The sequence below is a fragment of the Rhodothermales bacterium genome, from assembly GCA_039944855.1.
Taxonomy (GTDB): domain Bacteria; phylum Bacteroidota; class Rhodothermia; order Rhodothermales; family JANQRZ01; genus JBBSMX01.
On record JBDUXZ010000008.1, the window covers coordinates 1 to 56965 of the forward strand.

51 protein-coding genes and 2 pseudogenes (1 of these 53 cut by a window edge) are annotated in these 56965 nt (G+C 70.9%); 17 read left to right on the forward strand and 36 right to left on the reverse strand.

Annotated elements, in window-relative coordinates; all coding sequences use genetic code 11:
- The coding region (locus ABJF88_05360) for a bacteriophage abortive infection AbiH family protein (protein MEP0546340.1) at nucleotides 1-705 on the forward strand (705 nt) is incomplete at its 5' end.
- Between the two features lie 47 nt (nucleotides 706-752).
- On the opposite strand, the gene ABJF88_05365 is transcribed toward ABJF88_05360, so the two are convergent.
- The 3 genes from ABJF88_05365 to ABJF88_05375 all read right to left on the reverse strand — a co-directional run bounded on the left by ABJF88_05365 (nucleotide 753) and on the right by ABJF88_05375 (nucleotide 4671).
- Nucleotides 753-1784, reverse strand: coding sequence for a site-specific integrase (locus tag ABJF88_05365; protein MEP0546341.1), 1032 nt, complete (start codon nucleotides 1782-1784; stop codon nucleotides 753-755).
- Nucleotides 1771-3912, reverse strand: a complete 2142-nt coding sequence (locus tag ABJF88_05370; GenBank protein MEP0546342.1) for a hypothetical protein — start codon at nucleotides 3910-3912, stop codon at nucleotides 1771-1773. The genes ABJF88_05365 and ABJF88_05370 overlap by 14 nt, the downstream gene beginning before the upstream one ends.
- Before the next feature lie 324 nt (nucleotides 3913-4236).
- Nucleotides 4237-4671, reverse strand: coding sequence for a transposase (locus ABJF88_05375; protein MEP0546343.1), 435 nt, complete (start codon nucleotides 4669-4671; stop codon nucleotides 4237-4239).
- 373 nt (nucleotides 4672-5044) lie between these two features.
- Here ABJF88_05375 and ABJF88_05380 point away from each other — a divergent pair, with 373 nt between their 5' ends.
- On the forward strand, nucleotides 5045-6163 hold the full coding sequence (locus ABJF88_05380; protein ID MEP0546344.1) for a replication protein RepA: 1119 nt from the start codon (nucleotides 5045-5047) through the stop codon (nucleotides 6161-6163).
- A gap of 377 nt (nucleotides 6164-6540) precedes the next feature.
- Here the strand turns inward: ABJF88_05380 and ABJF88_05385 are convergent, their stop codons facing one another.
- The 6 genes from ABJF88_05385 to ABJF88_05410 form a co-directional block, all read right to left on the reverse strand.
- Nucleotides 6541-7536, reverse strand: coding sequence for a potassium channel family protein (locus ABJF88_05385; protein MEP0546345.1), 996 nt, complete (start codon nucleotides 7534-7536; stop codon nucleotides 6541-6543).
- Between the two features lie 4 nt (nucleotides 7537-7540).
- Nucleotides 7541-7876 (reverse strand): cytochrome c, encoded by a 336-nt coding sequence (locus tag ABJF88_05390; GenBank protein MEP0546346.1) that lies wholly within the window; start codon nucleotides 7874-7876, stop codon nucleotides 7541-7543.
- A gap of 26 nt (nucleotides 7877-7902) precedes the next feature.
- The gene (locus ABJF88_05395) at nucleotides 7903-8973 is read right to left on the reverse strand and encodes a DUF305 domain-containing protein (GenBank protein ID MEP0546347.1); all 1071 of its coding nucleotides are present in this window, start codon (nucleotides 8971-8973) and stop codon (nucleotides 7903-7905) included.
- 138 nt (nucleotides 8974-9111) lie between these two features.
- On the reverse strand, nucleotides 9112-9522 hold the full coding sequence (locus ABJF88_05400; GenBank protein ID MEP0546348.1) for a four-helix bundle copper-binding protein: 411 nt from the start codon (nucleotides 9520-9522) through the stop codon (nucleotides 9112-9114).
- A gap of 88 nt (nucleotides 9523-9610) precedes the next feature.
- A complete protein-coding gene (locus ABJF88_05405; protein ID MEP0546349.1) occupies nucleotides 9611-11053 on the reverse strand; it encodes an ATP-binding protein in 1443 nt (480 codons plus the stop codon).
- 3 nt (nucleotides 11054-11056) lie between these two features.
- Entirely contained in the window at nucleotides 11057-11785 is a 729-nt protein-coding gene (locus ABJF88_05410; protein ID MEP0546350.1) for a response regulator transcription factor, read from the reverse strand.
- A 244-nt stretch (nucleotides 11786-12029) separates the two neighbouring features.
- Between ABJF88_05410 and ABJF88_05415 the strand changes: the two genes are divergently transcribed.
- The 8 genes from ABJF88_05415 (at nucleotide 12030) to ABJF88_05450 (ending at nucleotide 22156) form a co-directional block, all read left to right on the forward strand.
- Nucleotides 12030-12863, forward strand: a complete 834-nt coding sequence (locus ABJF88_05415) for a DUF3347 domain-containing protein (GenBank protein MEP0546351.1) — start codon at nucleotides 12030-12032, stop codon at nucleotides 12861-12863.
- A 3-nt stretch (nucleotides 12864-12866) separates the two neighbouring features.
- Nucleotides 12867-14339, forward strand: coding sequence for a TolC family protein (locus tag ABJF88_05420; GenBank protein ID MEP0546352.1), 1473 nt, complete (start codon nucleotides 12867-12869; stop codon nucleotides 14337-14339).
- Between the two features lie 49 nt (nucleotides 14340-14388).
- Nucleotides 14389-15771: a copper oxidase gene (locus ABJF88_05425; GenBank protein MEP0546353.1), complete on the forward strand. Its 1383-nt coding sequence runs from the start codon at nucleotides 14389-14391 to the stop codon at nucleotides 15769-15771.
- Nucleotides 15772-15878: 107 nt separating this feature from the next.
- Complete coding sequence (locus tag ABJF88_05430) at nucleotides 15879-16427, forward strand: RNA polymerase sigma factor (protein MEP0546354.1); 549 nt, start codon at nucleotides 15879-15881, stop codon at nucleotides 16425-16427.
- A gap of 17 nt (nucleotides 16428-16444) precedes the next feature.
- A complete protein-coding gene (locus tag ABJF88_05435) occupies nucleotides 16445-16702 on the forward strand; it encodes a heavy-metal-associated domain-containing protein (protein ID MEP0546355.1) in 258 nt (85 codons plus the stop codon).
- Nucleotides 16703-16833: 131 nt separating this feature from the next.
- Nucleotides 16834-19377 (forward strand): heavy metal translocating P-type ATPase, encoded by a 2544-nt coding sequence (locus ABJF88_05440; GenBank protein ID MEP0546356.1) that lies wholly within the window; start codon nucleotides 16834-16836, stop codon nucleotides 19375-19377.
- 291 nt (nucleotides 19378-19668) lie between these two features.
- A complete protein-coding gene (locus ABJF88_05445; protein ID MEP0546357.1) occupies nucleotides 19669-21666 on the forward strand; it encodes a copper-translocating P-type ATPase in 1998 nt (665 codons plus the stop codon).
- Entirely contained in the window at nucleotides 21641-22156 is a 516-nt protein-coding gene (locus ABJF88_05450; GenBank protein MEP0546358.1) for a hypothetical protein, read from the forward strand. Before ABJF88_05445 ends, ABJF88_05450 begins: the two co-directional genes overlap by 26 nt.
- Before the next feature lie 55 nt (nucleotides 22157-22211).
- On the opposite strand, the pseudogene ABJF88_05455 reads toward ABJF88_05450, so the two are convergent.
- From ABJF88_05455 to ABJF88_05480, 6 genes and pseudogenes are all read right to left on the reverse strand, one after another.
- Nucleotides 22212-22715, reverse strand: a pseudogene (locus ABJF88_05455) (HAD-IC family P-type ATPase).
- Nucleotides 22716-22809: 94 nt separating this feature from the next.
- On the reverse strand, nucleotides 22810-24168 hold the full coding sequence (locus ABJF88_05460) for an NAD(P)/FAD-dependent oxidoreductase (GenBank protein MEP0546359.1): 1359 nt from the start codon (nucleotides 24166-24168) through the stop codon (nucleotides 22810-22812).
- A 12-nt stretch (nucleotides 24169-24180) separates the two neighbouring features.
- Complete coding sequence (gene merA / locus ABJF88_05465; protein MEP0546360.1) at nucleotides 24181-25968, reverse strand: mercury(II) reductase; 1788 nt, start codon at nucleotides 25966-25968, stop codon at nucleotides 24181-24183.
- Nucleotides 25965-26333, reverse strand: a complete 369-nt coding sequence (locus ABJF88_05470; GenBank protein MEP0546361.1) for a heavy-metal-associated domain-containing protein — start codon at nucleotides 26331-26333, stop codon at nucleotides 25965-25967. Before ABJF88_05470 ends, merA begins: the two co-directional genes overlap by 4 nt.
- A gap of 109 nt (nucleotides 26334-26442) precedes the next feature.
- Nucleotides 26443-27093, reverse strand: a complete 651-nt coding sequence (locus ABJF88_05475) for a mercuric transporter MerT family protein (GenBank protein MEP0546362.1) — start codon at nucleotides 27091-27093, stop codon at nucleotides 26443-26445.
- Nucleotides 27094-27118: 25 nt separating this feature from the next.
- Nucleotides 27119-27568 carry a metalloregulator ArsR/SmtB family transcription factor gene (locus tag ABJF88_05480; protein MEP0546363.1) on the reverse strand — a complete coding sequence of 150 codons (450 nt, stop codon included), beginning with the start codon at nucleotides 27566-27568 and terminating at the stop codon, nucleotides 27119-27121.
- A gap of 117 nt (nucleotides 27569-27685) precedes the next feature.
- Between ABJF88_05480 and ABJF88_05485 the strand changes: the two are divergent.
- Nucleotides 27686-27986, forward strand: a pseudogene (locus ABJF88_05485) (glyoxalase superfamily protein).
- 66 nt (nucleotides 27987-28052) lie between these two features.
- Here ABJF88_05485 and ABJF88_05490 read toward each other — a convergent pair.
- From ABJF88_05490 to ABJF88_05590, 21 genes are all read right to left on the reverse strand, one after another.
- Entirely contained in the window at nucleotides 28053-30548 is a 2496-nt protein-coding gene (locus ABJF88_05490; GenBank protein MEP0546364.1) for a heavy metal translocating P-type ATPase, read from the reverse strand.
- A gap of 55 nt (nucleotides 30549-30603) precedes the next feature.
- Complete coding sequence (locus ABJF88_05495) at nucleotides 30604-32112, reverse strand: sodium:proton antiporter (GenBank protein MEP0546365.1); 1509 nt, start codon at nucleotides 32110-32112, stop codon at nucleotides 30604-30606.
- Nucleotides 32113-32230: 118 nt separating this feature from the next.
- Nucleotides 32231-32686, reverse strand: coding sequence for a hypothetical protein (locus ABJF88_05500; protein MEP0546366.1), 456 nt, complete (start codon nucleotides 32684-32686; stop codon nucleotides 32231-32233).
- Nucleotides 32687-32716: 30 nt separating this feature from the next.
- The gene (locus ABJF88_05505; protein ID MEP0546367.1) at nucleotides 32717-33454 is read right to left on the reverse strand and encodes a ZIP family metal transporter; all 738 of its coding nucleotides are present in this window, start codon (nucleotides 33452-33454) and stop codon (nucleotides 32717-32719) included.
- Nucleotides 33455-33491: 37 nt separating this feature from the next.
- The gene (locus ABJF88_05510; GenBank protein MEP0546368.1) at nucleotides 33492-34247 is read right to left on the reverse strand and encodes a transporter; all 756 of its coding nucleotides are present in this window, start codon (nucleotides 34245-34247) and stop codon (nucleotides 33492-33494) included.
- 11 nt (nucleotides 34248-34258) lie between these two features.
- Complete coding sequence (locus tag ABJF88_05515) at nucleotides 34259-34657, reverse strand: hypothetical protein (protein ID MEP0546369.1); 399 nt, start codon at nucleotides 34655-34657, stop codon at nucleotides 34259-34261.
- Between the two features lie 12 nt (nucleotides 34658-34669).
- The gene (locus ABJF88_05520; protein MEP0546370.1) at nucleotides 34670-35050 is read right to left on the reverse strand and encodes an STAS/SEC14 domain-containing protein; all 381 of its coding nucleotides are present in this window, start codon (nucleotides 35048-35050) and stop codon (nucleotides 34670-34672) included.
- Nucleotides 35051-35088: 38 nt separating this feature from the next.
- Nucleotides 35089-35913, reverse strand: coding sequence for a cation transporter (locus ABJF88_05525; protein ID MEP0546371.1), 825 nt, complete (start codon nucleotides 35911-35913; stop codon nucleotides 35089-35091).
- Nucleotides 35910-36494, reverse strand: a complete 585-nt coding sequence (locus tag ABJF88_05530) for a DUF411 domain-containing protein (protein ID MEP0546372.1) — start codon at nucleotides 36492-36494, stop codon at nucleotides 35910-35912. Before ABJF88_05530 ends, ABJF88_05525 begins: the two co-directional genes overlap by 4 nt.
- A 60-nt stretch (nucleotides 36495-36554) precedes the next feature.
- On the reverse strand, nucleotides 36555-38693 hold the full coding sequence (locus ABJF88_05535; protein MEP0546373.1) for a heavy metal translocating P-type ATPase: 2139 nt from the start codon (nucleotides 38691-38693) through the stop codon (nucleotides 36555-36557).
- Nucleotides 38690-39301 carry a signal peptidase II gene (gene lspA, locus ABJF88_05540; protein ID MEP0546374.1) on the reverse strand — a complete coding sequence of 204 codons (612 nt, stop codon included), beginning with the start codon at nucleotides 39299-39301 and terminating at the stop codon, nucleotides 38690-38692. The genes ABJF88_05535 and lspA overlap by 4 nt, the downstream gene beginning before the upstream one ends.
- 61 nt (nucleotides 39302-39362) lie before the next feature.
- Entirely contained in the window at nucleotides 39363-40463 is a 1101-nt protein-coding gene (locus tag ABJF88_05545) for a sodium:calcium exchanger (GenBank protein MEP0546375.1), read from the reverse strand.
- 38 nt (nucleotides 40464-40501) lie between these two features.
- On the reverse strand, nucleotides 40502-41254 hold the full coding sequence (locus ABJF88_05550; GenBank protein ID MEP0546376.1) for a methyltransferase domain-containing protein: 753 nt from the start codon (nucleotides 41252-41254) through the stop codon (nucleotides 40502-40504).
- 17 nt (nucleotides 41255-41271) lie between these two features.
- The gene (locus ABJF88_05555; GenBank protein MEP0546377.1) at nucleotides 41272-41613 is read right to left on the reverse strand and encodes a P-II family nitrogen regulator; all 342 of its coding nucleotides are present in this window, start codon (nucleotides 41611-41613) and stop codon (nucleotides 41272-41274) included.
- Nucleotides 41614-41749: 136 nt separating this feature from the next.
- A complete protein-coding gene (locus tag ABJF88_05560; GenBank protein ID MEP0546378.1) occupies nucleotides 41750-44917 on the reverse strand; it encodes a CusA/CzcA family heavy metal efflux RND transporter in 3168 nt (1055 codons plus the stop codon).
- Between the two features lie 56 nt (nucleotides 44918-44973).
- Nucleotides 44974-46365: an efflux RND transporter periplasmic adaptor subunit gene (locus ABJF88_05565; protein MEP0546379.1), complete on the reverse strand. Its 1392-nt coding sequence runs from the start codon at nucleotides 46363-46365 to the stop codon at nucleotides 44974-44976.
- Between the two features lie 4 nt (nucleotides 46366-46369).
- Nucleotides 46370-47800, reverse strand: a complete 1431-nt coding sequence (locus ABJF88_05570) for a TolC family protein (protein ID MEP0546380.1) — start codon at nucleotides 47798-47800, stop codon at nucleotides 46370-46372.
- A 115-nt stretch (nucleotides 47801-47915) separates the two neighbouring features.
- Nucleotides 47916-48350, reverse strand: a complete 435-nt coding sequence (locus ABJF88_05575) for a hypothetical protein (GenBank protein ID MEP0546381.1) — start codon at nucleotides 48348-48350, stop codon at nucleotides 47916-47918.
- Between the two features lie 152 nt (nucleotides 48351-48502).
- Entirely contained in the window at nucleotides 48503-48829 is a 327-nt protein-coding gene (locus ABJF88_05580) for a metalloregulator ArsR/SmtB family transcription factor (protein ID MEP0546382.1), read from the reverse strand.
- A gap of 200 nt (nucleotides 48830-49029) precedes the next feature.
- Nucleotides 49030-49491, reverse strand: coding sequence for a hypothetical protein (locus ABJF88_05585; protein ID MEP0546383.1), 462 nt, complete (start codon nucleotides 49489-49491; stop codon nucleotides 49030-49032).
- 55 nt (nucleotides 49492-49546) lie between these two features.
- Nucleotides 49547-50353, reverse strand: coding sequence for an undecaprenyl-diphosphate phosphatase (locus ABJF88_05590; GenBank protein ID MEP0546384.1), 807 nt, complete (start codon nucleotides 50351-50353; stop codon nucleotides 49547-49549).
- Nucleotides 50354-52067: 1714 nt separating this feature from the next.
- On the opposite strand from ABJF88_05590, the gene ABJF88_05595 reads away from it, so the two are divergent.
- The 6 genes from ABJF88_05595 to ABJF88_05620 form a co-directional block, all read left to right on the forward strand.
- Nucleotides 52068-53096, forward strand: coding sequence for a tyrosine-type recombinase/integrase (locus ABJF88_05595; GenBank protein MEP0546385.1), 1029 nt, complete (start codon nucleotides 52068-52070; stop codon nucleotides 53094-53096).
- Between the two features lie 5 nt (nucleotides 53097-53101).
- Nucleotides 53102-53515 (forward strand): FlgD immunoglobulin-like domain containing protein, encoded by a 414-nt coding sequence (locus ABJF88_05600; GenBank protein MEP0546386.1) that lies wholly within the window; start codon nucleotides 53102-53104, stop codon nucleotides 53513-53515.
- Between the two features lie 112 nt (nucleotides 53516-53627).
- Nucleotides 53628-53879, forward strand: coding sequence for a hypothetical protein (locus tag ABJF88_05605; protein ID MEP0546387.1), 252 nt, complete (start codon nucleotides 53628-53630; stop codon nucleotides 53877-53879).
- On the forward strand, nucleotides 53876-55624 hold the full coding sequence (locus ABJF88_05610) for a metal-dependent hydrolase (protein MEP0546388.1): 1749 nt from the start codon (nucleotides 53876-53878) through the stop codon (nucleotides 55622-55624). The genes ABJF88_05605 and ABJF88_05610 overlap by 4 nt, the downstream gene beginning before the upstream one ends.
- Before the next feature lie 196 nt (nucleotides 55625-55820).
- On the forward strand, nucleotides 55821-56732 hold the full coding sequence (locus ABJF88_05615) for a hypothetical protein (protein ID MEP0546389.1): 912 nt from the start codon (nucleotides 55821-55823) through the stop codon (nucleotides 56730-56732).
- 108 nt (nucleotides 56733-56840) lie between these two features.
- A protein-coding gene (locus tag ABJF88_05620) for a hypothetical protein (GenBank protein ID MEP0546390.1) crosses the window boundary here: on the forward strand, nucleotides 56841-56965 show its 5' end (the start). It continues 223 nt past the right edge of the window; 125 of the gene's 348 nt are visible here — the first part of the coding sequence; it begins with the start codon at nucleotides 56841-56843; its stop codon lies off the right edge, out of view.

Genomic DNA, 56965 nt, shown 5'->3' on the forward strand with positions numbered 1-56965 from the left:
AACCACGACTACCAATACGAGATGGGGGAGGTGCTCGAAGCCCTGTCGCGTCGGCTTGTCGAGGCGATTGCGGAGTGGATCGGTGGCGTGCCTATACCAAACCCCGGCCATCTCCCTCTCCTCTTGAGGGTAGAACCCGACTCTAGATTCATCTCTTTTAATTACACGAGCACGCTAGAAAAACTTTACGGCGTCGACCCGCGCCGTGTGCTATACATCCATGGATCGAGCGAATCGGGTGGGGGGCCTATCGTACTGGGACACGGCTGGAAGCAGGAATCCGTCGGGCATTCTGACGAATGGGATGAGGAACTCCGTGAGCGGGACCCGAGGGTGCAAGAGGGTGAACAAATCATCCAACAGTACTTCCAAGACACGCTCAAGCCGACGGCGGCCATCATCGAGCAAAACCAGGCTTTTTTCGATTCACTCGCAGGTGTAGGAGAGGTTTACGTCTTAGGCCATGCTCTCTCGCCGGTCGACCTCCCATACTTCAAATCGATCGTAGACGCGACCAGCGGAGCTCCGCCCCGCTGGCTCGTCTCCTATTATGCACCCAGCGAAAAAGAGAGCCACACCGAGGCTCTCCGATCCATCGGAGTCGAGGGAGATCGACTTGACCTTTATCCGATCCGTAAGTTCATCCGTACCTCGTGCGCAGACCGGGTTATCGAAGGGGACCTGAGCACACTCTGGAACGGCTGAGGTGTGGCGATAGGCGAGCGGACTGCAACGGCGGGGGGCTTCTCCGGTCAGAGCCCGAGGTCATCGGTGGGGTTCTCGTCGAAGAGCTGCCCCTCGCGGATGTACTCCCGGAGCACGCGCTCGCTCTTGTGCCGGGTGTGCCGCATGATCGAGCGCTCGTGGGCGCCCGCCTTCGCCGCCTGCGTAGCGAACCCGGCGCGGAGCGAATGCCCTGCGTAGGCCGTAGGGTCGAGCCCAGCGCGGCTCGCGGCCCGCTTCACGATGCGCGCCACGGACCCCGGCGCGAGCGCCGTGTCGCCTACGTTGCCGTGGCGGTCGACGGCACGGAAGAGGGGACCTTCCGTTATTGCAAAAAACCGTATCCACTCCCGCACGGCACGCACCGGGCACGACAAAGGCCGCTCCCCGTAGTGGATACCCAGCACGGCCCCCGCCCCCTCCTGGTCCGCCTTCGAACGCCGGAGCCGCACACGGAGCCCGTCGGCCCCGAAAGCGAGGTCACTTACGGTGAGTGCGGCGAGCTCGCTCCGCCGCAGCGCCCCGGCGAACCCGAGCAGCAGTAGGGCGCGGTCGCGCCGCGCGCTCACCGTCGGCTCCCACGTACCGTCCGGACGCTCTAGCGTTGGCAGCGCCTCGACCATCGCCACGACGTCGGCGGTCAGCGCCGGAGCCACCTTATCCTTCGCCCGCCCGAGCGTGCGGACGAGCCCGGCCCACACCGAGTGCAGCGGCTCCTCGCGCGTGGAGGCGGGGGAGGGGAGCCCGCTCATCCGGTGCGCCTGGCTGATGGCGGCGAGCCGCCGCTCCAGCGTCGACACCTTCAGCGCCTCGCTCCCGTCGGAGGGGGCCGCTTTATCCGCTATATATAACGTGACCGTCTCCGGGCTCGCCGGCAGCGCGTCCCGCCCGTGCTCGCCGCACCACGACCGGAAGCATCGCCAGTCGGCGCGGTAGGCCCGCTTGGTATTCTCGGCCTTCGCTTGCTCTGCAAAGGCTTGGGCGGTGCTCCTGACGGCCGAGAGCGCGGTCTCAACCGGGTGGCTCAGTTCGCCGTTGTGAACGGGATCAGCTTTGCGCATCGGTCCAGGTGTGACAGAAGAAGCGTGCCGCATTAGTGTTAAACGAGAAACCCTCGTCGAGCACGGTGCAACCACACGTCAGATAGTCTTCGCTGCAGATCGTGCATACGACGTCGTCGAGGATCCAGGATGTCGCGACCGTGATGGCTCCCGATTTGAGCGCGGATTGGAGCACCATAGCACCGGGCGGGGCGGACGCCTTCGTGTCGACCGCGATTGACCAGCGAAGTCGTTCCTCCGCCTCGTCGAACCACGTCCGAGCCTGGAACGCCTCGCCGACCACCTCCCGCTCGATGAACAGCCCGCTCGGCGTATCCAGTACGAGTGGATCGACGTCAGAACAGCTCCGTCCGGACTGGTGCGCTGCGGTTCGCCCCGCCCAGTCGGCGACCTCATCTTGGGTTTGTGGCACGGTGAACCCGACGGCATCGAGCCAGTCAACGAGATCCGAAACCGGGCCGGCCGCGGAAATAGAGACCTCACGGTCGCCAACGGGGTAGGCGACTGTGAAGGAAAGCACCGTCCTGCTGTGACGCAATCCATGGGCGTCAGCGCACTCCCGGATGGCCTGGAGAGTGTGGGACACCAACGCCGGATCCTCGACCTCGTGGACTACGGGCGTCAGGTTGATGTAGTCGTCTCGGTACTGTACCCACATCTCCTGCGCTGGCAGACCAACGACGCCCCCGTTTCGCTTGATGATCTTCCTGAGGTGCAGCGTGCCTAGCTCCATCAACGAATGGAGATGCTCTGGGTGCTCAGGGTCTGGGACGAACTGGAATGGACGGAACCACCTGTCGCACCCTGACGGCTCCGGTCGAGGACGCATCGCTATGCGGACGTACACCCCGTCACCCGGCTGCATCGCGTACGGGACTAAAAGCGACGTCAACTCCCGTTCGTTCGTCACCCTCATCACAGGATCCATCTCCACGTCGGCCTCCGAGGGAGCCGAAGGCTCATGGGCCTCGGTGACCCCCTCGGCTCCTTCAAGATCGCCTCGGCCCCCACCGAGGTACTCGCCCACGAGGTAGTTGTCCCGGTAGTAGTCATTGACGACGCGCTTCCATAGCGCGATGGGGAGAGGGTGGTCGGTCCTCCACAATTTCGTGTACTCCGTTTGTTTGGGCGCGGCGTCGAGGTTCACGTCGAGCCGCGCCACCATGCCCTCATCGTCGTACATGCGTACGGCGCCGTCCAGGTGCACCACCTCGCCGGTGGCCTCGCCCACGATCGAGTGGACGTAGCGGCACCCGTACCGGTCACCGACGGCTGCGGACGGCGAGTCGCGTACCTCCTCTACTTCGAGCGTGTGCTCCCCACCCCGCGAGTACCAAAAAAAGTCGGTGTGGTCGATCTGGCTGAACAGCTTCTCGCGCGGCGTGCTCCCGTGTCGCGTGACACCGGTCGGAATGGAGGCGAGGTCGTCGGTGAAGGCGGGTCCCCACCAGAACTGGAATTCGGATCGTCGCCCGTAGGTCTCAGCCAGCCCAACCAAGTCCCGGTCCAGCGCGAGCCGCACCTCGACCCCCTCGGCGAGGAGGAGGTCCATCGTGTCGAAGAACGCGTCGTTGAGCGTGTTATACCGTGAGTACGACCGACGGAAGAAGGGGTGTGCGAAGACAGCGAGCCCGTCGACGTCGAACACTCCGCCGCCGAGGTGATTCAATCCATTCACGACGACGAGTCCGTCTTTGTCCTCGGACGCGTACAAGTCGGGGCGCACGTCCCCGAGCAACCCCTCGCGCAAGAGGCACGCGGCGTCGGCGTAGAACAGAGATGCCTCCACGCCTGCATCCGGCATCAGTCGGCGCAACTTGCCCTCGTGCGGGCGGCATTCGTCCTCAACCCGTCGAGCGAGGTGGTTGTAAAACCGATTCTTGAGCTCCGTCTTGTCCTCATCGGTCTCCGCGAGGAGCGACTGCCCGAGTGACCACGTCCGGCCGGGCTCGAAGATGAGCGCGTAGGGCCACGACCAGCCCATGAGACGCTGATGATCGTGGGCGATCAGCTGGGGGACGCCGTCGTCCCACGACGACCACTGGGCCCCAGCGTAGGCGCCGGCCGTGACCTTGATGCCGTACCGGTTGACAGCGTCGGTCCCATAGGGAAAGATGCGTTGCTTCATGAGGTGAAGGTAACGCCTAGCGCCCGATAAGATTCCCTTATCGAACGCTAGAAAATAGCTCCTCTGGACCCCAGGCAAGATCGTCTAATCAGGTGTAACAGTCGCGGGCCGACTGCGCATCTCGTAGCGAGAGCTGCTGCCTGCCGAGTGCCCGTTCGCGCTCCTATCTCTTCACAGCGTGACGACGAGCAGGTCGCCAGCCTGCTTCCACCGCGGCGACGTGGCCGAGACTCCTTGAGCCCTGCGCTAACGCGTCGAGATAGGATAGCGGGCAGATCGGTGCAAAATCTCGCAGTCGTGACGATCCTCCTCTTCACCTCCCCGCTACTGCGAGGAGACCCGCCCCTCAAACGCCTCCCCGCCCGTCTCTGCTACGGGCACCGTCGTCACCAGGTACCGCCGCACGAACACGGCCCCCGTCCGGCGGATCGACTCGAACTCCTCTTTCAGCGGCCCCGCCACGTCCTCGCGCAACCGCGTCGCGATCACGTTCGGCGAGAGCATTGGCGATGCCTCCACGTGGACGACCACCACCGAGGGGTACGCCCTCAGAAAGGTGATCTCGCACGCCAGCCCCGCCGCGGTCGCGCGCATCAGTTTTTCCACCCGAGCATTCGCCGCCGCATCGGCGAAGAACGGCCGGCGACGCCTCGTATAGAAGACGAAGTAGTACTTCACGTAGTGGACGGCCCACCCGTCGTCACGGAAGTCGGGCGACGGCGGACTCGGTGCGGCAGGAGGATCGGACGTGGCTGTCATCGCTCGGGGATTCCAGAGATCAACCCTATAAGGTACCTCTTCCTCCACCGTCGCCCCCACTTCAGCCTGGCGAGTACGGCGAAGGCTCCTTGCTAGACACCTCATTGTCAAACAACTTATTTGTTTGACAAAAATTACCGACCACTCCTTACCTTTCCCCGACCGGCTCTCACGACGAGCCGGGGGCGGTTCGCCGCATGGCCCTGTCATCACAGCGCGGCCGAACTCCTCGTCGTAAGGAGTCCGACCTCGATTCCATCCACGTCGGGACCCCGAGTCCAGCGACGGTCCGCCGAACGAGCCCTCCGGGATAGGTCGCAGCGGAGGGGATGCAGGCGTCGCAGGGTGAGGGTCCGCCTCTACCCCTTCGACCATGAGCCGCCTCTCCCACGTCGGCGACCGCTCCGCCGCCGGACGCGAACCCGCACGCGCCGCCGACACCCGTAAGGCGAACCGGACCCGCCGCCTCGAACGCATCCTCTCCCTCGGTGCACGCGAGGACGGCGCCGTCGCCATGAACCCGAGCCTCTTCGTCCAGGCGATGCTCCCCCACCGGGAGGTCTACCTCCTCGACGCCGACGGACGCCCCGTCGAGGCCCGCACGGGGAGCACCCTCGCCGACGGCTCGCCCGAGACGGTACGCCTCCTCGCCACGCACTACAGCGCCACCAACGGCGAGTTCACCCTCACCGTCCGCGCCGGGATGACGAAGGGGCCGTCGGTCGCGCACCCCCAGATCTCCCGCGGCGTCCCCTACGGCGGACTCGCCCGACTCCTCCTCTGCTTCGTCATCACCGAGGCTCGCAAGCAGGGCACCCCCTCCATCGACCTCGGCCGCACGCTCACGGCCTTCTGCGAGCGCGTAGACATCACCCCCTCCGGCGGCAACAACGGCCGCATCCGCTACGTCCTCGACCAGCTCCAGCGCCTCGCCACCTGCGTCGTCACGTTCGAGTGGGAAACCGCAGGGCCGGGCCGCCGCGACCTCCGCGGCGAGAACGTCCTCGTCGTGGACGCCTACCACTTCTGGCACCAGGCCTCCAGCACAGCGCAGGACATCGGGGGATCGAACGCGATCCGCGAACCCGCCGAGGGCGGCACGATCACGCTCGCGGATAAGTTCTGGAGCGAGGTCGTCACGTCGTGCTTCCCCCTCGACTTCCGCAAGGCGCAGTTCTTCCGCGCCCACCCCACCGCCTACGACCTCTACCTCTGGCTCACCTACCGCCTCGGGAGCCTCCAGCGGCAGGGCCGCCCCTCCCTCGCCGTCTCCTACGACGACCTCCACGCCCAGCTTGGCAGCCACTACCGGACCGACGAGCACGGCGCGCTCACCCGCGCCGGCAAGAGCGAGTTCGGCCGCAGCGTCCGCCACGCCCTCGACACCGTCCGCCAGGCGTGGCCCGAGCTCGACGTCGCGACCCCCCGTGGCCGCCTCGTCGTCCGCGCCACCGGCCCCGACGTCGAGCACCGCCCGCCCCGGCATCGATGAGGTGAAGCCACTACAGGACCGCAGGAACGCCCTTACAACATCAGGCCCTAGCGTGGGACCCCACTACCAGATAGCGCGGTCCCGAACGCGCATCGACGGGCACCTGGAGCGCCGGGATTGCTGCCGGCCTCACCGACCACGTACTTGATTCTCCGAACCTGCCCGCACACGACTCGCGGTGGTCTGTTTCGGTCTTACTCTGAAAGGAGGGAGGGCGTAACGTGGCACCGAACGACTTCGATTTCGATATCCGACCCGTGCCGGCCACCGCCGCCAGAGCTGTACGGAGTACACGATCAAGCCGGGGAGAAACTGGCCCGGAAGCCCCGTCATCCATACCCGCGACAAGGAGCCTTACCAGAGATCCGATAGCACATTCAGCTGACGACGCTCCAATCCCATCCCGTGTCGCGGACGAGCGCGTGGAGCAACCGACCTTCTTGGGCGTCCGCTCTCTGGGCCTGGTCAAACTCCCCTGCGTCGACGACAGGGATCCCCGCGTCCGCGAGGTCCTGGAGGCTCGGGTGGGGCAGAGGGTCGGCGGCGGCGGTGACAAACCCTCGGCGGAGCGTGCCGAGGTAGCCCTCTACGGCGCGGTGGGCGGGGACGAGCACGGCCGGCGCGGGACGCACGTCGGGCGCGACCGCGTGGGAGAGCAACCCGAGCGCCTCGGCGAAGGCTACGATCGCGGGGCCCGCGGCCGTCCGTCGTTCCGTGCTGTGGAAGTAGTGGACGACGGGGTAGGCGAGGTGCCGCTGCGTGTGCATCTCCAGCTCGGGTATGATCTGGCCGAGGTGCTGCTCGAACGACGAGAAGCCGCTGCCGTCCCACGCCGTGAGGACGATCTCTACGGGCGACCGACCGAGGTCATCGAGGTGGGCGGCGAGCTTCCGCTTCGCCGCCACGGCCGACACCACGGGCACGAGGTACGTGATGGCGAGGGTGACGACGAAGAGCCCGCTGAGGGCGGCTACGGCCGTCGCGATCTCCCACCCGTCCGTCGTCGGGACGTAGTCCCCGTTCCCCATCGTGAAGAGGGTGAAGCCTACGAAGTAGACCGTGCTGGCGAGGTCGGCAGGCTCGCCGGTCTGGGCGCGGGCTACCGAGCCGTCGGCGGACTCGAAAACGAGGACCCACCCCGTCCAGAGCCCCGCCACCCACCACAGGAAAGCGAGGAAGAGGAGCGCCGGGCCGACGACGGCGAGGAGACGGTGGGTGCCGCCGGCGGCCCGGTGAACGGCGAGCGCCAGCGACCACAGCCCCCGCGCCAACCCCTTCGTGACCGGTCCCGCCCCGTGCGGGGCGAGCGTGGTCCAGAGCGCGTCGAGAAGGACCAGGAGCAGGAGCGCGATGCCCGCGAGGAGTAGCAGCATGGGGTCAGTGGACGTGGTCGTGTCCGTCGTCAGCGCGGGGCCGGGCCGCGGAGGAGTCCGCGGCCGTCCCGGACCGAGGGGTTGTCAGGGCCGCATACTCCGCCTCCGTCATCTCCGGGAGCCGCTCGGCGAAAGCGACGATCTCCCAGAGTTCCTCGTCGCTGTGCGTCGGGCCGAAGGCGGGCATCCCCGCCATCTTGATCCCGTGCGCGATGATCCAGTAGACCTCCTCCGGCTCCCACTCCTCGGCCTCCTCGCTCAGCCGGGGAGGCTTGGGTGCCATCCCCTCGCCGATCACGCTCCGCTCGTGGCCCGGTGCCCCGTGGCAGGTCTGGCACATCTCGGCGTACGCCACGGCCCCGCGCGCTACCCGGGCCGAGTCAGCGTAGCCGTCCGGCACGGCGATGTCGCCTGCACGGGCTCGGATCGAGGTCTCGGAGGTAGTGTCGAGGTACCACCGTTCGAGCGCGCTATGGCCCTCGTCCGCGGCGACATCGTAGAGCCCGGTGTAGGGGAAGACGAGGGCGAGCGCGGTGAGGACGGTGAGCGTGGCGAGGACGGTGAGGGCATACCGCATGAGAGGGAGGGGCCTTGCTTCGAGAGCGGCGGAGACTGTCGGCGGGTCGGGGCTACCGAGACGACGGGGTTACCGAGGCGACACGGTTCGGACGACGGGCGTGCCGTGTCGTGGAGCATGACGTGGAGCGTCGCCCCCGGTGGCATGGCCGCGTCGAGCGCGAGGGGCACCCGCTCCGTCACCCCGTGCATGACGAACGAGCGGCCGAGGATCGTCGAGGCGTCGGGGCCACCCTCTGCGGCTTCGGGGTGAACGACGACCCAGGCGTCCGACTTCACCTTCACCGAGTCGAGCACGAGGACGTCGCCCCGCAGGGGGCTCGGCCCGAGAAAGAGAGCGGGAGCGCCGGGCACGTCCTCGTCGCCGCCCTCGACCGGAGGGACAGACGGCGGGATCGGCTCGCCGCCCTCGTAGTCCGAGCCCTCCAGGTCGGCGATGAGCGCCTCCATCTCGGCGATCTCGGCCCGCTGCGCCCGGATGATCTCGTCGGCGAGGCGGCGCGCGCGGGGGTCGGAGATCTCGGCCCGCTCGCTCGTCAGGATCGCAATCGAGTGGTGCGGGATCATCGCCTTCATCCACCCCAGGTCCTGCACCGTCGTCTGGCTCCGGGCAAAGAAGAGCGCGAGGGCGAAGACGACGGCGCTGCCGACGAAGATGGCGACGTTCTTCCGCTTGTCGTCGTACATCTTCAGCATGAAGGCGAGCATGATCACGGCCATCGTGGCGCCCATGTAAAGCGCCATCCAGAACCGCGTCTCGCTCCACCACACGTGGGTGAACTTGTACGCCGTAGAGTACATGAGGACGAACATCACCACCGTCGAGGTGGCGATCATGGCGAGGAAGCGCTTGTAGGACATGGGAGCGGGCGCTACGGGTGGGGACGGGTGAGAACGTGCGGGACATACAGCGACAGCCCCCGCCCTGCCGAGGAGATCACGGCGGAGCGGGGACCGCTCGACCTTCACGTCGGGCGAAGACGTGTCCTTACGTGCGGGCTAAGCAGTAGCCTTCGGCAGCGCGTCGAGGAGCCGGTCGCACGACTGCTCGCAGCGGCGGCAGGCCTCGGCGCAGATCCGGCAGTGCTCGTGCTTGTCCTTGTGCTTCTCACACTCCTCGGCGCAGGTCCGGCAGGCGGTCCGGAGCGAGGTGACCTGGTCGCGGATGAGCCCCCACGTCGGCTCGGTCTGACGGGAGAGGACGCGGCCCGTCGTAGCGCAGATGTCGGCGCAGTCGAGGTCCGTGCGGATGCAGCGGCGGAGCATGTCGAGCTTCTCCTCGGCGAGGCACGCATCGGCGCAGGCCGTGCACGCCTGCTCGCACTCGAAGCAGTCCTCGATGCAGGCGACGAGGGCGTCGAGGTGACTGGCAGGGGACGGATGGGCGGAGAGGATCTGCTGGGTAACCATGAGCTGCGAAGGGAGAGGTGTAAGAGGAGAGGTGTCCCCCTCTTACAGGGTAGCCCCGGAGGAGTGCCCGGCCTAACCTTAAATGCCGCTAAGGTTCGCTTGCCGCACCCGACCGCGGACGGCATGCGAGGCACGGGAGGACCACCTCGAACTCGGCCCCCTCCCCTACCCCCGGGCTTTGGGCGTGAACGTGACCACCGTACCCCTCGGCGATGGCACGGACGATGGCGAGGCCGAGCCCGCTGCCCGGCTCGGATTGGACGGCCGCGTCGTCGGAGCGGTAGAACCGGTCGAAGAGCCGGGCGGCCTCCTCCGGTGAGAACCCGACGCCGTTGTCGCGCACGACGAAGCGGGCCGCCCCGTCGCCGTGGGAGAGGCGTACGTCGACACGCCCGCCCTCCGGGGTGTACTTCACCGCATTCGCGAGGAGGTTGTCGGCGACCTCAGCGATGGGGGACGCCTGAGCCGCGATCACGACGCCGGGAGCGACATCGCCGTGGAGAGCGAGGCCTTTGGCTTCGGCGATGGGCCGTGCCCGAAACAGGCGATCCTCGACGAGGGCGGAGAGGTCGAGGCGGTCCTCGGCCCGCTTCGTGAGGGTGTCGGCGCGGGCGAGCTGGAGGAGGCCCTGCACCGTCGCCGTCATGCGCTCGATGTCGAGGAGGAGGCGGCGGAGGGCGTCGCGGTAGTCGGGGGCCTCGCGGTCGCGGCGGAGGGCGACCTCGGCCTCGCTGCGGAGCGTGGCGAGCGGCGTGAGCAGCTCGTGGGCCGCGTTCGCCGTGAACCGCCGCTCGCGCTCGACGGAGCGTTCGAGCCGGTCGAGGAGGCCGTTGAACGTCTCGGCGAGGTCGGTCAGCTCGTCGCGCGGGCCGAAGTCGGCGGGGAGCCGGGCCGAGAGGTCGCGGGCCCCCATCTGTCCTGCGGCCTCCGTCATCGTCGAGATCGGCCGGAGCGTCCGCCGCGCGAGCCACCACCCCGCCCCGAGGGCGAAGCCGACGCCGAGGAGGACGCCGAGGGCGAGGGTCACGGCGAGCCGGTGGAGCTCCCGGTGGAGCGACCACTCGAAGCCGGTGAGCTCGAGCCAGCCGAGGACGGGGCCGTCGTCGCCGCGCCGGAGCGGGACCGTGCGCGTCCGCGCCGGGAGCCCATCCCACACGATGCTCGCCGACGTCTCTTCGGCCTGGCCCGGGAGCGCGACGGGGAGCGACGGGTACGCCTCGAAGTTCGGGCTCCGGTAGCGGACCTCGCCTTCGGGCGTGAGCAGACGGACGTACGTGCCGTAGACGCCTTCCGATTGGTACGCCACCGACGTCAGCTCGTCGAGCCCCTCGAAGTGTGGTCCCGCGGCGTCGACGGCGACGAAGGGGAGGAGCTCGCGCTGCTCGTGCGTGAGGTGGCGGTCGAAGTCGCGGTGGAGGGCGACGTGGAACCCGGTGTAGCAGAACGCGGCGAACGCGCTCAAGAGGAGGAACAGCGTCAGGCTGTACCAGAGCGTGAGGCGGAGCGAGATCGGGAGGGGGCGGCGGAGCATGGCTCAGGCCTCGTCCGAGGTCGCGGCGCTCGCGCTCGTGAGCCGGTACCCCACGCCGCGCACGGTTTCGACCTCCGGGGCGCGGGCACCCGCCTCGCGCTCGGCGTCGGCGAGCTTCTGGCGGAGGCCGGAGACGGTCACGTCGAGGGCGTTGTCGGTGACGTAGAGCGCGTCGCCCCAGACCCGCTCGGCGATGACGGTCCGCGAGAGGACAGCGCCGGTGCTGCGGAGGAGGAGCTCGAGGAGGGCGTGCCCCTTCGGGCGGAGGTTGAGGAGAGCCTGGCGGTCCGGCCCCGCGAGCGTGACGCGGCGGCTCACGGTGTCCATCACGAGGGCGCCCTCACGCAGGGTAATCTCCTGTTGCTGGAGCGGAGGGCGTCGGAGGAGGGCCCGGAGCCGCGCCACGAGCTCCTCGAAGGCGAACGGCTTGGGGAGGTAGTCGTCGGCGCCGGCTTCGAGCCCGGCCACGCGGTGTCCGACGTCGCCGAGCGCCGTGAGCATGAGGACGGGCTCGGAGCGCCCGTCCGCCCGTAGCGCCTCGACGATGGACTTCCCGTCGCCGTGGGGGAGCCGCCAGTCCACGACGAAGGCGTCGTAGCCGTTCGCGAGCGCCTTCGCCTCACCCTCCGCCGCTTCGCGGGCGAGGTCCACGGTGAACCCCTCCTCTTCGAGCCCGCGCTTCACGCTGTCGCCGAGGCGGACTTCGTCTTCGATGAGGAGGATCCAGGCCATAGCGGGTGAGGGTGTGGGCCTCAAGGTAGGGGTCTTCGGGGTGACGCCTCTGATTAGGAGCTCACCTTTGCGGGATTTCAGGGGACGCTCAGGTTGGCGACAGGGAGCGCGGCGTAGGCTTCAATCGCCCTTAATCGCCCGCCGAACGTGTGCCCGGATGACACCTTTGCGGGATTTAAGGCCGCGCGCAGCAACGTCGGTGGGGCCGCGCCGTTTCCCTACCGCCCACCACACACCCAACGCCATGCGCTCCTCCCTCTTCCTCGCCCTCACCGTTCTCCTCGCGGCGTGCGCCTCCCCCGGCACCGTCTCCGTCCCCGACGACCACCCCGCCTCGCTCTCCGCGGCGCCGTCTCCGCACGTCGTAACGGTCGCATCGCTCGATCCCGTTCGCCCTCCCGTTCTTCCGGCCCCGCTCCGCCCAGACGGCCATCCCCCGGCGGGCAGCGAGGCGGGGATGGACCACGGCGCGACCTCGCACACCCCGGCCGCGACGATGGAAGCGGACGAGGCCTCGATGAGCCACACGGCCCGCCACCACATGTCCGGACGCTGGGGCGACGACGACGATGACGCCCCGGAGATGACGCCTGCCGCCGGGGACCTCACCGCCACGCTCGACGCCTACCTCGCGGCCCAATCCGCGCTCGCCTCCGATGACCTCGGCGCTGCCACCTCCGCTGCTCGCACCCTCGCCGAGGGGCTCGCCACGCTCGATGCTAGCGAGGCAGGGGCGATGCGGGCCCACGCCCGAGCACTCGCCGGGGCCGACGACCTGGCGTCCGCTCGCGTTGCCTTCGGGAAGCTCAGCGCGCCGTTCGTCGCCTTCGTCGAGGCGACAGGCGTGCCCGAGGACTACGACGTCGCTCGGTTCTCGTGCGGGATGTTCCGCGACGTGCCGGAGGGAGGCGTGTGGCTCCAGCGTGGGGACGAGGTGCGCAACCCGTACTACGGGAGCGCGATGCTGACGTGTGGCTCCCACGATCACGCGATGCCGGAGATGGAGCACGGGGCGATGCCGCACTTGGGCGGCGGCTCGACGGACCACAGCGAGATGAACCACGACCACCGCCCCTGACCCATGCCCCTCCCCCGCACCGCCTTCGCCCTTCTCACCACCGTCGTCATCGCCGGGTGCGCGACGGTCCGCCCGCAGGAGGCGTTCGACGACGTCGAGGCGATCGTCGCTGAGCGGTCGCCGTACCGCGTAGCCTGGACGACGGACTCCGACGAGGACGGTGCCGCGGACACCGCCGTGGCGGACCTCCTTGCCGACTCGCTCACGGCCGACGAGGCCGTCCAGATCGCCCTCCTCAACAACCGACGTCTGCAGGCGACCTACGAGGATCTCGGCGTGGCGCAGGCGAACCTCGTCCAGGCCGGCCTCCTTTCGAACCCCGTCTTCGGCGCCCGCGCGCTCTGGCCGCTCGAAGAGAGCGGTCCGCCCGACCTCGGCTTCAACGTCGCCGTCGAGTTCCTCGAGGTGTTCTACCTCCCGCTCCGCAAGCGGATCGCCCGGAGCGAGCTGGAGGCCGCCCAACTCCGCGTGGCCTCGGCCGTGCTCGACCTCGCGGCCCGGACGCGCTCGGCCTACGTCCGCGCCCAGGCCGACGCCGCCCGCCTCGCCATGCAGCGTCGCGTGGTCGCGAACGCCGAGGCTGGGTACGAGGCCTCCCGCCTCCTCCGCGAAGCGGGCAACGTCCCGGCGACCGACCTCCTCGCCGAACAGGCGCTCTACGAGCAGGCCCGCCTCGACCTCCTCGTAGCCGAGGGCGCGGCCGTCGAGAGCCGCGAGGCCCTCGTCCGGCTGATGGGGCTCTTCGGCGAGGCCGCCGACCTCCGCCTCGCAAGCACACTCCCGCCCGTTCCCGAGACCGAGCCGGAGCTCGTCCGCGTCGTCGAAGGCGCTGGCGAGTCCCCGAACCCTGAGGCGTTCGACACCGCAGCGCTCGAACGAGCCGCCCTGGAGGCGAGCCTCGACCTCGCGGCGGCCCGGCAGGACCTCGTCACGTTCGGCCACCGGATCGGCCTCGCCACGCCCGAGGCGCTGCTCCCCGAGCTCGAGGTGGGCGGCGAGATCGAGCGCGAGGAGGGCGAGTGGGAGGCCGGTCCCGAAGTCGAGATCGTGCTCCTACTCTTCGACCAGGGGCAGGCCCGCCGGGCCGCCCTCCGCGCCGAGCTCCGCCGTCGGCAGGCGCTCTACTACGCCGTCGGCGTCGAGGTCCGCTCGGCAGCGCGGACCCTCGCCCAGCGCCTCGCCACGACGCGGCGCACGGCGCTCCAGTACGAGCGCGTGCTCCTCCCGCTGCGGGCCGAGCTCGTCGCGCAGACGCTCCTCCGCTACAATGCGATGCAGACCGGCGTCTTCGGCCTCCTCCAGGCGCAACAGCTGGAGATTGACGCGGCCCGCCGCTACTTCGACGCCCTCGCCGCCTACTGGGAGGCCCGCGCCGACCTCGACCTCCTCCTCCAGGGCCGGATGCCCGCGCTCGACGGGACCGGCCTCGCTCTCCCGTCCGGCGGAGGCCCCGCCATGCGCGACGCGGGCCACTGACCCGGGCCGTCCAGACGGCCCTCTCCGTTCTCACTCGACCCCGACCCCGATGTCTTCCTTCTCCCGCCGCGACTGGATGAAAGCGAGCGCCGCCGCGCTCGGTGGCGCCGCGCTCGGCTCGGTCCGCCGCGCCGCTGCACTCCCCGCCGAGTGGGACGGCGAAGCCGCCGCCCGGGCGCTCGAACCCGCCGCCGGCGGGGCCGTCCGCCCCCGCATCCCCGACGACCTCTCGACGCCCTACGTCGGCGACCGGCCGCCGCGTGTGCACACGCCCAACGGCTCGTCCATCACCGGCCGCCGGGCCGACGACGGGGCGTGGGTCTACCACCTCGTCGCCGAGGAGGTGCAGCACGAGTTCGCGCCCGGCCTCACGGCCACGTGCTGGGGCTACAACGGGCAGGTCCACGGCCCCACCTTCGAGGCCGTCGAGGGCGACACCGTCCGCGTCTACGTCACGAACCGGCTTCCCGTCGCCACGACGGTCCACTGGCACGGGTTCTTCCTCCCCAACGGGATGGACGGCGTGGGCGGGCTGAACCAGCCCGTGATCCCGCCCGGCGAGACGTTCGTCTACACCTTCCCGATCCGCCAGAACGGGACGTTCATGTACCACAGCCACCACGACGAGATGACGCAGATCGCGCTCGGGCTGACGGGGATGTTCGTGGTGCACCCGAACACCCGGGGCGAGATCCCGGAGGTCGACCGCGACTTCGCCATCATGCTCCACGAGTGGGCCGTCGACCCGGGCACGAGCCGGCCGGACCCCAACGAGATGAGCGACTTCAACGTGCTCACGATGAACGCGAGGGCGTTCCCCGGCACCGACCCCCTCGTCGTCGGGCACATGGACCGGGTGCGCCTCCGCTTCGGCAACCTCTCGCCGATGGACCACCACCCGATCCACCTCCACGGGCACTACTGGAAGATCGTCGGCACCGACGGCGGGCGGATCCCCGAGGCCGGGCAGTGGCCTGAGACGACGGTGCTCGTCCCCGTCGGGAGCACGCGGACCGTCGAGTTCACGGCCGACGCGCTCGGCGACTGGGCCATGCACTGCCACATGACGCACCACGTCATGAACCAGATGGGCCACGAGTTCCCCAACATGGTCGGCGTCGACGCCGCCAAGCTCGACCGCGAGGTGCGCCCGCTCGTCCCGGGCTACATGACGATGGGGCAGGTCGGCGGCGACGACATGGGCGCCCACGTCGAGATGGGCCACATGCCCGTCCCCGAGAACTCGATCCCGATGGTCGGCGCTGCCGGGCCGTTCGGCTACATCACGATGGGTGGGATGTACACGAACATGCTCGTCCGCCCTCGGCCCGTCGACTACGACCGGTTCCCCGGCTGGTACGAGCACCCGCCTGGCACCGTCGCACACGCGGTCTCGGCCGAGGTCGCCGCCCGCGACGGCGTCCGGGTCTGAGAGATCTCGGACGATCAATCTCGGAGGGCAGCGGGTGTAACCGGCGCGGGGGCGCGGCGTCTTCTCGGTAGATGACCTCTTCCCCGCTGCCTACACGCCCTACCCCCATGCCGCCCTCCGATCCCATCCCCGACCTCGTCGAGCACCGCCGCCGGCTCGTCCGCTACGTCCGCTCGCTCACGAACGATCCGGACCTGACGGAGGACGTGGTGCAGGAGGCCCTCCTCAAGACCCTCCGCGCCGCCCCCGACATCACGGACGAGGACGCCCTCACGGGCTGGCTCTTCCGCGTCGCGAAGAACACCGTCATCGACCTCCATCGGAGCCGACAACGGGAGGCAGAGCGGCTCAATCGCCTAGCCTGGGAAGTGGAGGGTGCCGACATCCAACCACCTCCGGAGGACGAAGACGTCCTCTGCGCCTGCTACGAGGCGCTCCTCCCGACGCTCAAGCCCGAGTACGCCGAGCTCATCTCGGCCGTCGAGCTCGGGGACGAGGCACCGGAGGCCGCCGCCGACCGGCTCGGCATCACGCGGAACAACCTCAAGGTCCGTCGCCACCGGGCACGGCAGCAGCTCCGCCAGCGTCTCGAGGAGTCGTGCCGCGCCTGCGCCGAGCACGGCTGCCTCGACTGCACCTGCACCACCCTTTCCTGAATCCAATCCCCACTGCCATGAACACGAACACCCAGCACGACCTCACCGAAGACTCTGTCTCCACCGAAGACTCTGTCTCGGAAACCATCACCATCGAAGGGATGAGTTGCGGCCACTGCGTCGGCGCCGTCCGCCGCGAGCTCGTAGCGCTCGACGGCGTCGAGGTCGAAGGCGTCGCCGTCGGCGAGGCCCGCATCCGCCGCGATCCCACGCGGGCAGACCGCGAGGCCGTCGAGGGTGCTATCGAGGACGCCGGCTTCACGCCCCGCGGATAGCCCACCCAGAGCGCGAGCCTGTCCTGCCGCCCCGGAGCCTCCGTGCCCCGGGGCGGTCGCCGTGTAGGCGAGGTGCCCTGTAACCGGTGGGAGAGGGTGGCGTCTTCCCGGTGAACCTACCATCTACGACCATGGTTACCCTGCGCTCCGCCCCGCCATCTCCGTCCGCCGATGCGTCGTCTGACGCCGAGGGCCTCTCGCTTTCGCTCCCCGTCGAGGGAATGACGTGCGCCTCGTGCGTCGGTAGTGTCGAGCGTGCACTCGGCCGGACCCCGGGTGTTACCGAGGCTTCAGTCAACCTCGCGACGGAGCGGGCTACGGTCCGCGTCCGGCCCGGCACCGAGGCCGGGGCGCTCGTGGATGCCGTCGAGGCGACGGGCTACCACGTTCGCACCGAGGAGCGGGACCTCGGCATCCGAGGGATGACGTGCGCGGCCTGCGCCACCCGGGTCGAGCGGGCGCTCCGGCAGATCCCCGGCGTCCTCGACGCGACAGTCAACCTCGCGACGGAGCGGGCACACGTCGTGCTCATCGCAGGGGCCGTGTCCACGCCGACGCTGGCCGAGGCCGTCGCCGAAGCGGGATACGAGGCGCTGAGGCTCGACGAGGCGGACGATCCGGCCGACGCAGAGCGCGCCGCTCGCGAGGCCGAGCGCTTGCGTCTGCGGCGACGCGTGCTGATCGCCGCCGCGCTCACGGCCCCGCTCTTCCTCCTAGAGATGGTGCCGATGCTCGTGCCCCCGCTCCATCACTGGCTGGCGGCGACGGTCCCCATCCAAGCGCTTCGGGCCGTCGCCTTCGTGCTCGCGACGGCCGTGCAGTTCGGGCCGGGGCGGCCGTTCTACCGCCACGGGCTCGCCGCCGTCCGCCACGGGAGCCCCGACATGAACACGCTCGTCGCGCTGGGGACGAGCGCGGCCTACGGCTACTCCGTCGTCGCCACCTTCCTCCCCTCGCTCCTGCCGGCGGGGACGGCCCACGTCTACTTCGAGGCCGGGGCCGCCGTCATCACCCTCGTCCTGCTCGGGAAGTACTTCGAGGCGCTCGCGAAGGGGCGGACGAGCGAGGCCGTCCGCCGCCTCCTCGACCTCCAGGCCAAGACGGCGCGCGTCCTCCGAGACGGGCACGAGGTCGAGGTCCCCATCGAGGCCGTCGCCCTCGACGACCGCGTCCGCGTTCGCCCCGGCGAGCGCATCCCCGTCGACGGCGTCGTTGAGACCGGGGCCTCGTTCGTGGACGAGTCGATGGTGACGGGCGAGCCCGTGCCCGTAGAGAAGGGCGAGGGCGACGAGGTGGTCGGCGGCACCGTCAACGGGACGGGCTCGTTCGTCTTCCGCGCCTCCCGTGTCGGGGCCGACACCGTGCTCGCGCAGATCGTCCGCCTCGTCGGCGAGGCGCAGGCGTCGCGGCCCCCGATCCAGGCGCTCGCCGACCGCGTCGTGGCCGTGTTCGTCCCGGTCGTGCTCGTCGTCGCGGCTCTCACGTTCGGGCTCTGGCTCGGGTTCGGGCCGGAGCCGGCCCTCCCGTTCGCGCTCGCCGCGGCCGTCGCCGTCCTCATCATCGCCTGCCCGTGCGCGATGGGCCTCGCCACGCCGACGTCGGTGATGGTGGGGACGGGGAAAGCGGCCGAGCTCGGCGTGCTCTTCCGCAAGGGCGAGGCGCTCCAGACGCTCCGCGAGGTCAGCGTCGTCGCCTTCGACAAGACGGGGACGCTCACGATGGGCCGCCCCACGCTCACCGACCTCACCGTGATGACCGGCTTCGACCGCGACGCCGTACTCGGCCTCGTCGCAAGCGTGGAAGCCGCGAGCGAGCACCCCATCGCTCGGGCCATCGTCGAGTCGGCGGGGAGCGAGGGGCTCCCCACGCATACGGTCGACGGGTTCGAGGCCGTCCCAGGGCGCGGGGCGGTCGGGGTCGTGGCCGGTCGATCGGTGGCGGTGGGGTCCGGGCGGTTTCTGCGGGAACGCGGCGTCGATCCGGCCCCGCTCTTGGCCGAGGCCGAACGGCTCGCTGCTGAGGGCAAGACCCCGCTCTTCGCCGCCCTCGACGGTCGGCTCGCCGCCGTCCTCGCCGTCTCCGACCCCGTGAAGGAGGAGGCCGCGGCCGTCGTCGGATCGCTCCACGCGCGTGGCATCCGCGTCGCCATGATCACCGGGGACAACCGCACGACCGCCGCCGCCGTCGCCCGCCGCCTGGGGATCGACGACGTGCTCGCCGAGGTGCTCCCCGGCGAGAAGGCCGAGGCCGTGCGCCGTCTCCAGCATGCCGGCGGGAGCCGCCCCGTCCGGGTCGCCTTCGTCGGCGACGGGATCAACGACGCCCCCGCCCTCGCGACGGCCGACGTCGGGATCGCCATCGGCACCGGCACCGACGTCGCCGTCGAGGCGGCCGACGTCGTCCTCATGGCGGGCCACCTCGGCGGGATCCCCCGTGCCCTCGCCGTCTCGCGGGCGACGCTCCGCAACGTCAAGCAGAACCTGTTCTGGGCCTTCGCCTACAACGCCGCCCTCATCCCCGTGGCGGCCGGCGCGCTCTACCCGGCGTTCGGCCTCCTCCTCTCGCCCGTCCTCGCCGCCGCCGCGATGGGCCTCTCCAGCGTGTTCGTCCTCACGAACGCCCTCCGGCTGCGCCGATTCGAGCCGGAGACCGCTGCGGCCGGCCCGTTGGCTTAACACCTTTTAAGGTGAGGGGATGCGACGTTCTCCGACGGGCGTCGTACCTACGGCTAGCGCATCCACCCAACCCTACGAACGATGGATCGTCACCCGCACCACGACCCTAGCGATGAGCCTGGGCTGAAGCAGGCCGAGCTGCGCGAGGCTGCCCACGAAGGTCCCCACGGCTCCCACGCCGACGGCCACAAGAGCGCCGTCGAGGAGCACGACCCGGCCGAACACGCCCACGAAGCCCCCGACCACGCCCCGGCGCCCCACGACGGGCACGCGGGCATGGACCACGGCACGATGGATCACAGCGGGCGCGCTGGAGGGGGCGGGCATCACGAGCACCACGCGATGATGGTGGCCGACTTCCGCCGTCGGTTCTTCGTGAGCCTCGCCCTCACCGTCCCCATCGTCGCGCTCAGCCCGATGATCCAGGGCTGGCTCGGGTTCACGCTCACCTTCCCCGGCGCCGTGTGGGTGCTGGCCGCGCTCTCCGCGTTCGTCTACGTGTACGGCGGCTGGCCCTTCCTCACCGGGTTCGTCGAGGAGGTGCGCGAGCGGCGGCCGGGGATGATGACGCTCGTGGCGATGGCGATCACCGTCGCCTTCGTCTACTCCCTCGCCGTCGTCCTCGGCGTCGAGGGGATGCTGTTCTTCTGGGAGACGGCCACCCTCATCGACCTCATGCTCGTCGGGCACTGGATCGAGATGCGGAGCGTGATGGGGGCGTCCGCCGCGCTCGAAGAGCTCGCCCGGCTGATGCCCGACGAGGCCCACCGCCTCACCCCGGACGGTTCCATCGAGGAGGTCCCCACCGCCTCGCTCCGCGCGGGCGACCGCGTCCTCGTCAAGTCGAGCGAGAAGGTGCCCGCCGACGGCGTCGTGGTCGACGGACGGAGCGCGGTCAACGAGGCGGCGCTGACGGGCGAGTCCGTTCCGGTCGAGAAAGGCGACGGCGATGAAGTCATCGCCGGGAGCATCAACGGTACGGGGGCACTCACGGTCGAGGTTCGGCGGATGGGGGAAGAGGCCTACCTCAGCCAGGTCATCGGGCTCGTTCGCGAGGCGCAGGCGTCGAAGTCGAAGACCCAGGACCTCGCCAACCGCGCCGCCTTCTACCTCACCGTCGTCGCGCTCTCCGTCGGCGCCCTCACGTTCGCCGTGTGGTTCTTCTTCACCGACGCCGGCCTCGGGTTCGCCGTCGAGCGCGCCGTGACGGTGATGGTCATCGCGTGCCCCCACGCGCTCGGCCTCGCCATCCCCCTCGTCGTCGCCGTCTCGACGAGCCTCAGCGCGAAGAACGGGCTCCTCATCCGCGACCGGGCCGCCTTCGAGCGGGCGCGGCTCCTCGACGCGCTCGTCTTCGACAAGACGGGGACGCTGACGGAGGGCCGCTTCGGCGTGACCGACGTACTCGTCGCCGAAGGCGTCGCGGAAGACGACCTCCTCGCGACGGCCGCCGCCGTCGAGGGCGGGAGCGAGCACCCCATCGCCGCCGGCGTCGTCCGCACGGCCGAGGAGCGAGGATTGGCGGTACCCGCCGTCGCTGACTTCGAGGCCATCACGGGCAAAGGCGTCCGAGCGACCGTGGGCGGCACCGAGGTCCAGATCCTCAGCCCCGGGGCCGTCGAGGCCGAGGGCCTAGCAGTACCTCCTTCACTCCACGACCGGGCCGAGGCGCTCGGCCGCGAAGGGAAGACCGTCGTGTGGGTGGTGCGGGGCGGGGCCGTGCAGGGCGCACTCGCGCTCGCCGACGTTGTTCGGCCCGAGTCGAAGGAGGCCATCGATCGTTTGCACGAACTCGGCGTCGAGGCCATCATGTTGACGGGGGACAAGCGCGAGGTGGCCGAGCACGTCGCCCGCCAGATCGGCATCGACCGCGTGCTGGCCGAGGTGCTACCCGACCAGAAGGCGGCGGCGATCCGCGCGCTCCAGGCCGAGGGGAAGGTCGTCGCGATGACGGGCGACGGGGTCAACGACGCCCCAGCCCTCGCGACCGCCGACGTCGGGATCGCCGTCGGGGCCGGGACGGACGTGGCCGTCGAGACGGCCGACGTGATCCTCGCCCGGAGCGACCCCCGCGACGCCGTCCGCATCGTGGCGCTCGCGCAGGCGACCTACCGGAAGATGGTGCAGAACCTGTGGTGGGCCGCCGGCTACAACGTCGTCGCGATCCCGCTCGCGGCGGGCGTGCTGGCGTGGGCAGGGATCGTGCTGAGCCCCGCCGTCGGCGCCGTGCTCATGAGCCTCTCGACGGTGATCGTCGCCATCAATGCCCGGTTCCTCCGCGTCGACTGACTGGGTGCACAACATGCTCCGGGGCTACCCCTCGCTCCCGCTGAAGCGCATCGCCCTGTGGGGCCTCGTCCTGAACGCCGTGTGGGAGTTCGGGCAGTGCACCGTTTTCTACGACATGTGGGACTGGGGCTTCTGGCGAGCGACGGCGTGGATGTGGGGTGCCATCCTCGGCGATGTCGTGATCGTCCTCGGCGTCGCGCTTGGCGCCGCGCTCATCGTCGGATCTGATCGGCTCCGTCCTCCGGACGTCGTCGGGTGGGCCGCGCTGCTCGGGGTCGGGTTCGTGGCGAGCGTCGGGCTCGAGTGGGCGGCGCAGGCCCTTGACTTGTGGGGCTACAGCGAGCTCATGCCGACGGTCACGGTCTTTGGGCATACCGTTGGGCTCTCGCCCGTCGTACAGGTGACCTTCATCCCTGCGATCTCCTTCTGGGGCGGCTCCAAGCACGTGCTCGAATCGGCCAACGAACGCTCTGGTCGTCAGGGCCCATGACTAGGGCCTCAGGCCCGTCCTCTTTAGGCACCTTCGACTCGTTCTTATAGCGCCCTCACTCTCGATAGGCGAGCAGCCGGAGCGCGTTGAAGACGACGAGGAGCGTGCTCCCCTCGTGGAGCGCCACGGCCGGGCCGATGCCGAGCCCGAAGATCGTCGCCGGGACGAGGAAGACGACCATGCCGAGGCTCATCCACAGGTTCTGCCGGATGATCCCCCGCGTCTTCCGGCTCAGCCCGACGGCGAACGGGAGGTGCCGGAGGTCGTCGGCCATCAGCGCCACGTCGGCCGTTTCGAGCGCTACATCGCTTCCCGCCGCGCCCATCGCGATGCCGACGGTCGCGTTCGCCATCGCGGGCGCGTCGTTGACGCCGTCGCCGACCATCGCGACCTTCGCCTCTCGGCTGAGCCGTTTGATCGTCTCGACCTTATCGTCGGGCATGAGGTCGCCGCGCGCCTCGTCGAGCCCAACGGCCTTTGCCACGGCGTCGGCCACGCGCTGGTTGTCGCCCGAGATCATCACCATCCGCTCGATGCCTATCGCAAGGAACCGAGCAATCGGGGTGCCACCTAGAATAAAACTGTTGGCGAATCTCGGAGAGCGGCCCTACATGCTCGACTAGGTCGCGTCGCTCGCGCATCGGCGGGTGGCGTCATACCATGTAGGGCACGTCGGAGGCGTGGGTGGGGTAGGCCCAGATCGTCTCGCGGAGCGCGCTCACAGGGATCCCGTGGCGGACTGCGAGCGCGAACACGTTGACGAGGTCGTCGACGCCCGGCCCGAGGAGGTGGGCTCCGACCACACGGTCCTCATGTGTGAGCACCTTGTATCCGGCCACCTCGGCCCGTACCCGGCGGTACGTGTACCAGGCGGCTGTGTCGCCCGCGTGGACCTCGACGTCGAGCTCGCGCTCGGCGGCCTCGGCCTCGGTCAGCCCGACGCGGGCGACGGGCGGGCCGGTGAAGGCGACCGACGGGACGCCCTCGTGGTTCGGCGTCCGGTGCAGGCCATCCAGGAGGTTCGAGGCGACGACGTGGGACTCGTGCGAGGCCACGGGCGTAAGCGGCGCACCGCCTGAGGCGGCACAGTCGCCGGCGGCCCAGACGCGCTCGTTCGAGACACTCCGGAGGTGGGCGTCGACGGTGACCCCGGCGTCGGTATGCTCGACCCCTGCGGCGCCGAGGTCGAGGTCCGTGATCTCGGGGACCCGTCCCGCTCCATGCACGACGAGGTCGGCCTCGAGCGTCTCGCGCTCACCGCCGTCCGTCTCGACGGTCACGCGGAACGCGTCACCCGAGCGCTCGACGCCGACGACCGACGTGCCGACGCGGAGGTCGACGCCGAGGTCGCGAGTGTGGTCGGCGAGGCGGCCCACGAGGTCAGGGTCGAACGCTTCGAGCGGGCGGACCCCGCGGTGGACGACGGTCACGTCGGCGCCGGCCCGGACGGCGATGTGGGCGAACTCCATCGAGACGTACCCGCCGCCAACGAAGAGGACGCGGCGCGGGAGCGCGCGGAGCCGGAGGAAGTCGGTGCTCGTCGCGACGTGCTCGGCGCCGTCGAACGGGAGCGGGACCGGGCGGGCGCCGGTCGCGACGAGGAGGTGCTCGAACGCGAGCCGCCGCTCGCCGCCCTCCGTCTCCACGACGACGGCGTCCTCTGCCACGAGGCGGGCCCGGCCGTGGAGCGTCTCGATCCCCTTCTTCTGGAACCCGGCCTCCTTCGACTCGGGGACCGGCTCGGTGAACGTCAGCTTGAACGCCATGAGGTCGGCCCAGTCGACGCCGACGCGGCCGGCGGTCCCGTGCCCCTCCATCCTCCGGGCGAGGTCAGCGACGTGGGCGGCCCCGACGAGGACCTTCTTGGGGTCGCACCCGCGGAGGGCGCACGTGCCGCCGTAGGGCCGCGAATCGACGACGGCGACGCGCCAGCCGGCCGCGGCCGTCTTGTTGGCGGCGGTGGTGGCGGCGGCGCCGGTGCCGAGGACGACGAGGTCGTAGGGATCGGGCATAGGGAGTCGGGTTCAGGCGGCGCAGCAGCTTAACTGCCCGACGTCCTTCCGGAACGTGAGCGCGGCGAGCTTGACGGCCTCGGAGAGCGTGAGGTAGGCGTGGAAGGCGTCAGCGAGCTGCTGGGTCGTGACGTCGTGGCGGATGGCGAGGGCGATCTCCATCAGGAGCTCCGACCCTTCGGGCGCCAGGACCCGGGCGCCGACGAGCCGGTCGGACTCTCGGTCGCGGATGAGGGTGATCGAGCCACGCGTGTCGCGGGCGGCGATCGCGCGCGGGACGTGCGCCATCGCGAGCGTCGTCGCCTCGGCATCGATCCCGGCCGCCTCGGCCTGGGCGAGGTCGAGGCCGACGCCCGCGAGTTGGGGGTCGGTGAAGACGACCCAGGGGAGCGCCGTGTAGTCTGCCTCCACCAGGGCCGCTCCCGAGCCGAGCCCTTCGCGGGCGTTACGCGCTGCGAGAGCACCCTCGTAGGCCGCTGTGTAGACGAACATCTTGTCGCCGAGCACGTCGCCGGCCCCGAACACGCCGTCGGCCGCCGTCCGGAGCGTGGCGTCGACAGGGAGGAAACCGCGGGCGTCGGGCGACACGCCGAGGGCCTCGAGGCCGAGGTCGTCCGTGTTGCCGCGGCGCCCGGTCGCGAGGAGGAGGTGCGAGCCGCGAACCTCGCCGGCCTCTCCGCCCCTCTCGAATGCCACGACGGTTTCGGCGTCCTCGCGGCGGACGGACCGGAGGGCCACGCCCGTGCGGACGTCGACGCCGTCGGCCTCCAGGTGATCCGTGAGCGCGTCACTGAGGGCCGTGTCTTCGCGCGGGAGGATCCGGCCGGACCGCTGGAGGAGCGTGACGGGGACGCCGAGGCGGGCGAACGCCTGGGCCACCTCGACGGCCACATACCCGCCGCCGAGTACGACGAGGCGGTCCGGGGCCGCCTCCAAGTCCCACAGCGTCTCGTTCGTGAGGAAACTCGCATCGGCGAGGCCAGGCACGTCGGGAACGAACGTCCGGGCACCGGTCGCGACGAGGACGGCCCGGGCGCGAAGGGTCCGGGCTCCGCCGTTGACCTCGACCGTGTGGAGGCCGTCCGCACGCCCCGCCAGCCGGGCGCGGCCAGCCACGAGCGTAACAGCGTCATCGGCGCCCGCGACGTCGACGTACTTCGTCTGCCGGAGCTCGGCGGCGAGGGCGCGAACCTGGGCGAGGACGGAGCCGAAGTCCGTGACCCAGCCCGAGGTCTCGATGCCGTCGAACGCGGAGCGCTTGGCGCGGTGGACGGCCTCGGCTGCGCGGATCGTCGCCTTTGACGGCACGCACCCGACGTTGACGCACGTGCCGCCGATGGGGAGGCCGCCCTCGGCGTCGTTTACGATGGCGGCGCGCCCGCCGAGTTCACTCGTCTTGAGCGCGGCAGCGAACGCGGCCGAGCCGCCCCCGACTACGATGAGGTCGTAGGCGTCGGGCGGGAGGTCGGAGGGCGCGGGCGGCTCGGGCAAGGGGGCGCCGTTGCCGGAGGGCGCGGGCGGCGCGTCGGACGGCGCGCCGTAGCCCGTGGCAGGACCGTCGCTCGGCGGAGCAGGCGGAGCCTCGCCGTCAACCGCGGCACGGTAGCCGGCGGACTCGACGGCCGCGACGAGGTCGGGGGGGGCGGCGGGGGCGTCCGCGTCGAGTGCGACGTCAGCCCGGCCGGACTCCCAGCCGGGAACGTCGGCCGAGATCACGCCGGGGACGGATTCGAGGGCATGGGAGACGTGGCGGGCGCAGCCGGCGCAGGTCATCCCGCCGATGGTGAGAGTAAGCGTCATGGGGCTACGTGAGGGGATACACGCGTGAGACGGAGGCGGAAGCGGGTCTCGCGCTCGACGTGGGCGCGGACGGCGGCGGGCGAGGTCTGCGCGTCGTCGAAGGTGACGTCGAGCGTGGGTCCCTCGAGGTCAACGGCCGCCTCGCGAACGCCGGCGACAGCCTCGGCCGTCTCGACGAGGGTGTCGACGCACCCCGAGCAGAACGGGGCGGCGATCTCGAAGTGGGCGGTCCGGGCGGTGTCCGCGCGGGCTTCGAGCATGTGGGCGTCGGCCGTACGTGCGGCGACCGTGAACGAGGCTGGGCCGAGGCAGGGAACGCAGGCGAGGCCGCCCAGCGTGGCGGCGAACACGAGCGGACGGAGCATGGCTAGGGGGAGCATGGCGAGGATGGGAGTGGCTAGGAAGGGCGGGCGCGCTGCCGGCGGCGGACGCCGAGGAAGACTGCGCCGAGGGCGACGGCTAGGCCCAGACGGCCTAGCCATCAGTGACAGGGCGTGTAGGGTAGCCGACGGCGGCGGTCGCGGCCGTGAGGTCGGCGACGGTCGTCCGCGTAGGATCGAACGAGACGACGGCCCGAGGCGGCTCGAACGAAACAGCCGCATCCTCGACGCCGTCCACGTTCAGGAGCGCGCGGCGGACCGTCGCGTCACACGACGCGCACGTCATGCCCTCGACCGCGAGCGTGACGCGGGCCGTCGCTAGCGAGACGGCTGGATCGGCGTAGGCGAGGGCCGGGTCGGTCGGCGCCCCGGAGGCCCGGATGAGGTACGGCGAAGCCAGGAGGAGGGCGGCCGCGAGCACGCCGACCGCCAGGAGCGCCCGCCGCGTGCGCGGGGACACCACCTCCTCTTCGCAGTCGCAGTCAATGTCCGAGGCCGCGAGACGGGCGGCCCGCCACTCCCGCCAGCCGACATAGCCGAGGGCGAGGACGGCGACGGCCACGAAGAGGGGCCGGTAGGGCTCGAACGCCGCGAGCGAGCCGACCCAGGCTCCGCCCACACCGAGCGAGACGAGGAGGAGCGGGATCGTGCAGCAGGCGCTGGCGGCGACGGCCGCGCCGAGCGCGACGGCGAGACCGCGGCGGGCGCCTGGATCAGGGGTTGGGTCGATCGGCCGGTTCGTCATGGCGGAGTCCGTGTCGTGGACGTGATCAGGCGTGGGAGGAGCCGCCGGGCGTGGTGAGTCCGTCGAGGTGGAGGGTCACGCCGCTCGCGGCTTGCTCCTCAAAGAGCCGGACGAGGAGGCGGGCGAACGGGTTGTCGGTGCAGACCGAGTAGTACAGGGTCTGGGCATCGCGACGGGCCACGACAATGGCCTTCTCGCGGAGGATCTTGAGGTGGCGCGAGACGGCCGGCTGCGTGATCTCGAAGAGGTCGGCGAGGTCGCAGACGCAGAGCTCCCCGGCCCGCCAGAGGACGTAGAGCATCCGGAGCCGGGTCTCGTTGGAGGCCGCCGTGAAGTAGGCCGAGAGGGCGACGAGGTGGTCGTTGCCGAGGGCGTCGCGGTGGATGGCCTGGAGCTCGTCGGCACGGCTGTGCGAGGAGTCGGGCCGAACGCAGTTCCGGTCGGAGACGGCGAGGCGGGCGGGAGACTTGGGCATGGCCATGATGTTTAAACGCATCGGTTATATAACCATTTTGTTTGCAGGTTCCCGCTCCTCTGTGAGGTAATCACCTTGACGGTCCCCAGGCCTGACGACCTCTCGCCCGTCTTCCGCATCGCCGGCACCCGCGAGCGGCCGCGTGGTACAGCCGGTTCGGGTTCGAGGTAGAGGGCGAGCACCGGTTCGCGCCGGGCCTCCCACTCTACCCCTCCGCTGGCACGGAGCCTCGCTCTATCTCTCCGAGCACACCAGCGACGCGCGGCCGGGCACGTTGTTGTACCTCCGCGTGGACGACAGCGATGACATCGCTACCGAATTCGGATTGGGCATCACGGACCAGCCGTGGGGACATGAGGTCAAACTGACGGACCCAGATGGAAACCGCCTCCGGATCGGTGAGCGATCGAGCGAGTAAGGCAGGGGGCGCCTCAGCCCCATCGACTACTTGGTTTCCCTGCGAGTGGGTTGGGGCGCGGTGACCCTACATTTCCTCACGGTAAGCGAGGAGTCGGAGCGCGTTGAACACGACGACGAGGGTGCTCCCCTCGTGGAGTGCGACCGCCGGGCCGATGCCGAGCCCGAAGATCGTCGCGGGAACGAGGAACGCCACCATCCCCAGGCTCATCCACAGGTTCTGCCGGATGATCCCCCGCGTCTTTCGGCTCAGCCCGACGGCGAACGGGAGCTGCCGGAGGTCGTCGGCCATGAGCGCCACGTCGGCCGTCTCGAGCGCGACGTCGCTCCCGGCCGCGCCCATCGCGATCCCGACCGTCGCGTTCGCCATCGCGGGCGCGTCGTTGACGCCGTCGCCGACCATGGCCACCTTCGCCTCCCGGCTGAGGGCCTTGATCGTCTCGACCTTGTCGTCAGGCATGAGGTCTCCGCGCGCCTCGTCGAGCCCTACGGCCTTCGCTACGGCCTCGGCCACGCGCTGGTTGTCGCCCGAGATCATCACCATCCGCTCGATCCCGATCGCGCGGAGCCGAGCGATCGTCTCCTTCGCCGCCTCGCGCGGCGTGTCCATCAGCCCGACGACGCCGAGGTAGCGGTCGCCCCGGCGGACGATCATCGTCGTCCGGCCCTCGGTCTCCAGCCGCTCGACCGTCTGGCGGACGGCCTCGGGGAGGGGCGGTCCCTCGACTTCGGCGAAGAGATCGTCCTTACCGATGTAGACGGGCTCCGCCGCGGCATCCGCGCCGGCGAGGTCGGCGCGGATGCCGCGCCCGGTGATGCTCTGGAGGTCTGTCGCTTCGGCGGATGAGACGCCTTCGGCTTCGCCGTGGCGGACGACGGCCTTTGCGAGCGGGTGATCGCTCAGCCGCTCGACGGCGACGGCAGTCGCGAGCAGCTCCTCGGCCGTCGCGCCCTCGGCGGGCACCACGTCCGTCACGCGCGGGGAGCCCTCGGTCAGCGTCCCCGTTTTGTCGAAGGCCATCGCCGTGAGCTGTCCGAGGTTTTCGAGCGGCCCACCGCCTTTGACGAGGACGCCGCCGCGCCCGGCCCGCGCCACGCCCGAGAGGACCGCGCTCGGCGTCGCAATCGCGAGCGCGCACGGGCTCGCGGCCACGAGCACCGCCATCGCCCGGTAGAAACTCTCGGCGAACGTCTCGTCCACAACGACCCACGCGAAGAGGAGCAGGACTACGAGGGCGAGCACCGCCGGGACGAACACCCGCTCGAAGCGGTCGGTGAACCGCTGCGTAGGCGAGCGCTCGGTCTCGGCCTCGGTCACCATCTGCACCACGCGGGCCAGCGTGGACTCGTTCGCCGTCTTCGTCACGACGATCTCGAGGGCGCCGCTCCCGTTGATGGTGCCGGCGAAGACGCGGTACTCGGCGTCGAGCGCCTGCGGATCGGCGAGGGCGGCCTCGGCGTCGTCCACGGGCCGCTTATCGACGGGCACGCTCTCGCCAGTGACGGGGGCCTGGTTGACGGCGCTCGTGCCCTTCACCACGAACCCGTCGGACGGGAGCCGCTCGTTCGTCCTGACGATCACGGTATCGCCGACGGCGAGGTCTTCAACGGGCACCTCGTGCTCCGCACCGTCCCGCCGGACGGTAGCCGTATCGGGGGCGAGCTCGGCGAGGGCTTCGATGGCCTTCCGCGCGCGCCCCATCGCGTAGCCTTCGAGCGCGTGGCCAATGGAGAAGAGGAAGAGGAGCAGCGCCCCTTCGAACCACTCGCCGAGGGCGGCAGCACCCGCCGCAGCCACGAGCATGAGGAAGTCGATCTCGAACCGCCCGGCCCGGATGGAATCCCACGCTTCGCGGACGGTGAACCACCCGCCGAAGAGATACGCCCCGATGAAGAGGGCGAGCGGCACCCACTCGGCGACGCCGGTGAACGCCGCCAGCACCCAGCCGAGCGCGACGCAGACGCCGGAGAGCACGGCGAAGATCACCTCAGTCCGCTCGCCGAAGATGCCGCCGTGCGCGTGGTCGTGCGCGCCGCCTCCCTCCTCGTGGTCGTGCCCTTCGCCCGGGGCATGGTCGTGGCCCGCGTGGTCTACCGCGGCGACCTCGGCGGGCTCGGGGGCGACGGTCACGCCGAGGTCGGCGAGCGCTCGCCGGAGTGCCGCCTCGTCGGTCGCCTCGCGGTCGAACTCGATCCGGATCGGGCCGGTGGCGTTCGCCTCGGCCTCGACGACACCCGGCTGCTGCTTCAGCCGCTCCGTCACGGTCCGAGCGCGGCGCTGGTGGGCCAGTCCGTCGGCCTCCCAGAGCACGTGGCCGTAGCGCCCCGTGATGCGGGCTCCGGCGCGCTCGGCGATCCGCCGGATGCGGGGGAGGGCGAGCTGGTCCGGGTCGTAGTGGATGCAGACCTGGGCCGGCTCGCCGTTCTCGGCCGGTACGACGTGGGCGCGCTCGACGCCCTCGGTAGCCGCGAGCTCGTCGGTGAGGCGGGTCACACAGGCGTCGCGGGCGTCGGGGACTTCGGGGAGGACGACGGGGAGGTCGAAGCGGAACGTTTCAGGCATGGCGGTTTCTCTCAGGACGTTTGGAGGACGGCACGTCGGACGGCACGTTGGCGGGTCAGGTGAGCAGCCCCCACGGGCTGTAGAGGACGAGCCAGATCACCGCGTAGATCGGGAGGAGGATGGGGATGGCGTAGCGGAAGAGGTAACCGGCGAACGTGGGCGGACGGGCGCTGTGGGGCACCTCACCGTGGGGGACGCCGTCCGGGTAGTCCGGCGACGCCTCACCGTGGCCCTCAGCGATGGCCTTCACCATGAAGTTCGGCGCGTTCCCGATGTACGTCATCGCCCCGAAGAACACGGCCGCCACCGAGATCGCCTGGAGGAACACCCCCGTCGGGACGCCGGCCGGGCCGAGGTCGGCTCCGCCCTCGGCGAAGGCGCGCACGGCGAGGGCGTCGTTCACGTCGAGCCCGAACTTCCCCATCGAGGCGGCGAGGAAGTTGAGGTAGGTCGGGGCGTTGTCGAGGAAGGCCGAGAGCGCGCCGGTCCCCCAGAAGAACGTCCCCGTCGTGAGGGCGTCGGCCTGCTCGCGCGCGTAGAGCCCGATGAGGCTCAGCGCCGGGACCATGCAGGCGAAGATGCCGAGGAAGAGCCACCCGACCTCGCGGATCGGCTCGAAGTTGAACTCGTTGCGGCGGAGCGCCTCCGGCTTCGCCGTCCGGTAGGCCAACCCGACGACGGCGAACATGACGAGCTCGCGGATCCCGAACGGGAGCTCGACCGCGCCGACGTGGAGTGCGGGCACGCCCGGGATCACCTGGGGGTCCACGAACACGGCCGCCACCGTGACTCCGACCCAGAGCAGGCTCCGCGCCCCGATGACGCGGACGGCGGGGGCCCCCGCCTCCGGGGCGACGCTCACGGCCCGGTTCCGGCGGTCGAACACGTAGAAGACGCCGAGCAGGAGCGCCAGCGTCGGGAGCCACACGTACCACACATTCGCGAGCGTCCAGAAAAACGGGACCCCGCGCAGGAAGCCGAGGAAGAGCGGGGGATCGCCGATGGGCGTGAGCGCGCCGCCGACGTTGGCGACGATGAAGATGAAGAAGACGACGTGGTAGGGCCTCAGCCGCCCCCGGTTGAGGTTGAGGAACGGGCGGATGAGGAGCATGGCCGCCCCCGTCGTCGCGATGAAGTTGGCGAGGACGGCCCCGACCGAGAGGAGGGCCACGTTCGTCAGCGGCCGGCCCCGCACGTTGAGGTGGACGTAGATCCCGCTCGCCGCCACGAAGAGCGCCGCCACGAGGGCGATGAACGAGAGGAACTCCTCGAGCGCGTAGAACATCGCCATCGGGGCCTCGAGCACGAACACGTAGTAGAGCACGACGACGGCCCCGAGCCCGACGGCGTACTTCGGGTAGTGGCGGTGCCAGTGGTGGATGTAGAAGAGCGGCCCCGTCGCGATCATGAGCAGGAGCACGACGAAGGGGAGCACCAGCCAGGCCGGCGGTGCCACCGTCGGCTCCTCCGACACGGCCGACGCGGCGGCGAGGCGGACGGGTGCGCCCCCCACGGCTTCAGCGGGTACGCCCGCCGCCGCGACGGCCGCGGCAGCATCGGCCACGCCAGACCCCTCTGCGTTACCCGCCGCCTGGACGGGGTGAGCGCACGCCGCCAGCACCACGAGCACGAGGCCCACCAGGGCCGGCCACGGAGCGCGGCCTCGACGAATCGGAGCGGCATCAAACATGGAAGCCCCCCGCCTGCGCCTGGCCGGCGAGCCCGCCCAGGACGGCGCGCACGGCGGCCTCGCTCGTCCGGTCCCGGTTGTACTCGACGTGGAGGCGGCCATCGGCCGTCGTATCGACGGTCCGCACACCGGGCGTGTGCCGGAGCCGCTCGGCCGCGGCGCAGGCCTGTGACGGGCCGGTCGCCTGCCAGTGGACGTGGCCGAAGTGGCTGCGGAGGCTGGCGGCGAGGGCGTCCACCAGCCCTCGCGCCTCCACGGTGGACAGCACGTCCGGGTCGAGGTGGAGGCACAGGCGTGTCGGCGCAGCACCGTGGCCGGTCACGACGTGGACGTGGGCTACGCCGTCGTGGGATTCGAGCGTACCGACCAGGCGGGTCAGGCAGGCGTCGTGGGCGTCCTCGACGTCCGGGAGGAGGTCGGAGAGGGGAAGGTCGAGCGTGTTGTTCATGAGCCGGATGGTCTGGAGGCGGAGGGGAGGTCAGCCGAAGTAGACGGCGACGAGGGCGAAGAGGGCGAACCCGCCGACGAGCGCGAGCGAGTCCCAGCGGGAGTCCTCCGTCTGGTGGGCCTGCGTCACCATCTCCTCGATGGCGACGGTGAGGAGAACGCCGGCCGTGAGGGCCAGGAGCGACACCTTGTAGATCTCCGGGAGACCGCGGACCGCCCAGTAGCTCAGCGTCGCGCCAGCGAAGATGGGGATGGCGAGCGAGGCGGCGAGCAGGAGACGCCGCCGCCGGGGGAGCCCCTCGCGGCGGAACGTGGCGATCGTGGCGAACCCCTCGGGCACGTCGGCCGGCACCTGCCCGAGGGCCAGGAGGAGGCCCAGCCCGAGGCTGAGCGTCGAGCCGGTCCCGATCAAGACGCCGTCCGAGAAGAGGTCCACCGACACGCCGAGGTAGATCATCCACGCACTCGCGCTCGAGGCGGCGTCGGCTCCGCCGAACCGGCAGCGGACGTACTCGACAGAGCTATCGAGGCCTACGGCCACGGCACCCCCCGCCACGAGCGTCAGAATCGGGATCCACGGCCGGTCGACGCCGAGCACCTGCTCCATCAGCTCGATCCCGACCACGCCGATGACGATGCCGGCAGCGAGGTGGAGCGCCAGGCGCAGCACGCGGTCGCTCTGGGGGAGCACCTCGGCCAGCAGGCCCCCGCCGAAGTTGGCAGCGGCCGGGAGTGCGGCGAGTAGGAGCACGGTGAGGAACTCATTCATACGGTGGACTCGGCTTCGGGGGCGCGAAGAATGGCGCTCAGAGCGCCATTTCGATGAGGAGGAGGACGAGGAAGCCGAGGAAGAAGGTGGCCGCTGCGAGTGGGGTGTCCGGCGTGTCGTGCGCCTCGACGAGGAGCTCCTCGGTGACGAGGTAGAGCAGCGCCGCCACGCCGAAGGCGAGCACGCCGGCGAGGAGGCCGCCCGTGAGCGCGCCCGCTGCGAGTGTGCCGCCGATAGCCCCGGCGAGGAGGAGCACGGTCAGCCCGGCTGTCGTCCCCAGCACCCGGCCGCGCGAGGCCCCGGCCCCGACGAGGGCGGCGGCGGTCGCGAGGACAAGGAAGAGGACCTCGAGCGAGAGCGCGATCGTGACGATGAGGCCGGCCTCGGCCCCCGCCGCGAACCCGACGCCGACGAGGAGCCCGTCCACCGCGATGTCTACAGCGACCGTCACGACCAGCCCTCGCGTCCCTCCCGCACCGCCCTCGGACGCACCACCCTCGGACGCACCGGCTTCGGGCACGGCGGTCTCGGACGGCTCCCGCTCGGTCAGCCGCTTGACGCCGAGCATGAGCGCGACGCCGAGCCCGAACCCGACGATGGTGGGGAGCGCCGCCGCCTCGTACATCAGCTCGGGCAGGAGCTCGCCCGCCACGGCGGCGAAGACGACCCCGGCTGCGAAGTGCTGAATCACGCTCTGGAGACGCCTCCCGGGCGGGCGGAACGCCGCCACGACCCCGCCGAGCACGGCGGCGACGGCGGGGATGGCGAGGAAGGGGAGAACGTCAACGAGCACGGGGTTGGGGGTCAGGCCTCGGTGCCGAAGTGGCCGGCGAGGTCGGTGGTGAAGGCGTCGTAGACGGCTCGGACGTCGCGGTCGTGGAGCGGTTCGCCCGGAGCCGTAGCCAGCGCGATGCGCTCCTCGAAGTCGGCTTCGTCGTTCACGGCGACCGTGGTACGCCTGCCCTCCATCGTCGCGGAGAGGGTGTAGCGCTTCTCCACGCCGCCGGCAACGTGGAGCGCGAGCGCCGCCGAGCAGCGGCCGGGGCCATCGCTTTGGACCTCGCCGAGGGCGAGGCGGGTGATCCCCGTGCGCTGCGGGAAGGGGAGGCCCTCGTTCAGGACCGGGGCCGCCTCTTGTACGGCCCCGACGAGATCCGTCAGGAGGTCCGAGCAGGAGCTATCGGTAGAGGGAGTGGCGTTCATGGATGCGAGTGTTCAGGTGGCAGACGACGACGCCCCTTCGCGCACCCACGCCCACGCTTCGTCGAGATCGGCCTCGTCGAAGTAGCGGACGTCGCCGGGGGCGAAGAGGTCCGTCAGCCGCGTCATCCAGTCCTGCCACCGCTCCTCGCCGACCATCGCCAGCCGCTCGACGTCGCTGTAGTGCGCGGCGTCGAGCTTGAGGTCTTCCCAGGCGGCGTCGAGGTCGCCCCACCCGTCGAAGTCGTCCATGTGGATGAGGAGGCGGACCTTCCCGTACCGACGGGCCTTCTCGTCGATGACGGGGCGGAAGCGCTCGTAGTCGTCGCCGGTGATGGTGCCGCTCACGCGGACGCCGAGGACGTTGCCTTCGGTCTGGGGGAGGAGTTCGTACATGGGAGTCTGAGCTCTGGGATGGTTACAGGGAAGCTGATCTATTTCGAGAGGACGAGGATCCGCCGCGCCCCGTTCGCGACGACGACGAAGATGAGTGCGCCGGCCACGAGGTCCGGCACGGCCGAGGCCGTGGCCCAGACGACGAGGGCCGAGAGGATCACGAGCCCGTTCACCTTGATGTCGTTCGAGGTGAAGATCCAGGACGCCTCCACGTGCGCCTCGCCGGTCCTCGCGCGCCGGAGGACGAGGAGGGTCGTGATGTTGCCGAGGAGCGTGAGCGACGCCACGACGACCATCGTCGCCACGTCCGGCACCCCCTCGGCGAAGAGGAACCGGCGGACGACCTCGACGAGCCCGAACACGGCGAGGCCGAGCTGGAGGTACCCGCTCCCGCGCGCGAGCCGCTTCTTGCGGAGGGCCGTGCCCCCGACGGCCGCGAGGCTCAGCGTGTAGACGAGGGCGTCGGCGAGGTTGTCGAGTGAGTCGGCGATGAGCCCCATCGAGCCGACGAGGATTCCGGCCGTGAACTCGACGACGAAGAACGTGGCGTTGATGCCGAGCGCGATCCGGAGCGGCCCGCGCTCCTCGGCCGGGGCCGCCTCGGGCTCGCCGGGCGGGGACACGACCCCGGCCTCCTCCTCCGTCAGCGGCTCCGTCGGCCCCGCCTGCCGGGCACCCAGCCCCAGCCCGGAGAGGGCGTCCGTGATGGCCTCGGCGTGGCCGACGTGGGTGACGGTGAGCCGGCGGGCCGACAGGTCGAACGCCAGCCGGCGGACGCTGCCCATGCCCTCCAGCCGCATCCGCACCACCTGCTCCTCGGCGGCGCAGTCCATCTTCGGGACGTGAAACGTGGTCCGGTTCATGGCAGGACGCCGGCCTGGTCCGCGGCACCGTACCGGGCAAAGACGGTGGGTTGGCCGTCCTCGATGAGGAGGACCTCGTAGGGCTGGACCGTGTCCCCCTGCTCCATGCCGGGTGAGCCGATGGGCATTCCCGGCACGGCGAGGCCGCCTGCCTCCGGTGCCCCCGCCAGGAGCCGCTTTACGTCTTCGGCAGGCACGTGCCCCTCGATGGCGTACCCGTCGACGACGGCCGTGTGGCAGGACTGCAATCCGGGGGGGATGCCGTACTGGCGCTTCACCGCGCTCATGTCTCCCACGTCCACCGTCTCCACCGGGAACCCCGCCTCGCGCATGTGCTCGGCCCACGCCGTGCAGCACCCGCACGTGGGCGACTTGTACACGGTAACGACCGGGCGGGCGGCATCCACGTCAGTGGCCGCCGAGGCGGTGGCCGGGAGCGACCCTGCCGGTGCCGTCTGGCGTACCGGCTCGGCATCTGCGGCGCTGGGGGCTGGAGGCGGGGTGGACGGCGCAGCGCCTTCACCAGTGCACGCGGCCAGGGCGAGGGTACTCAGGAGAGCGAGCATGAGGGTACGGATCATCACTGTAGCGTTCATGTTGGTAGCGGGGTAAGCCGGCGTCTGATCGTTCCTGGTTCGGCGTCAGAGGCGGGTGTGGAGGAGGCGGAGGCCGTTGAACGTGACGAGGAGGCTCGCGCCCATGTCGGCGAAGACGGCCATCCAGAGCGTCGCCACGCCGCCGACGGCGAGCACGAAGAACACGACCTTGATCGCGATGGAGAAGGCGATGTTCTGCCACAGCACGCGCGCGGTGCGGCGGCTGAGCCGGAGGAAGGCGGGGAGCTTCCTGAGGTCGTCCTCCATCAGTGCCACGTCGGCCGTCTCGATGGCGGTGTCGGTGCCCGCCGCACCCATGGCGAAGCCGACGTCGGCCTTCGCCAGCGCCGGCGCGTCGTTGATCCCGTCGCCGACCATCCCGACGGCGCCGTAGCGGGCGCGGAGGTCGTCCACGGCGGCGAGCTTGTCCTCGGGCAGAAGTCCACCGCGCGCGTCGTCGATGCCGACGGCGCGGGCGATGGCGTCGGCCGTGGTCTGGTTGTCGCCGGTGAGCATCACGGTCGTGATCCCGAGCGCGTGGAGGTCGCGGAGAGCGTCCACGCTCGTCGGGCGCGGTGCGTCGGCCACGCCGAAGGCCGCGAGCGCTTGGTGCTCCGTCATGAGCACGACGGTCGTCTTCCCCTCCCGCTCCAGACGTTCCAGGGCGTCCTCCACGACCGGCGTGCTCGTGCCCACCTCGCGCGCCAGGCGGTGGTTGCCGAGGAAGTAGAGGGCGGCTCCGACCCGGCCCCGCACGCCGCGCCCGGTGACGGCCTCGAAGCCCTCGACCGGCTCCGGCAGCGCGTCCGGCTCCTGCTCCCGGTACGCTCGGACGATGGCCGCCGCGACCGGGTGCTCGCTCGGCGCGTCGAGCGCGGCGGCCAGGCGAAGGGCTTGCCTCTTCGTGACGCCTGGCGCGAGCGGGACGACGTCGGTCACGCGGGGGCGGCCCTCCGTGATCGTCCCCGTCTTGTCGAGGGCGACGACGCGGAGGCGGTGTCCACTTTCGAGGTAGGCCCCGCCCTTGACGAGCATCCCGCGCCGGGCCGCGGCGGCGAGCCCGCTCACGACCGTCACCGGCGTCGAGATCACGAGGGCGCAGGGGCAGGCGATGACGAGGAGGACGAGGGCGCGGTAGAGCCAGTCGAAGAACGGAGCGCCGAAGGCGAGCGGCGGCACGGCGGCCACGAGCACGGCGAGGAGGACCACGGCCGGCGTGTAGTACCGGGCGAACCGGTCCACGAACCGCTGCGTCTCGCCGCGCTCGGCCTGGGCCTGCTGCACGGCCCGGACGATCCGGGCGAGCGTCGTGTCGCGCTTGCGGTGGGTCGCCTCCACCTCCAGCACGCCGCGCTCGTTGATGGTCCCGGCGAACACCTCGTCGCCCGGCGCTTTCTCGACGGGCATCGACTCGCCCGTGATGGGGGCCTGGTTCACGGTCGAGCCGCCGACAACGACGGTGCCGTCGAGGGCGATGCGCTCGCCGGGGCGGACGCGGAAGACCTGCCCCACACGGACGGCGGCAGCCCGCACCTCCTCCCAGCCCCCTACCTCCGTCTGCACGAGGGCGGTGTCGGGGGCTAGCTCCATGAGGCTGCGGATGGCGCCGCGCGAGCGATCGAGCGCGTACGCTTCGATCTTCTCCGCGATGGCGAAGAGGACCGCCACCATCGCCGCCTCGGGCCACTCTCCGATGAGGACGGCCCCGGCGACGGCGATCGTCATAAGGAAGTTGATCCCGAGCGAGAAGGCGCGGACGGCCCGCCACCCCTTCACCAGCATCTCACGCCCGCCGAGTGCGATAGCCGTCAGTGCCAGGGCTGCCACGACCAAGCTGCCCTCCTCCCCCGTCGCGAGGGCTACGACCTCGGCGGCGAGGGCGAGCGCGCCGGCTGCGCCGAGCTGGACCCACTCGGCACGGGAGACGACCGGGCGGCGCTCCCATGCCTTCTGCGGCACCGCTTCGTCTTCACCGGCCGAGACGGGCTCGGCGTCCATCCCCACGCTCGCCAGCGCAGCGAGGAGCGGGGCCGGGTCGCCGAGCCCGTGCGTGACGGTGAGCTCACGGCGGACGAGGTCGAAGTCGAGGCGCTCGACGCCGCCCACCCCCTTGAGGCGGCTGCGGATGAGCTGCTCCTCGGTGGGGCAGTCCATCTTCTCGACGCGGAAGGTGGTCTGGTTCATGGTGCCGGAGGTCCGTTCGGAGTCCGCTCTCCGCGGCGGGGGGCCGAGCGGAAGGAGCCGAGCACGAGGAGGCCCACACCGACGACGATGGCGACGTCGGCGAGGTTGAACGTCGGCCAGCGGTGCGCGCCGAGGCCGAGGTCGAGGAAGTCGGTCACGCGGCCATCGGCGAGGCGGTCGAGGAAGTTGGCGGCCCCGCCGCCGAGGACGAGCCCGAGCGCGGGCGGCGTCCACCGGGGCGTGGCCGGGTCCCGGAGCGCGATGACCGCCCAGACGGCCAGGGCGAGCACGACGAAACCCGTGAGGAGGAGGATGCCCAAGCCCTCGGTGGCGAAGAGCCCGAAGGCGATGCCCTCGTTGTAGCCCAGCGTGAGGCGGACCCACTCGCCGACGACCTCGACCGGCCGGTGGCGCTGGAGCGCGGCCGTAGCGAGCGCCTTCGTGGCGAGGTCCGCCGCAACGGCCGCGAACGCAGTCAGCCCGAACTCGGCCGCTCCGAGTGTGGCCGGGAGGGACGCGCGGGCGCGCGGGTCGCGGTGCCTGGGCTCGCCCGGCGACCCGACCGGGGTCCCCACCGAGGCGAAACGCTGCCCGGCCGGGCGTTTCACCGGTGTTCCGTTCACTTCCGTATGGCGAGAGGTCGTCTGTTCCATGACACGTTCAGGATGGCTAGAGCGCCCAGAAGTAAACGACGGCCGCCCAGACCGGCACCACGGCCGCGAGCGCGGCGACCTGCCACCGTCGGAACCCCTTCTCCGCCCCGCCCCACCAGATGAACGCGGCGTAGAGCGCCGGCACGACGCCCACGAAGGCGAGGTTCACGGCGAAGAGCCGGAGGTCCTCCACGGGGAGCCCGACGAGGGCGAGCGGGACGAGGGCCACCGTCATCGTCACGGCGTGGTCGCCGATCACGCTCGACGTCGCCGCCGTGACCTGCCCGCTCCGGGCGATGCTCCACGCCCCGAACAGCTCCGGGAGCGCCGTGGCGAGGGCGGTGATGAACAGGCCCGTCACGATCTCCGAGAGCCCGAGCCCGGAGGCCACGTTCTCGCTGGCGCGGACGACGAAGTAGGCCCCCACGCCCATCGCCGCCACGCCGGCCACGGCGAGCGCGATCTCCTTCTTCGACCACGACACGTCCTCGCCCTCGCCCCGCCCCCGCTTGACCGCCTGCGTGAGGTAGAGGGCGTAGCCCGCGAGCAGGATGACAGCGTCGACGGGCTGGAGTCCGCGCCACGGCGCCGGGAGCGTGAGCACGGCCACGAGCGCGAGGAGCCCGAAGTAGGGCAGGGTGAGCACGGTGACGGTCTCCTTCGAGACGCGGAGGACGTGGCGCTCGACGTGGCGCCGGTGCTCCTCGGGGGCCTCGCCGTCCTCGGAGGCAGACTCGCTCTCGGAGCCCGAGCCGTCGGAGCCCGAGCCGTCGGACTCCGAACCGTTGGATTCCGAGTCTTCCCCCTCCTCCTCGCCGCTCCCGAGCCTGCGCTTCCGCGTGGCGAGGTACACGACGACGACGGTGAGGGGGACGGCGAAGACGTTGGACCCGAGCGACATCCCGAGCCCGATGTCGGTGACGTCGCGGAGGGCGCTCGTGGTGTTGATGCCGACCTCGGAGCCGGCCGTGAAGAGGGCGACGAGGGCGCCGCCGGCGGCACCCGTGATGCCCCACTGGCGGGTCAGCTTGCCGAGCGGCTTCGCGAGGCGCTCGGCGCCCCAGTGGGTGACGGCGGCGGAGGCCAGGAGGACGGCCGCCCAGATCCAGGTGCTCATTGGGATCGTAGTCTCTCAGGTGCGGGGGGGGGGCGGCGTCATGCCTCCGTCGGGGCTCGTCCGACGCAGAGGTAGACCGCACCGAGGAGGTCCTCCTCGTAGCGGGCGGCTTCGGTGTGGGCCTGGACGGAGCGCCACGGCTGGACGTCCTCGTAGGCCCGCGTGACGCCGAAGGGGCGGTTGACGAGTTCGCCGAGGCGGACGGCCCACTCCGGCCAGCGCTCGGGGCGGCGGAGCCCACCGACGGCGATCCGGCGGCCGGGCGCGAGCTCGGCAACGGCACGCGCGACGACGGCGTCGTGCTCGGGGACCATCTCCAACCCAAACGTCGAGACGACGCCGTGGACGGGCTCGGGGAACTCGAACGCACGGACGTCGGCCTCGACCAGCTCGACGTTCTCCCACCCGTTCGCCTCCGCACGCCGACGGGCACGTGCGAGCATCCCCGGCGAGAGGTCCACGGCGACGACGCGGCCCCCTCCCCCGACGGCGCGGGCGAGGTGCGGGAGGTTGACGCCGGTCCCGCAGGCGAGGTCTACGGCCGTGTCGCCCGGCCGGAGGTCTAGGGCCTCGACCGCGCGCCGGTGGAAGCGGCCGGAGCCCGCGAGGTCGTAGGCCCAGGCGACGGCGTCGTAAACGGGCGCGAGCCGGTCGTACAGATCGCGGACGGCCTCAGGACCGAGGATGCCGACCCTAGAGCGCTCGGGCAGGTCACCCCGCCCCGAGCGGTGCCGGAGGAGGGCGGCGGCCAGCAGGCCTGCGCCGGTGAGGAGAAGGGTGCGTGTGCGCATGGGGTCAGCGTTCGTATTCAGACCGCCGCTTCGCCGCGCTCGCCGGTGGAGATGCGGACGGCGTCCTCGACGGGCGCGACGTAGATCTTCCCGTCGCCGCGGAGGCCCGTGTGCGCCTCGCGCCGGATCGTCTCGACGACCTCCTCCACGATCTCGTCGCGGCACACGGCTTCGAGGCGGACGTGGGGGACGTAGTCCACGAGGTCTTCGGTGATGGTGTGGGGGGCGTTCTTCGCACGTCCTCGGCCGAAGCCACGGACGTCGGCGGCGCTCATCCCCGTCAGCCCCTCGACGCGGTGGAGGGCGCGCGTGACGCCGGAGAGCTTGTGCGGCTTGATGAAGGCGGTGATCAGTTTCATAGCGTTTGAGGCTGGGTGCCCTGGTGGGCGGGGAACCGGCGTGGTGGCGCTCCGCAGGGCCGGCGCTGCCGGGCGCCGGCCCTGGTGGAAGCGGTGCTCCGAGGAGCGGCCGGCCCCCGCCCGTGTGGGCACGGGGTCAGACGGTCGAGTTCGAGGGGACGGTGGAGGGTTCGTAGCCTGCGGGCACCGCCTCGGCCGGCTCGGCCCGCAGCGCTGGCTCGCTGAACCACGTGTAGAGGGCGGGGAGGACGAGGAGCGTCAGGACGGTGCTCGTGAAGAGGCCGCCGACCACGACGGTCGCCAGCGGGCGCTGCACCTCGCTCCCCGTCCCCGCCGAGAACAGCAGCGGGAGGAGGCCGAGCGCCGTCGTCGCCGCCGTCATCAGCACGGGGCGGAGGCGGAGGAGCGCGCCTTCCACGCTCGCCCGGTCCATCGCCGTCCCGTCGCGGATGAGCTGGTTGAGGTAGGTGACCAGCACCATCCCGTTCTGGAGCGAGATCCCGAAGAGCGCGATGAACCCGACGGACGCCGGGACCGAGAGGTTCTGCCCCGTCAGCCACAGCCCGACGATCCCCCCGACGAGGGCGAGCGGGATGTTGAGCACGATGAGGGTCGCGTTCTTGAGCGAGTTGAAGCTGGAGTAGAGCAGGAGGAACACGAGGAGGAGCGTGATCGGGACGACGACCATGAGCCGTTTGTTCGCCTCCTGCTGGAGCCGGAACTGCCCGCCCCACGTCGTGAGGTAGCCCGGCGGGAGGTCTACGCCGGCGCGGATCGCCTCCTGCGCCTCGGCGACGAACGAGCCGATGTCGCGGCCCTCGACGTTGAGCTGGACCGTGATGAAGCGCTGGTTGTCCTGCCGGGTGATCTGCCGCGGCCCGACGACCTCGCCCACCTCGGCGAGCGCGCCGAGCGGGACGGTGCCGCCGCCGGGCAGCGGGATCAAGAGGTCGCCGATCGCCTCGGGCGTCGAGCGGGCGTCCTCCTCAAAGCGGACGTAGATCGGGAAGCGGCGGATGCCCTCGAAGATCTGCCCCGCCTCGGCCCCGCCCACCGCCGTCGCGACCGTCCGCTGCACGTCGGCGACGTTGACGCCGTAGCGGGCGATGGCCTGCCGGTCCACGGTGATCTCGAGCTGCGGCGTCCCGGTGATCTGGTCGGCCTGCACGTCGGCCGCACCGGGGACCGTGTTCAGCACGGCGGCGATCTCGTCGGCCTTCGCCTTCAAGACGTCGAGGTCGTCGCCGAAGAGCTTGACGGCGAGCTCGGCCCTGACCCCTTCGAGCAGCTCATCTACGGTCATCTGGATCGGCTGCGTGAAGTTGGTCAAGACGCCCGGCACCTCGCCCAGCTCGTCGCGGATCGCCGTCAGCAGCGCCTCCTGGCTGTCGAAGCGCCACTCGTCCTCCGGCACGAGCACGAGGTACATCTCGGCCGAGTTGATGGGGTCGGCGTGCGCGCCCACCTCGCCCCGCCCGATCCGGCTCACCACGTTCGTGATCTCGGGGATCGCCATCAGCCGCCGCTCGACGCGGGCCGTCGTCGCCTGGCTCTCGGTGATCGAGATCGACGGGGCCATCGTGAGGCGCATCACGATCGTGCCCTCCTGGAGCGTCGGCGTGAACTCGCTCCCGAGAAAGGGGAAGACGGCGGCACCGATGACGAGGAGGCCCACGGCGAGCCCGATCGCCCACGTCCGCTGCCGCACGAAGAACGCCACGACGGGGCGGTACCACGCGGTCATCCGGTCGAGCGCCCGTTCCGCGAGCGGCTTCTTCCCCGGTGCGCCGTCACCGCTGATCTCTTCCGGACGCCGCATCAGCAGGTCCGAGAAGACCGGGGCGAGGACGAGCGCGTAGACGAGCGAGCCGAGCATCGCGAGGGCCACGGTGTAGGCGAGCGGCCGGAACGTCATGCCCTCGACGCCCTGGAGCGTGAAGAGCGGGAGGAACACGACGACGATGATGAGGACGGCGAAGGCGACCGGCCGCGCCACCTCGGCGCACGCCCGCGCCACGACGTGGACGCGGGGTTCATCCGGCGGCGCTTCGCGCAGCATCCGGTCCACGTTCTCGACCATCACAATCGCCCCGTCCACCATCATCCCGATGGCGATGGCGAGGCCGCCGAGCGACATGAGGTTGGCCGAGATGTCGAAGAGCCCCATGAAGACGGCCGCGAAGAGGACCGAGAACGGGATGGCGAGCGCGACCACCACGCTCGGCCGCCACGAGCCGAGGAAGGCGATCAGCACGACGACCACGAGCAGGATGCCCTGCCAGAGCGCGTTCGTCACCGTCGCCACGGCGGCTTCCACGAGCGTCTTCTGCTCGTAGTACGGCACGATCTCGACGCCCTCCGGCAGCGCCTCGTTGATCTCGGCGAGCTTCGTCTCCACATTCCCGATGACCGTCGAGGAGTTCGCCCCGTAGAGCTTGACGACCATCCCGGAGACCACCTCCTCGATGCCGGCGCGCGTCTGGAGCCCGCGCCGGATGGCGCCCCCGATCTCGACGTTCGCCACGTCCTTCACGAAGACCGGCGTCCCGTCGCGCGTCGTGACGACGACGTTCTCGAGGTCGGTGATGCCGGTGGCGAGGCCGACCGAGCGGACGACGAACTGCTCGGCGTTCTGCTCGATGTACTGCGCCCCGACGTTGAGGTTGTTCTCCTCCAGCGCCTCCGTCACTTCAGCGAGCGTGACGTCGTAGCGGAGCAGCGCCTCGGGCTCGATGACGACCTGGAACTGCCGCTCGTACCCGCCGATGCCGAGGACCTCGGTGACGCCGGGGACGGTCTGGAGGCTCGTCTTCACGATCCAGTCCTGCATCGTGCGGAGCTCTTCGAGGCTGTACGCGCCCGTCGTGTCGTCGAGGTAGTAGAAGAGGACGAGGCCCATGCCCGTCGAGATCGGCCCCATCGCGGGCTCGCCGAAGCCGGGCGGAATCGACTCGCGCGCCTCCTGGAGCCGCTCGCCGACGAGCTGGCGGGCGAAGTAGATGTCGGTGCCCTCCTCGAAGTAGACGCTGACGACGGAGAGGCCGAAGTTGGAGACGGAGCGGACCTGCTCGACGGCCGGGAGCCCGTTCATCGCCGTCTCGACGGGATAGGTCACGTAGCGCTCGACCTCCTCCGGTGCGAGTCCCTCAGTGACGGTGAAGACCTGGACGAGCGAGGGCGAGACGTCGGGGAAGGCGTCGATGGGGAGGCGCTGGTAGGTCCACCACCCGGCGGCCACGACGAGCACGCCGAGGGCGAGGACGAGGAGCCGGCTCTTCAGCGCGAACGGGATGATTTTTTCCATGAGGCGGGGGGTTCAGTCGTGCTTCGATGTGCGAGGAGGGCGGTAGGCAGGCGCGATCAGTGACCGTGGCCGCCTTCCATCTCGCTCTTGCCGAGCTCGGCCTTGAGCGCGAAGGCTCCGGTGGCGACGTAGCGCTCGCCGGCCGAGAGCCCGCTCGTGATCGATACCTCGTCGGCCGTCCGGTCGCCGACCTCGACGGGGCGGGCCTCGAACCCCTCGTCCGTCTGGACGAAGACGGAGGGCGTGCCCTCGACGTCGATCACGGCCGTCTCGGGCACGACGACGGCGACCTCGGCCTCGTCCACGGCGATGAGGCCGGTGACGAACTGGCCCGGGCGGAGCAGCCCGTCGGGGTTTTGGGCCACGACGCGGGCAATCGCCGTCCGCGTCTCCTCGCCCACGATGGGGCGGACGTAGGAGATCGTCCCGCGCGTGCGGGGCTGGTTCGGGCCGAGGTCGATCACGACGGTCTGCCCCTCGCGGACGACGCCGAGGTCGCGCTGGTAGACGGAGAGGTCCACCCACACCGTCGAGAGGTCGGCCATCTCGAAGGCGTCGGTGGCCGCCTCGACGGCCTCGCCGGGGACGACGTTCTTCTCGAGGACGCGGCCTGAGAGGGGAGCCGTGAGGGGGTAGGTGACGAGGCTCCGCTCGCCCCGCTGCGGGAGCGACTCGATGTAGGCGTCCGAGAACCCGAGCGCGATGAGCTTCTGGTGCGCCGTTCGCGTGCGGATGCGGGCCTCGGCCTGCTCCTGCCGCGCCTCCAGGTAGTCGGCCTGCGAGGTGATCTCCTGCTCGTAGAGCCGCTCCTCGCGCTCGAACGAGGTCCGGGCCAGCTCCTCCCGTTCCACGGCGGCGAGGTACTCGGCCGAGAGGTCGGCCAGCTCGCGGCTCTCGATGACGGCCATCGTCTGGCCCTGCCGGACGTAGGAGCCCACGCTCACGCTCACGCTCCGGACGATGCCGGGGAGGCGGGGCGTGACCTGGGCGTAGCGGTCCTCGTTGGCGCGGACCTCGCCCGGCAGCTCCTTCTCGACGGCCATCGTGCCCGGCCCGGCCGTCCGCACGTCGATCCCGAACTCCTCGACCTCGGCTGCGGTGAGGACGACGAGCTCTTCCTCGGCGTGCTCGCCCTCTTCCTCGGCGTGCTCTCCTTCCTCCTCACCGGCATGGTCCTCGTCGGCGTGGTCACCGGTCTCGATGGTGGCCTCGTCCCCGAGCGGCTCGCCGCTCCGTGCGACGAAGAACCAGACGAGGACGACGACGGCGAGGAGGCCGATGCCGAGCGCGAGCAGGCGGGCGCGGCGGTTCTCGGCCAAGTAGGCCCGCAGGCGGACGCGGGAGCCGAGCGCGGTCGGCTGCGATTCCGGGTTGGGAGGCCGCGGGATGGAACGGTCGGGCCGCGAGGGCGGCGTCACCGGCGGGGTGGGGTTCGTGTGCTCGTTCATGGCGCTACTCGTTGTCGGGGTTGGGGAGGACACCGCTCGCGGCGGCGTCGAGGGGGGTGGCGACGAGCCGCTCCACGGCGGCGCGGGACTGGGCGGCGTCGGCGAGGGCGTCGGCGAGGGCGTTCTGCGTCTCGACGAGCGCGCGCTGCGCGTCGAGCACGGCGAGGAGGTCGTACTCGCCTTCCCGATAGCCCGTCTCTATGCCTTCGAAGGCAGCACGGGCGTTGGGGAGGGCGTCGTCACGGAGCGTTCGGGCCGCTTCGGCGGCGGCGGCGTAGGTGCCGTAGGCCTCGGCGAGGTCGCGCTCTACGCGGAGCAGCGCGGCCTCGGCCTCGGCCGCCGTCCCGCTCACCCGCGCGCGCGCGGCCTGGATCGCGCCCCGGTTCGTGTCGAAGAAGGGGATCGGGATCGAGACGCCCGCGGTGACAGCGGCCTCGCCCACCTCGTTGAAGTAGGTCCCGCCCGCCCGGAGCGTCGGGTCGGGGATGCGGCGGGCGCGCTCCAGGGCCACCTGCGCCTCGGCCTGCGCGAGCGCCGTCCGGTACCGGGCCACGTCGGGGTTGAGGGCTATGAAGGGGAGGAGTCGCTCGAAAGGCGGGACGTCGGTGAGGCGGTCGAGATCGCCCGCCACGTCGAGGCCGACCACTGACACCCCGAGGAGCGGGGCGAGGCGAGCGCGGGCGGCGTCGAGGGTGCGGCGAGCACGCCCCAAAGCAGCCTCGGACGTAGCGGCGGCCACCGCCGAGCGACGGGCCTCCAGCGGCGAGATGGCCCCCGCCTCGGCGCGGCGGGTCACAGCGTCGGCGAAGCGGGCCGCGATGTCGCGCTGCTCCACCGCGAGGGCGAGCCGGGTCTCGGCCGCGAGCACGGACGCGAAGGCCTGGTGGACCCGCGTGACGAGGTCGAGGCGAGCGGCTTCGAAGCTCCACGCCCCGAGCTCCGCCCCGCGTGCGGCGACGGCGGCACGGGCGCGGCGGTCCCCGCCGAGCTCGATCGTCTGGGAGACCCCGGCCCCGACCTCGGCCGCGGCGGTGCCCGCGCGGTCGCCACTCCCACCGAACTCCTCTATGCCGGCCTCTAGCCCGGGGTTGGGCGGGCGAGCGGCCTGGTACGCCTCGCCCTCTCGGGCGCGCACCTCGAAGGCCGCCGCGCGGAGGTCGGGGTTCTGCGCCAGCGCGAGGGCGACCGCCTCGTCCAGCGCGAGCGGCTCATTGAGCGCCTCGTGGTCGGCTGCGTCGACCTCGCCGGGTGGGTCGGCCTCCGATTCGGCACCCGTTGGGGGTGCATAAACGGGGGAAGGGAGGACCGGGCCGAGCGGGCGCGGTTCGGGATAGGTGAGGTCGTAGGGGGCGGCGCAGCCGGTGGCGAAGGCCACGAATGCGGCGGTGGCCCCGAGCCACGCCAGTCGGCGCAGCGCGAGCGGGGGGAATACCATGTGCCTGGATCTCCTGATCGTGGACGATGGCCGTACCGGACGGGCACGGCGGTCGGGGTCGGCTGCGGCTACGAGGACCGGGATCGGTCGTCGAGCAGCCGGGATCAGGAGCGGCTCAGATCAGCAGCACCACGCTGCGAAGGGGAGCCGGGTCGGATGGCAGGCTTGCCTCTCCTGCCTTAGACGTAGACGCTACCGAAGGCTGGACCGGGAGGCGGTCGAGCGGCGGGAGGAGAGCGGCGACGGACAGGAGCGTCTGTGCCGAAGGGCCAGTCTCCGTCTTGAACGAGGCGCAGTCCGCGTCGCCACCGCTCGGGAGCGGGACGTCGGTGCACGCGGTGCAGTGCGTGTCGTCGAAAGGGGCAGACTCGTCATCCCCGTCGGTGCAAGCCGAACCGATAGCGCGCTCGACGGCTACCGCGCCGTCGGCCTCGATGCAGAACACGGCCCCGGCGGCGTGGGCACCCAGCGGCGCGAACAGCATCAGCGTGCTCAGCAGCCAGACGGCCGGAGCGGATTGCGCTTTGATGTGGTGGAGGCCGAGCATCAAGTGGAGACGGGGTTGCCACGTGTGAGCGTGCATTCATATGAAAGATAGACCGCCCGGTTCCCACCGGCAACCTCTTCACTGTTTACTCTCACGCACGTTCTGTCCACGCTCTCCGGCGCGCTGCAAGGTCGCTGCTCCTACTGCATGCCTGGTCACCTGACCTCCCGTCCGTGGTCGAGCGCGGCCGAGAGGATGTCGTGGACGTGGTCGTCGGTGAGGCGGTAGTATACGTAGCGCCCCGCTCGTCTCGTAGCGACAAGGCGGGCCTCGCGGAGGACGCGGAGCTGATGGCTCACGGCCGACTGCGTCACGTCGAGGGCGTCGGTGAGGGCGTGGACGTTCACCTCGCCCGCCCGTAGCAGGCAGAGGATGCGGAGCCGCGTCGGATCGGCTACGCCCTTGAGCAGACGCACCGATTCCTCGACCACGTCGGTCGGTGGAAGCTGCTCGTCGGAAGCTGCGGAGGGATCGGACACCATCGAAAAAGGAGCGGGGTTACCCCCATAGTACGGTACGGAAGCCTCGGCGTTGCCGACTGGCCCCGCGTTCTGCTCTCGGCCGGCGAACTCCTTCACCGCGCCTCCGGGCGGGCTGAGGCGACCGCAGCCCACGACCACCCGCCGTCTTCTACCAGGCCCCGGAGCAGCCGACGGCGGCGCGCCTCCCGCTCCACCGCCCGCTAGAAGTCGCCTGCTGCCTCCGTAGGCGCCCCGACCGAGGCCACGGCCGCGAGGTCCGACGTCGGAGGTACTCTGTCCGAGGGTTCGGTTAACGCATCGCCGAGGGTGGTGAGGAAGCTGCCTACCGTGCGGCGGGTCGGCTCCACAATCGCCGGGGCGGGGCGTGCGTCCGGTGCCACGCCCTCGGTCAGGATCAGGAGTGCGTCGTCGAGGACGGCCACGGCCGGTCCCAGCGCCGTCCGCCGCTCGGTGCTGTGGAAGTAGTGAAGGATGGGATAGGCAGCGTGCCGCTGGTCGTGGTGTTCGAGCGCCGAGCCGAGCGACGGGAGGTGCTGGTCGAGGCCCGCGAAGCCGCTTCCATCCCAGGCCCGGCGCACGACGTCCGACGGCGTCTCACCGAGGCTGTGGATGGACCCCGCGAGCTGCCGCTTCGCCGCGACGGCGGAGACGACCGACAGCACGTAGGTGATGGCGAGCGTGACGGTCCCGACGACCCGCTCCGGACCCCGCGCCGTATCACGCGATCCACCCGTAGTAGAGCAGGAGGAGCCCGCCGAAGCCGATCCGGTACCACGCGAACGGCACGAACGTGTGGTCGGAGACAAACCGGAGGAAGAGCCGGATCACGAGGGCCGCCGCCACGAACGACACCCCGAAGCCGACGGCGAACACAGGCACGTCGGCTGTGGAGAGGAGGTCGCGCCCCTGCCAGAGGTCGAAGAGCGTGGCCGCGACCATGACGGGGATGGCGAGGAAGAACGAGAACTCGGTGGCGGCGCGGCGGGAGCAGCCGAGCGCGTAGGCCCCCATGATGGTCGCCCCCGCGCGTGAGGTGCCGGGCACGAGCGCGAGCACCTGCGCCAGCCCGATCCCCAGCGCCGTCCGCATGGGGATCACGTCCACGTCGGCGATCGGCGTCGGCGGCCCCCACCGCTCGATGAGGAGGATCACCACGCCGCCCACGACGAGGGCCACGGCCACCGTGAAGGGGTTGAAGAGGTACGCCTTGATCCACTCGTACGTGAGGAGCCCCACGACGGCGGCGGGGAAGAACGCCACGGCGAGGTTGAGCGCGAGCCGGCGGCTGGTCGGGCTCGACGGGAGCGTCCGCACGACGCGGCCGATCTTCTCGCGGTAGAGCCAGACGACGGCGAGGATGGCGCCGAGCTGGATCACGACGTCGAACACCTTGGCCGTCTCGCCGGTGAAGCCGAGCCAGTCGCCGACGACGATGAGGTGGCCCGTCGAGGAGACGGGGAGGAACTCGGTGGCGCCCTCGACGACGCCGAGCACGAAGGCCTTGAGGAGTTGGAGCAGGTCCATGCGAGGGGGTGCGGTGAAGGAGCAGGAGGGGCGTAGTGAAGGGGGAGGGCCGCCGCATTGCGGCCGAATGATAAGGACAGGCAGGACGGGTAGAAGGTGCCGGGGCGGCTGGCCAGCTGTTCACGTCCCTGCCCTCGTGATCTGCGGGCTGCGGGTCCGGCCGGACCTGAAGGGGCGGGTGGCCTCGTGCGGTAGCGGTCGGTCCCGGTTCGATGGAGTACCATAAACGGCCCCCTGGCACGCCCACGGGGACTCTGTCTCAATCGCCTCATCCGGGTCATCTGCGCCGGCATGGTCGTACCAGAACCCGTCCCGCTATCTACGTCCCGGTAACCCCGGCCACCTCGGCTTCCGGGAAACCCGCCGGACCCCATCCCGCTGGGGCGCGCAGCCAGCTAAGGGCCAAGGACAAGGAGCAACATTCGTGTTCGGCGTGGCATCGCTCGTTTTCCCTGTGCACGAGACCGCCCAGGGCCGAGCGACGGCGCATACCACGGATCACCGTCGAGACGATCTACCCTGTGTTATCCACGAATACGAACCCCATCACGTCCCGAATAGCAGCCCCATCATCGAATACGGACCCCATCACCCTATATGTATGGGGTCCGCCGCTGCGCTGAATACGGACCCCATCACCTTCTAACTATAGAGTCCCAACCCCCGCTCCGGCCGGCGAATACGAGCCCCACCATCCTGTAATACCCACCCTCTAATCCCCCTGTAACAGGTTCGCCTTCCTTGTGGATAAGACGACACCCGGCTCTCGCCGGGCGGCTCGATCCCGGATGAGAACACGGGGTTTGCAATAGCGGATATACCGGCCGCTCCGCTTCCCCTCCCGCTGTGCCGGCTGCGCCCTCCGCCGACCCCACCGGCCGGCCGCTCCGCGGCCTGCGCTCCCCTCCTCGCCTCGCCATCCCCCACCGGCGAAGAGCCTCGACGACGGGGCGCTGCGAATCTCCCGCTCCCTCCTCCCCACCGTCCCACTCCGACCGACCGCTGGGCGACCGGCGACAGACCGGAGCGCCTATACCCTGATCGCCCCCCCGCCGGACCGAACCGGGGACAGGGGCACGGGGCGCGGCGACGGCACGCTGCGCAGAGCCAGCTCCACCGCCCGCGCGAAGAGCGACCCCAACCTCCTCCCCACCGCGCCCTTCGCCGAGTCATTCCCCAGCCCCGAGGCGCTCCCGATCACCAGGCCCGGAGCATGGACCGGGAGCCCGCGCGAGACGCGCCCCTCCCCTTTCGGTCGCCCCGCCCCAAACGGGCTGCCATGCTGGCAGCCGCCTCGACGCAGACCGAATCGCCGATTCCGTCTCAGCCGACGCGATCCCCACTCATCGCCCGATACGGCCCGCAATCCCGCCCTCATAACAAAGGTTATGCGGACACCGCAGAAAAAAAAGCCCCCGGACCGACCGAGGAATCGCCTTATAAGGGGCACGCGCGAATCGGCGTAAACACGTTCCAATCCAAACTTTTGAGGCCCCGCCTTCACCCTCCCGCACCCCCCTCCCATCGGGCACCCGACGGCGTCGACGCCGAGACGGCTTGACAATGTCCCAGGCCGTTCCCCTTCTTTCCACCGTGTCAAACAGATCGGTTGCTTGACACCCCTCGCGCCCCGTCCGGCCACTCCCCTCCTGCCGTGGAGCCTACCCGGTACCCCAGCGATCCACCCCGCTCCGATGCCCCTCGGCCGGTCCCGATGACCTACGTGGAGGCCGTCGAGCTCTTCATCGCACGGACCGGCCACACCCGCACCGGCAGCGCCCACACCGCGAGCGCCTACCGCACGGACCTCCGCCACTTCGGCACCGCCCTCCACAACGCCCGCCTCCGCTTCGACGCCGTCTCCCGCCGTGAGGCCGAGCGCTACCTCGCCCGCCTCAGCGCCGAGGTCGCCCCCCGCTCCGTCCGCCGCCGCGTCTCGTGCGTCCGCTCGTTCTACCGCTTCCTCCGCGGCATCGAGGCCGTCTCCGCCAACCCCTTCGACGCCCTCGACCTCCCCGCCTTCGACCGCAAGAGCGAGACGCACAAGGTCCTCGACGACGACGAGTTGGCCGACGTCGTCGAGCTCCTCGGCCGCGACGTCCAGCACGCCGACCGCCGCCTCGCCGACGCCCCCAGGGGCCGGCGTATGCGCGCCTTCGCTACGCTCTTCTCGGCCGCCCGCCGCCGCGCCGCCTTCAACCTCATGGCCTTCGGCGGCCTTCGCCGCGGCGAGGTCATAGGGCTCGACCGCGACGCCATCGTCTCTCGCCCCGACGGCTTCGCCCTCTCGTTCGTCGGCAAGGGCGGCAAGTCCCGCACCGTCCCCCTCGTCGGGTTCGTCTACCCGGCCATGTTCGACTGGCTCACCGTCCGCCGCCACGTCCCGGCCTCCTCCAGCGCCGTGTTCGTCACGATGACGGGACGGCCCCTCGATCCCAAGCAGCTCGAACGCGACTGCGCCCGCATCGGCGAGCGCGCCTGCACCCGCCACCGCCTCACCCCGCACGTCCTCCGCCGCACCTTCGCCACCCGATCCCTCCGCGCCTCCGGCGACATCCGCGCCGTCCAGGTCCTCCTCGGCCACGCCTCCATCCAGACCACCGAGGTCTACACCCACGTCGACGAGGAGGGCCTCCGCGAGCTCGTGGAGGCCACCGCTCTCGCCTCCACCACCGGACGCGCGGCCGGCGCGCGCGAGCACGCACGCGGCCCCCTCCTCCGCTCCGTCATCACCTCCGTCTAGCTCCCATGCGACCCGCTGCCCCCTCCCTCCTCGCGCTCCTCCTCGCCGCACTCCTCCCCCTCGCAGGGTGCACCCCGCCCGTCGGGGCGACCGACCTCGACGTCGTCTCGGGCTTCCGCGTCTCCCCCACCTTCAACGCCTTCACCCAGCCGTGCGAGATCCGCTACACCCTCGACGAGCCGGCCTACGTCCAGATCCGCATCACGCGCACCGAGCCCGATGGCTCGACCGCCCTCGTCCGCACGATCACGGCCGAGCAGCGCGAGACCGCCGGCCCTCGCACCGCTGCCTGGCGCGGCGTCGGACCCAACGGCCTCTTCGCTCCCCAGGGCGAATACACCGTCGAGCTCTACGCCCGCCTCGACGGCTCCGACCGCACGACCACGTGGACCCTCACCACCATCATGTACCGAGCCTGAACGCAACCCCGGTCCAACCCGAGAGAGCGGAGGTCGCGGGAACAGCGGCTCACCCCATCCCTCCCCGCTTCCCCCCTCGTCCTCCGCTCCTCACCCTTTCGCCTACGCACCCATGCCCCGCCCGCCCCTCACCGTCCTCCTAGGTCCCAACAGCTACCTCGTCCACGACCCCGGCGTCGCCGAGCTCTTCGGGACCGACACCCTCCCCCTCCCCTTCACCCCGGACGCTGACCCCGACACCGTCCTCGCCCACCTCCGCCGCATCAACCCCCACCGACTCGTCCTCCTCGGCGACCCCGTCCTTCCCTCCTCTCCGCGCCCCTCCCCTCCACACCCCCATCCGCCCATACCCTCCCACCCGTGAGACTCGGCACCCACCTCGCCGGAGGCGTCCTCGCCTACACCGTCAGCGCCACGTTCTTCCAGCTCCCGTGGACCGCCACGGGCCTCGTCGCCGCGGCCACCGCCGCCGTCCTCCCCGACATCGACACCCGGGGCTCCACCGTCGGCCGCGTGTGCACCCCCGTCGCCCGGCGCATCGAGCGCCGGTGGGGCCACCGCACCATCACCCACTGTTACGCCGCGCAGGGCACGGTCGCCGCCCTCGCCCTCCCGTTCCTCTGGCTCGGCCTCCCCCACCTCTACGCCGCCGCCGTCGCCGGCTACGTCTCCCACTGCTTCCTCGACACGTGGACCGTCCAGGGCGTCCGCGTCTTCTGGCCGTGGTCCGACCGCCGGGGCGTATTCCCCTACTACAACCGCCAGGAGACGGCCTACCGCACCACCACCGGCAGCCGCGTCGACACCTTCTTCGGCGTCGGCTTCCTCTGCCTCACCGTCCCCTTCGCCGTCGTCCAGATCGACGGCTACCAGCGCCTCGTCCGCCGCGTCCAGGCCGACGCCTCCGCCGCCGTCCGCGACTTCCTCGACTGGTCCGCCGACGGCTACCTCGTCTCCGTCTCCGTCGAGGCCTCCGACCCCCAGCACCTCCGCCGCCTCTCGGGTACCTTCGAGGCCATCGGTACCACCGGCGCGAACACCCTCCTCGTCCGTGACTCCACCGACGGCCGGGTGTTCTCCCTCGGCCCGGCCTACTCCGCCAACTTCCAGCCCGACCGCGTCCTCGCCCACCGAGGCCCCCACGTCTCCGTCTCCCGACGCCGCGTCGACCTCGAAGGCCGCGTCCTCGCCGACCTCGAATCCCTCGTCCCGACCGGACCCGACGGCACCCCCCTCCGCCACCTCATCGACGGCCAGGTCACCGTCACCGAACCCGCCGGCGTCACCCCCGACGACCACCGCTTCGATACCGTCACGGGCTCCGACCGCCGCCTCTCCCTCCAGTTCGCCACTCTCGCCGACCTCGAACGGCTGAACCTCTCGGGCCTCATCGTCGAGACGGGCACCGTCACGCTCCGCGTCTACACCCGCGACGGGGAGGCCGAGCGCTCCGACCCCGGCGGTGCAGGCTCCAGCCCCCTCTCGGCCTCCACCGTCCGCCGCGTCGCGTTCGCCCACAAACCCTCCGAACCGCCCCGCCTCCTCGTCTCCGAGGGGGATACCGTCGCCGTCGGAGACACCGTGGCCGTCCTCGCCCCCGCAGCCGCGCAGCACGCCCGCCTCGACATGGACGAGGCCCGCGCCGACCTCGACGCCGTCCGGGCCGAACCGACGCCGGCGACCTCCGACCCCGTTATCCTCCGCGCCCGCATCGCCTACGCCGAGGCTCGCTCCCGCCGCATCGCCGATCGCCACGCCGCAGGCTTCGAACCAGCCGCCGCCGTGAACGATGCCCGGGCCGAGGTAGACGACCTCCTCCAGCAGCTCGCCCAGGCCGAGGCCCGCACCGCCGACTGGCGACGCGACAAGGCCGAGCGCGTGCGGAAAGCCCGCGCCCGCCTCACCCGCGCCGAGCTCCGCGCCGCCCAGGCCGACCGCGACACCTTCGTCCGCTCCGCCGGGGCCGGCGTCGTCCGCCGCATCGAGCGCCACCCCCGCCCCGACCGCACCGAAGTCCGCGTCGTCCTCGTCGCTCCCCGCGCCACCGACGACCATGCCTCCGCCACCCCGCCCACCAACCCCCACGCCGCCCGACCTCCCCGGCCGTAGGGCGCGGCCACAAAAAACGGCCACCGGGGGCTTACGGCCCTGCCCCGGTGACCGCCGGATCGACGATCTGTCGGATCTGCGATCCAGACCGACCCTCAACCAGAGTAGCCGACCTGTCCGCATGATACGATGGGAAGGCCCCACACCCCACCCCGCGGGCGTCCCTCGCTGGGGCAGGACCAACCCCGACTTCCTCATGCGACTCCATCGCTTCCTCCTCTTGACCGCGACCGCGGTCCTCCTCGTCCTCCCCCTCCTCCTCGCCGCCTGCGACACGGCCGAGCCCGCCCTCGACCCCGTCGGCCCCGAGCCCATCGAGCCGATCTCGAGCGACCAGCAGGCCCTCGTCGCCGCTGCCTTCGCCGAGGTCGAGGAGCTCTTCGCTCTCGGCTTCGACGGCAGCGCCCGCAGCGCGGCAGCCACCGCAGACGGGGCGGGCGCTTCGATGCGCGCCCTCGTCGACACGACGACCTACACCGGCGTCTACGACGCCGTCAACACGAAGGGCTACCTCGCCACGCTCCAGTACCGCGAGCCCCAGGGCGTCGGCGTCTGGACCGCCCGCGTCCAGCACGCCCGCCCCGTCACCTACGACGGCGCCACTCTCGACGCTGTCGAAACCGTGACCCTCACGTTCCTCACCTTTGCCGACCTCGAAGCCTTCCTCGCCGACCTCGCCGCCGGCGCCAACGCCTACCTCGTCGGGACCTCGACCGACCCCGAGGCCGCCTTCTCCGGCTTCGACACGTGGCGCGTCGCCCAGGTGTTCAGCCCCGGCGAGGGCCTCGCCGTCGTCGGCTTCACGAATGCCCAGCTCCGCGAGTCCGTCACCGTCCGCGAGCCCGTCGCTACGCTCAACGCGAACGGCACCGGCACCGTCCGCGACGGCGGTGCCGCCGGCGCCATCCGCACCCGCTACTTCGGCGCCGACTTCGCCGTGGACGACGAGGGCAACGCGACCGGCACCGTCCTCCGCACCCTCCTCTCCTCCGGCGACACCGCCGACGGCTCCGTCGTCTCGCGCTCGGATTACCCCGACGGCACCTTCCGCCAGACCCGCCAGCGCGGCGGCGACGGCGTCGTCGTCCGCGAGAACACGCAGGGTTAACCCCCCTGCTGATCTGATACGGTAGACCGCTCTCTCCTGCGTCCCCTCTCCCCATCCGGGGGAGAGGGGCAGGACGCGGGGACCGTCCTTCCCCCTACCCCCACGACCATGCTCGACCACCTCGACCCCTTCCGCCGGCAGTCCGTCGCCCTCGCCCTCTACCGGATGCTCACCGGCTCCCGCTTCAGCATCTCCGTCGTCCGCGAGTGCCTCGACGTCGCCGCCATCGCTCC

What these genes read in the sequence shown, in the direction of transcription:
- ABJF88_05365 (MEP0546341.1), bottom strand. Translation starts at nt 1,784, where the DNA reads ATGCGCAAAGCTGATCCCGTTCACAACGGCGAACTGAGCCACCCGGTT.
- ABJF88_05370 (MEP0546342.1), bottom strand. Translation starts at nt 3,912, where the DNA reads ATGAAGCAACGCATCTTTCCCTATGGGACCGACGCTGTCAACCGGTAC.
- ABJF88_05375 (MEP0546343.1), bottom strand. Translation starts at nt 4,671, where the DNA reads ATGACAGCCACGTCCGATCCTCCTGCCGCACCGAGTCCGCCGTCGCCC.
- ABJF88_05380 (MEP0546344.1), top strand. Translation starts at nt 5,045, where the DNA reads ATGAGCCGCCTCTCCCACGTCGGCGACCGCTCCGCCGCCGGACGCGAA.
- ABJF88_05385 (MEP0546345.1), bottom strand. Translation starts at nt 7,536, where the DNA reads ATGCTGCTACTCCTCGCGGGCATCGCGCTCCTGCTCCTGGTCCTTCTC.
- ABJF88_05390 (MEP0546346.1), bottom strand. Translation starts at nt 7,876, where the DNA reads ATGTGCCAGACCTGCCACGGGGCACCGGGCCACGAGCGGAGCGTGATC.
- ABJF88_05395 (MEP0546347.1), bottom strand. Translation starts at nt 8,973, where the DNA reads ATGTCCTACAAGCGCTTCCTCGCCATGATCGCCACCTCGACGGTGGTG.
- ABJF88_05400 (MEP0546348.1), bottom strand. Translation starts at nt 9,522, where the DNA reads ATGGTTACCCAGCAGATCCTCTCCGCCCATCCGTCCCCTGCCAGTCAC.
- ABJF88_05405 (MEP0546349.1), bottom strand. Translation starts at nt 11,053, where the DNA reads ATGCTCCGCCGCCCCCTCCCGATCTCGCTCCGCCTCACGCTCTGGTAC.
- ABJF88_05410 (MEP0546350.1), bottom strand. Translation starts at nt 11,785, where the DNA reads ATGGCCTGGATCCTCCTCATCGAAGACGAAGTCCGCCTCGGCGACAGC.
- ABJF88_05415 (MEP0546351.1), top strand. Translation starts at nt 12,030, where the DNA reads ATGCGCTCCTCCCTCTTCCTCGCCCTCACCGTTCTCCTCGCGGCGTGC.
- ABJF88_05420 (MEP0546352.1), top strand. Translation starts at nt 12,867, where the DNA reads ATGCCCCTCCCCCGCACCGCCTTCGCCCTTCTCACCACCGTCGTCATC.
- ABJF88_05425 (MEP0546353.1), top strand. Translation starts at nt 14,389, where the DNA reads ATGTCTTCCTTCTCCCGCCGCGACTGGATGAAAGCGAGCGCCGCCGCG.
- ABJF88_05430 (MEP0546354.1), top strand. Translation starts at nt 15,879, where the DNA reads ATGCCGCCCTCCGATCCCATCCCCGACCTCGTCGAGCACCGCCGCCGG.
- ABJF88_05435 (MEP0546355.1), top strand. Translation starts at nt 16,445, where the DNA reads ATGAACACGAACACCCAGCACGACCTCACCGAAGACTCTGTCTCCACC.
- ABJF88_05440 (MEP0546356.1), top strand. Translation starts at nt 16,834, where the DNA reads ATGGTTACCCTGCGCTCCGCCCCGCCATCTCCGTCCGCCGATGCGTCG.
- ABJF88_05445 (MEP0546357.1), top strand. Translation starts at nt 19,669, where the DNA reads ATGGATCACAGCGGGCGCGCTGGAGGGGGCGGGCATCACGAGCACCAC.
- ABJF88_05450 (MEP0546358.1), top strand. Translation starts at nt 21,641, where the DNA reads ATGCCCGGTTCCTCCGCGTCGACTGACTGGGTGCACAACATGCTCCGG.
- ABJF88_05460 (MEP0546359.1), bottom strand. Translation starts at nt 24,168, where the DNA reads ATGCCCGATCCCTACGACCTCGTCGTCCTCGGCACCGGCGCCGCCGCC.
- merA (MEP0546360.1), bottom strand. Translation starts at nt 25,968, where the DNA reads ATGACGCTTACTCTCACCATCGGCGGGATGACCTGCGCCGGCTGCGCC.
- ABJF88_05470 (MEP0546361.1), bottom strand. Translation starts at nt 26,333, where the DNA reads ATGCTCCGTCCGCTCGTGTTCGCCGCCACGCTGGGCGGCCTCGCCTGC.
- ABJF88_05475 (MEP0546362.1), bottom strand. Translation starts at nt 27,093, where the DNA reads ATGACGAACCGGCCGATCGACCCAACCCCTGATCCAGGCGCCCGCCGC.
- ABJF88_05480 (MEP0546363.1), bottom strand. Translation starts at nt 27,568, where the DNA reads ATGCCCAAGTCTCCCGCCCGCCTCGCCGTCTCCGACCGGAACTGCGTT.
- ABJF88_05490 (MEP0546364.1), bottom strand. Translation starts at nt 30,548, where the DNA reads ATGCCTGAAACGTTCCGCTTCGACCTCCCCGTCGTCCTCCCCGAAGTC.
- ABJF88_05500 (MEP0546366.1), bottom strand. Translation starts at nt 32,686, where the DNA reads ATGAACAACACGCTCGACCTTCCCCTCTCCGACCTCCTCCCGGACGTC.
- ABJF88_05505 (MEP0546367.1), bottom strand. Translation starts at nt 33,454, where the DNA reads ATGAATGAGTTCCTCACCGTGCTCCTACTCGCCGCACTCCCGGCCGCT.
- ABJF88_05515 (MEP0546369.1), bottom strand. Translation starts at nt 34,657, where the DNA reads ATGAACGCCACTCCCTCTACCGATAGCTCCTGCTCGGACCTCCTGACG.
- ABJF88_05520 (MEP0546370.1), bottom strand. Translation starts at nt 35,050, where the DNA reads ATGTACGAACTCCTCCCCCAGACCGAAGGCAACGTCCTCGGCGTCCGC.
- ABJF88_05525 (MEP0546371.1), bottom strand. Translation starts at nt 35,913, where the DNA reads ATGAACCGGACCACGTTTCACGTCCCGAAGATGGACTGCGCCGCCGAG.
- ABJF88_05530 (MEP0546372.1), bottom strand. Translation starts at nt 36,494, where the DNA reads ATGATCCGTACCCTCATGCTCGCTCTCCTGAGTACCCTCGCCCTGGCC.
- ABJF88_05535 (MEP0546373.1), bottom strand. Translation starts at nt 38,693, where the DNA reads ATGAACCAGACCACCTTCCGCGTCGAGAAGATGGACTGCCCCACCGAG.
- ABJF88_05545 (MEP0546375.1), bottom strand. Translation starts at nt 40,463, where the DNA reads ATGAGCACCTGGATCTGGGCGGCCGTCCTCCTGGCCTCCGCCGCCGTC.
- ABJF88_05550 (MEP0546376.1), bottom strand. Translation starts at nt 41,254, where the DNA reads ATGCGCACACGCACCCTTCTCCTCACCGGCGCAGGCCTGCTGGCCGCC.
- ABJF88_05555 (MEP0546377.1), bottom strand. Translation starts at nt 41,613, where the DNA reads ATGAAACTGATCACCGCCTTCATCAAGCCGCACAAGCTCTCCGGCGTC.
- ABJF88_05560 (MEP0546378.1), bottom strand. Translation starts at nt 44,917, where the DNA reads ATGGAAAAAATCATCCCGTTCGCGCTGAAGAGCCGGCTCCTCGTCCTC.
- ABJF88_05565 (MEP0546379.1), bottom strand. Translation starts at nt 46,365, where the DNA reads ATGAACGAGCACACGAACCCCACCCCGCCGGTGACGCCGCCCTCGCGG.
- ABJF88_05570 (MEP0546380.1), bottom strand. Translation starts at nt 47,800, where the DNA reads ATGGTATTCCCCCCGCTCGCGCTGCGCCGACTGGCGTGGCTCGGGGCC.
- ABJF88_05580 (MEP0546382.1), bottom strand. Translation starts at nt 48,829, where the DNA reads ATGGTGTCCGATCCCTCCGCAGCTTCCGACGAGCAGCTTCCACCGACC.
- ABJF88_05590 (MEP0546384.1), bottom strand. Translation starts at nt 50,353, where the DNA reads ATGGACCTGCTCCAACTCCTCAAGGCCTTCGTGCTCGGCGTCGTCGAG.
- ABJF88_05595 (MEP0546385.1), top strand. Translation starts at nt 52,068, where the DNA reads ATGACCTACGTGGAGGCCGTCGAGCTCTTCATCGCACGGACCGGCCAC.
- ABJF88_05600 (MEP0546386.1), top strand. Translation starts at nt 53,102, where the DNA reads ATGCGACCCGCTGCCCCCTCCCTCCTCGCGCTCCTCCTCGCCGCACTC.
- ABJF88_05605 (MEP0546387.1), top strand. Translation starts at nt 53,628, where the DNA reads ATGCCCCGCCCGCCCCTCACCGTCCTCCTAGGTCCCAACAGCTACCTC.
- ABJF88_05615 (MEP0546389.1), top strand. Translation starts at nt 55,821, where the DNA reads ATGCGACTCCATCGCTTCCTCCTCTTGACCGCGACCGCGGTCCTCCTC.